Here is a 57,159-nt window from a genome sequence, read left to right on the forward strand (position 1 = left end):
GCCACGGCCTGCCGCAGCCCGTTCCACGCGTCCGTTCCGGCCGCCGCGACCACCGCCCCGCCACCGGCCGACGCCAACGCCAACAGCTCTTCGCTGAGCATCCCGACCTCCCCACGCCGTGGACCTGCCACACGACAGCAATGCCGAACAACCAACGACAGCCGCCCCGTCAGGCAGAGGGCACGGCGTCACCGAGCCACCTACCCACGGCGGCTGCCGCTTGCACACCCTCGCGTGCCGCCGTCGCCGCGCCCTCCCCGGGGTGCAGCACGCCTCCGGCGGCGAACACGCCGGGCCGCGAGGTGCGCATTACGCCGGTGTCGCGGATCAGCGTGCCGGGCCGGACCAGTTCGGTCTCGGGCACGAAGTCGCCGGTGGATACGACCGTGTCGGCCGCCAGCACGGTCGTACGGCCGTCGCGGTGGGGGCGAGGGGGGCTCGAGGCCGGGGCAGGTCTGTGACAATGGCGAGGACGTCGGTTTCGGCGGCCCGTACGGTGCGTACAGGTGCACGGCCTGCTGGAGCTCGCCCGTGGTGCAGACGCCGGACGACCGGGTGCCGGGGACCGATCGTGCGGTGCGGGGACGTTCGCCGGCGCCCGTGACCCGAACGATCGCGCACGCGGTGATCGTCTCCGGGCCGTCCCGGCTCACGGTGGTCAGGGCCAACGGGCCGGCCCAGTCGAGGGCGGTCACCCCGGTGCGTACGACCGCTCCGGCGCCCACGGCGGTCTCGGTGAGCAGGCGGGCGTACGCGGGCCGGTCAGCGGATGGAGCCAGGTGCCGAAGCGGCCGTGGGCACAGTGCCGTGGCGCTCCCCCTGCCTGCTGCTCACGATCCCGCGGCGCGCAGGCCGGCGTAGACGGCGGTGAACCCGGTGCCGAAGACACCGCGTTCGGGTCAGACGACGAGGGCATTGGTGCCGGACGTCCTCTGGTCGATGGCGAGCGCCGGACCTGTCATCGAACCTCTCCCCGTCGACGCCCTCGGCGATCACCCGCGCCGGCCTGCCGCCGGCGCACGCGGGCGTCGAGCGGCGCTCTGCGTACGCGCGTCGTGAGCGTCACATGCCCCTCGCTCCACCGGCTGTTCCGGAAAATGCCCGAAACCTGCCCAAGACGCCGGCCGGCCAAGGATCCTGGCACGAACACGTGTACCCGATACGGCAGGATGAGGCCTCGCGCCGGTCTCGGGGGACGGGGTGGCCGGCGCGACGGCACATCGTGGAATTCGAGCAGGTGACAACGTGACGAGACTTCACATCCGGCCGTCGGCGGAGGAATTCGCCGCAGCTCTTCTCCCCGGAGGTGACCGGTGAAGCGGGCGCTCACTGTGGACGACCTGGTCATCGCCGGGATCGCGCTGGCGGCGGGGCTGCTGGCGGCCTTCTTGCTGCGGATGCTGCTGCGCTGGCTGGGCAAGCACGCCGACCGCACCCGCTGGAGCGGCGACGACCTCATCGTGGACGTGCTGCGGACCGTGGTGCCGTGGGCGGCCTTCCTCGGCGGCGCGGCCTCCGCGGGCGCGGCCCTGCCGCTGACGAGGACCGTCCAGCACAACGTCAACCAGATCCTGACCGTGCTGCTCATCTTCGTGGTCACGCTGGCGGCGGCCCGCGGAGTCGCCGCACTGATGCGGACGGTCACCCAGTCCCGCCCCGGCGTCGCCGGCTCCGCCACGATCTTCGTCAACATCACCCGGATCCTGATCCTGGCCATCGGTTTCCTGGTGGTCCTGCAGACGCTGGGCATCTCCATAGCGCCGCTGCTCACCGCCCTGGGTGTCGGCGGTCTCGCGGTCGCGCTCGCGCTGCAGGACACGCTCGCCAACCTCTTCGCGGGCATCCACATCCTCGCCTCCAAGACCGTCCAGCCCGGTGACTACATCCGGCTGGCCAGCGGCGAGGAGGGCTACGTCGAGGACATCAACTGGCGTCAGACGACCGTGCGCGCGCTCTCCAACAACCTGATCGTCATCCCCAACGGCGAGCTCGCGAAGACGAACATGACCAACTTCATGCGTCCCGAGCAGGAGCTGACGATCCTGGTCCAGGTCGGCGTCGCCTACGACAGCGACCTGGACCACGTGGAGCGGGTGACGAACGAGGTCATCGGTGAGGTGATGACCGAGGTCGAGGGCGCCCTCCCGGAGCACGAGCCGATCATCCGCTTCCACACCTTCGGCGACTCCCGGATCGGCTTCACCGTCATCCTGGGCGTCGGCGAGTTCAGCGACCAGTACCGGATCAAGCACGAGTTCATCAAGCGCCTGCACAAGCGCTACCGCCAGGAGGGCATCCGCATCCCGGCGCCCACGCGGACGGTCGCGATCCAGCAGGGCGGCACGGTGGCGATTCCCCAGCAGCGCATCCCCGAGGAGGCGGACGAAGTGACCTCCGTCCGCCTCGACTGACGTACCCGCACGTCCCTACAGGGTGGCCGAGTGCTCGTGGTGGTCGGCGCTCCTGCGGCGGCGGGGCGCGGCCGACGGGTTCACCGGGGTGACCGTCCAGTCCGGATGGCCGGGCATCCTCGGCGTCTTGGTGCCGTACAGCCAGTCCCGAAGGAATCCGGACAGATCCTGCCCGGTGACCTCCGAGGCGACGGCTATGTAGTCCTCCGTCGACGCCGAGGAGTTGCGGTACCGGTCGAGGAAGGCACGCTCAAGGGCGGTGAAGGCCTGCTCGCCGACGAGGTTGCGCAGGGCATACAGGACCAGCACTCCGCCCAGGTAGCGCTGGCTCTCGAACAGGTTCACCGCGTTCGGCGCCGCAACCGGCCCCCAGTCGCGGCGCCACTGGTCGCCCTGCGCGTAAGTGTTCTTCATCCGCGCTTCCAGGGTGGTCAAGCCCAACGAGTCGGCCCAGCCGCGCTCGTAGCGGTAGAGCAGCCCGTAGAAGTCGGCGTGCCCCTCGTTCAGCCACAGGTCGGACCAGGTGGCGGGGCTGACGCTGTTGCCGAAGTAGGAGTGGACCAGCTCGTGCATCATGTGCGAGCCGATCTTCTTCTCCTCCTGGAGCAGGAAGTTCGGCTTGTAGAGAGTGAGGGTCTGGGTCTCCAGACCGGTGAAGTCGAAGGCCTTCGGGTCGTCGGAGTTGCAGGGCAGCAGTCCGTACGTCTCGAACGGGTACGCCCCGAGCCGCGCCTCCAGCCATTCCACCAGCCCCGGGGTCAACCGGAGCGCCGGTTCGAGCGCCTCGGCCCGGGCGGTGGGAACGACGTCCCGCAGCGGGAGACCGTGCGGGCCCTGCCGGTCCTTGACGACGTAGTCACCGACCGTGATCTGCACCAGCTCCGTGGCCATGGGCTCGCGCGAGCGGTACGTGTACGCCGTGCGGTCGCCGTCCAGGCTCTCGGTGCCGGTGAGCAGGCCGTTGGCGACGCCGCGCAGGCCGCTCGGGACGGTGAGGCGGAAGGAGAAGTCGGCCTTGTCGGAGGGGTGGTCGTTGCACGGGAAGACGGTGTGGGCCAAGTTCGGCTGGCAGCAGGCTGCGAACCCGTCCAGCGTGTCGACCCAGCCGGTGTGCGGCTGCGGGATACGGCGCGGGTCCGCCGAGTACTCGACGCACACGGTCACCGAGGACTTGTTCGGCAGCGTGCGGGCGGGCGTGACGCGCAGCTTCTCGTCCACCTGCTCGAACGTCGCCGTGCGGCCGCCGACGCGGACGGAGCGGATGTCGAGGCCGAGGGAGTCGAGGGAGAAGCGGCTCAGGGCCTGGGTGGTGCGTATCTTCAGGGTCGCGGTGGCGTCGACCAGACGGGTCGTGGCGTCGTAGGAGAAGTCGAGGTGGTAGGCGGCGACGCGGTAGCCGTCGTTGCCGAGGGCCGGGTAGACCGGGTCGCCGACGGTCTCGGGGCCCGGGGTGCCGGAGGTCTTGGCGGCCGACGTCCCCGTCGGTGTCGGCGCGGCGTGGGCGGAGGGGGCGGCGGTCAGGGCCGCGGCGGTGCCGATCAGAGCGGCCGCGGGGGCCGTCACTCGGGTGCGATATCTCATGGTCCGCTTTCGCTGGGGCGGGCCGGGTGGTCAGGACCGGCCGCCGAATAGGTGATCTCCCTACATGACTGTTCGATCGGGCGATCAGGTTGCACGGAGGGGCTACCTCCGTTTGCGCGGATCCGAGATCTCGGCGGACATCCCGCGCCGGTGGGCGGACCCCTGTCGAGTACGGGTCGCTCACGAGATATCTTGATGTCGAGCAATGTTGCAGACGTGGAGCGGAGCACCCGGTGACTGACTCGACCATCATCTATACGCACACTGACGAGGCCCCGGCCCTGGCGACGTATTCCTTCCTGCCGGTGGTCCAGGCGTACGCCTCGCAGGCGGGGGTCGCCGTGGAGACGCGGGACATCTCGCTGGCCGGCCGCATCATCGCGGTGTTCCCGGAGTACCTGACCGAGGACCAGCGCATCCCGGACGCCCTGCACGAGCTGGGCGAGCTGGCCAAGACGCCCGCGGCCAACATCATCAAGCTGCCGAACATCTCGGCGTCGATCCCGCAGCTCAAGGCCGCGATCGCCGAGCTGCAGGCACAGGGCTACGCGCTGCCGAACTACCCGGACGACCCGAAGACCGACGAGGAGCGGGAGATCCAGGCCCGCTACGACAAGGTCAAGGGCTCCGCCGTGAACCCGGTCCTGCGTGAGGGCAACTCCGACCGCCGCGCCCCCGCCTCGGTCAAGAACTACGCCAAGACCCACCCGCACCGCATGGGCGCCTGGTCCGCCGAGTCCAAGACGAACGTGACGACCATGGGCCAGAACGACTTCCGCTCCACCGAGAAGTCCGCCGTGATCTCCGAGGCCGGCTCGCTGAAGATCGAGCTGGTCGCCGAGGACGGCTCCACGACCGTCCTGCGCGAGTCCGTCCCCGTCCTCGAGGGCGAGGTCGTCGACGCCTCCGTGATGCGCGTCGCGGCGCTCAACGACTTCCTCAAGGCGCAGGTCGCCCGCGCCAAGGAGGAGGGCGTCCTGTTCTCCGTGCACCTGAAGGCCACGATGATGAAGGTCTCCGACCCGATCGTCTTCGGCCACGTGGTGCGTGCCTTCTTCCCGAAGACGTTCGCCAAGTACGGCGAGGTCCTCGCCGGCGCCGGCCTGTCCCCGAACGACGGTCTGGGTGGCATCCTCAAGGGCCTGGACGCGCTGCCGAACGGCGCCGAGATCAAGGCGTCCTTCGACGCGGAGCTCGCCGAGGGCCCCGCCCTGGCGATGGTCGACTCCGACAAGGGCATCACCAACCTGCACGTGCCGTCCGACGTGATCGTCGACGCCTCGATGCCGGCCATGATCCGCACCTCCGGCCACATGTGGGGCCCCGACGGCCAGGAGGCCGACACCCTCGCGGTGCTGCCGGACTCCTCGTACGCCGGTGTCTACCAGGCCGTGATCGAGGACTGCCGGGCCAACGGCGCCTACGACCCGTCGACGATGGGCTCGGTCCCGAACGTCGGCCTCATGGCGCAGAAGGCCGAGGAGTACGGCTCCCACGACAAGACCTTCGAGATCGCCAAGGCCGGCACGGTCCGCCTGGTCGACCAGGCCGGCAACGTCGTGATCGAGCAGCCGGTCTCCGAGGGCGACATCTTCCGCGCCTGCCAGACCAAGGACGCGCCGATCCGCGACTGGGTCAAGCTGGCCGTCACCCGCGCCCGCGCCACCGGCGACCCGGCGGTGTTCTGGCTGGACGAGACCCGCGCCCACGACGCGCAGCTGATCGCCAAGGTCAACGAGTACCTGCGGGAGCACGACACCGAGGGCCTGGACATCCGGATCCTCGCCCCGGTCGAGGCCACCAAGCTGTCGGTGGAGCGCATTCGCCGCGGCGAGAACACGATCTCGGTGACCGGCAACGTGCTGCGCGACTACCTCACCGACCTCTTCCCCATCCTGGAGCTGGGCACCAGCGCCAAGATGCTGTCGGTCGTCCCGCTGATGGCGGGCGGCGGCCTGTTCGAGACGGGCGCCGGCGGCTCCGCGCCGAAGCACGTCCAGCAGCTGGTCAAGGAGAACTACCTGCGCTGGGACTCCCTCGGTGAGTTCTTCGCGCTGGTGCCGTCCCTGGAGCAGTACGCGACCGCCACGGGCAACACCCGGGCGAAGGTCCTCGCGGACACGCTGGACCGCGCCACGGCGACCTTCCTCAACGAGGACAAGTCCCCGACCCGTCGCGTCGGCGGCATCGACAACCGCGGCAGCCACTTCTACCTGTCCCTGTACTGGGCGCAGGAGCTGGCCCAGCAGACCGACGACGCGGACCTGGCCAAGGCCTTCGCCCCGCTCGCCGAGACGCTCGCCGCCAATGAGCAGAAGATCGTCGACGAGCTGAACGCCGTCCAGGGCAAGCCGGCCGACATCGGCGGCTACTACCAGCCCGACCCGGCCAAGGCCGCCGCGGTCATGCGGCCGTCGGCCACCTGGAACGAGGCGCTCGCGTCCCTGAGCTGACGCACCCCGCTCCCGGGCTGCGCCCCGGCCGACACCGCGTCGGCCGGGGCGCAGCCGTGTGTGCCCGCTCAGCCGGGCAGCACGAGCTCCACATCCAGCCAGCGGGCCAGATCCTCGATCTCCCCGCGGATCTCCGCGTTCATGGTCTTCGTGAACGGCACATCCTCGTGGACGGCGTTCACCCGCAGCACCCCCGCCTCGCGGTCGGCGGTGGCGTCGAGCTTGCCCACCAGCCGGTCGCCGTGCAGGATCGGCAGGGCGAAGTATCCCCAGCGGTGCTTGGCGGCCGGCTTGTACATCTCCAACTGGTAGTCGAAGCCGAAGAGTTCGCCGGCCCGCTTCCGGTCGTGGATCAACCGGTCGAAGGGCGACAGCAGAGCGGCCCGCCCCGCGAACGGCTGCCCCACCTGGGCCGGATCGACCCGCCACTGACCCCGCACCCCCTCGACGACGGCCGGTTCACCGGCCTTGCCCACGTCCGCCGGCTCGACCTGGCACTCCGGGCCCCGCGCGCGGGCGATGCCCAACGCCCGCAGCCGTCGCTCGTCCCGGATGCGCAGTGCCTCCTCGACGGGGACCGCGGGGGCGTCGGGGTAGACGCGCTCGGCCAGGTCCCACAACCGGTCCCCGCCGCGGCGCCCCGCCACGGCGACCTCTCCGCGCTGCACCATGAGTTCCAGGAGCTTGGTGACATTGCGGTTGTTGCTCCAGCCGCTCGACTTCCACGGCAGTTCACAGGAGTCGGGCACTTCACGGGAAGGCAACGGTCCCGCGGCGCCGAGCCGGTCGAGGATGTCCCGGCGGCAGGCGTCGTTGGCACCCACCCACGTGCGGTGATACTCCCGCCACGAGGACGGCGTCCCCCGCTCCGGCCACTCGCCCATCTCGGCACGGTACAGCGCGAGATCCTCGGCGGGCCGGACCATCGCCCGGAGTTCCAGCAGCGCCCGGTCGGCCAGGGCGGTGGTCAGGTCGGCCGGTGCGTACCCGGAAGACCCGAGCCGGCTCCAGGCAACAAGGTCGGCGTTGGGGGCGATGGCGGCGGTCGGGTCGATCTGCAGCAACGTCAAGTGGCGTACGGCATCCAGCAGTCCGGTCGGCCGCGAGGCGCCCAGCAGTTGGGCGCGCACGGCGATACGGCGGGCGTCGGTACGGGACAGCTCGTGGACGGTCACCTGTGTCACCAGTCCCTCGTGGCGATCAGTTCCTCCACATCCGCGTCCGCGAAGCCGTGGGCGTTGGCCACGAACCAGAAGTCCTCGGCTACCGCCTCGATGCGCTCGCACAGCCGCAGCAGTATCGCCTTGCCCCGGTCCACGACAGGGTCGGGGTAATAACCGTCCTCGTAAAGCGCCTTGAAGAACGCGTGTGCGGTCACCTGCCGGTTGCCGATGTTCATGCTGTGATGGTGCACCACGCCACTGACAACGCCCCTGGAGCAGCCCTCATGACCCCTGTCGTGCCGTCGTTCGAGTTGCTCCCCGGGGCCGCGGAATCGCCGGTGATCCTGCATGTGCCGCACTCGGCGCGGGAGATACCGCCCGATGTGCGCGCGGGGATCGTGCTGGACGACTCCGCGCTGGAGCGGGAGCTGGACCACATCGTCGACGCGCACACCGCGGAGCTCGCCGAAGAGGCGGCCGGGGCGTCGAAGCTCGCCCCCTGGCGGTTCGTGAACCGGCTCTCCCGGCTGGTCGTCGATCCGGAGCGGTTCCCGGACGAGCGGGAGGAGATGCTCGCCGTCGGGATGGGCGCCGTGTACACGCGGACCACGCACAAGGAACCGCTGCGTCCCGCGGACACCGACCCCGAGCCGCTCGTCGAGCGGTACTTCCGGCCGTACGCACGGGCCATGACGGACGCCGTGACCGAGCGGCTCGCCGTCGCGGGGCGGGTCGTGATCGTCGATGTCCACTCCTATCCGACCGCACCGCTCCCCTACGAACTGCACGGCGAAGGCCCGCGGCCACCGGTCTGTCTGGGCACCGACTCCTTCCACACGCCGCCGGAGTTGGTCACCGCGGCACGGGAGGCGTTCGCCGGGTGCGGGGAGACGGCGCTGGACAGTCCGTTCAGCGGGACGTACATCCCGCTGGAGTTCTACGGCACCGAGCCCCGCGTCGCCGCCCTGATGATCGAGATCCGCAGGGACACGTACATGGCGGAGCCGGGCGGCCCGGCCGGTCCCGGACTCACCCGGCTCGCGCAGGCGCTGGCGGCGCTGGTGGACGCCGCCTCACGCTGACCCGACGGGTCAGGCCCGCAGCCACTCCGTGACCACGACCTCGCCGCCGGTCCGCAGCCGCAGGGCGAAGGGCCCGCTGGGCGGTGCGTCACTGGTGAAGCGCCCCATGTCGTCGGCCACGACGGGGGTGGCCGTCTGCGGGCCCCCGAGCACCTCGATCCGGGCCTGCTGCGGGGGCAGCACCTGCCCCATCAGCCCCTGTGCGGTCACCTCCACGTCGACGGTCACCTCACCGGCGCGGAAGGTCAGCATCCGCGGTACGTCCGTCGCTCCCCTGACCGGAATGGCGTCCACGACCGAGTCGAACGTCAACTCCGCGATACGGGCGTCGAGGTCGTGCAGCGCGAACGCCTCCACGGCGATCTGCCGCAGCTGGGCCGGCACGGGGTCCAGGATGGCGGCGGCCTGGCGGAGTTCCTCCTCCAGCAGCCCGATGTCGAACCCGTCGTCACCGAGGTGACCGTCGTCGCCGAGGGACTGCTCGCCCGTCACTTCGTCGTGCATGTCGTCGTTCACAGCGCTCCCCGTGCGTCGAGTCGGGCCCGAAGGCGGCGCAGACAGCGCTGACGCAGCGGTCCGATGCTGCCCACGGCGATGCCCAGTGCGGTGGACACCTCCTGGTAGCTGGGCGGCGGCGAGGCCATCAGGACACGCAGCAACTGGCGGCAGCGATCGCCGAGTTCCTCGAACTCCTGCCACATCCAGCGGATGCGCTCGGACTCGATGGCCGCCTCCTCCGAGTCCAGCAGCGACTGTTCGGGCGTGCGGTCCTCGCTGACCCGGTCCAGCAGCTGCGGATCGCTCGTCACGGTCAGCCGCCTTAAGCTCTTGAGCACCTTCAGACACTCGTGCCGTGCGGTGCTCGCGAGCCAGGACCCGGTCTTCTCGGGTTCACGGATGCGGCCGAGGTGCTGGGCGAAGCGGAACCAGACGGTCTGGTACACCTCGTGTGCGTCGGCGTCGTTGAGCCGGTGCGCGCGCACGACGGACCACACCAGGGGGCTCAGCCCCTCCACGAGCGCCTTCCAGGCCGCCGCGTCGCCGTCGACGGCGGACTGGACCAGCGCGCCGACATCTGCTCGGTCCACAGCCCCACCCCTCGTGTACGGCAAGTCATCGTACGCCGCGGAGGGGACGGTTCCGACCCTCATGACCGAGGAGCCGGCTGCATGACGGCGACGGGGCGCCAGGTCGGCGGGCGAAGTGCCGGCACGTGCGCCCCGCGCACCTCCGCGAACCCGGAGTTCGCCGCGAGCATCTTGTACCGGGCGACCCGCGGGTCGGACTCCTGCTGCGCGGACATGTGCGCGGCGATCATCCCGGCGACGAGGGGCGTGGCGAACGAGGTGCCGCTCCAGTGCGCGAACCCTTCGAACATCACCTGGTCGGGCTTGGTGCCGCTGCTGCCGCCGTCCTCGCTCAACACGCCGGTGTGGCGCGGGGACTGGCAGGTGCAGGAGTAGCCGAAGCCGTACCGGCAGGCGTCGTAGGTGGAGTGCTGGTAGATGTACGGCACGGGCGCGTCGAAGCCGGTGAGGACGCTGGTGAGCCGCTCGCCGGGCGCGTACGCCTTCACCCAGGCGCCGTGGTTGCTGAAGCAGGCGCCGAACTCGCCGTCGCCGCGCAGCGCTCCGACCGACAGCACGGCGTCCTGGTAGTCGGGCAGGTCGGCGTAGGCCGCCGGCCAGAAGGGCGTGGCGCTGCCGTTGTTGCCGGCCGCCGCGACGAGCAGGGTGCGCTGGTCGCGCAGCTCCCGCATGAAGGCCTCGATGCCGAGCAGGCCGTCGGTGCGGCCGTTGGAGGTGCCGGCGGAGAGGCTGAGGATGTCGGGCCAGCCGCCCGCGTCGACGGCCTCGAAGAGCTTCTCGCCGAACTCGGACTCCAGGATGGCGCCCGCGTCGTTCAGGGAGTTGCGGACCGTGACGTTCGTGTTGGGCGCGACGGCGGCGACGAGCCCGGCGATGAACGTGCCGTGGCCGACGTACTGCTGGAGGACGCCCTGGTCGTCGCACTCCTTGAGCTGCGGGTCGCCGTCGGTGTGGGCGAGCAGCGGGGAGGACCGGAAGTCGTGCATGAGGCCGGTGTCGACGACGAGGACGCCGACGGCGCTGTCCGCGTCGTAAGCGCCCTCGGCCGCCGCGGGGTTGAGCCCGTCGGCCTGCGGGACGGGTACGGGCTCGTCGCCGGGGCAGGAGTTGACCGCGATCGACACGAGGTGGTTGCGGCTGACCAGCCGGCGGCCGGCGCGGCCCTCGGTCTCCCGCAGGGCGCGCAGGGCGTGCGCGACGGGGCGGTCACCGCCGCGGTCGCCCTCGCCGGGGTCGCCGACCTGAATGCGGGTGATGCCCGAGCGGTTGGTCTGCGGGCTCGCGCGGCGCACGTGGTCCTGCACCAGGTCGGGGTCCGCGGTGAAGTGTGCCCGCACCGTGTCCTCGACGAGGGCGGCGTCCTCGCCGTCGCGGACCAGCACATAGCCCTTCTCGTAGATGAACTCGGCGGAGTCGTCCGGTCCCATCGCGAGCGGTACGTCGGGCATGGAGCGCTGGATCTGCTCGAACTGCTCGTGGAATCGCTGTGGTGCCATGGCGTGTCCTCCCCCTGAGGCGACTATCGTCAGTCAGAGCCGTGCGGTGGCTGATTGATACAGCACCAAACCCGTGTGGCACGGTTCCCCGGCAACTACCATCCGTGGAGTGACAGCGGGAAGCGACTCGGTTCTCGAACTGCTGCCGATGGTGTTCGCCGCCCCGAACGACGCGCTGGCGAGGGCGGAAGGGGTGCTCGACGCCGATCCGTCGCCCTTGCACGCCTCCGTCGCCCACCAGGTGATCGGCATCTGGCAGCGGGACTGGGGCGACATGCGCATCGCCCTCCATCACCTGCGGCGTGCCCGGGATCTCGCGGCACGCGCGGAGTCGGCCGACCGGGAGGCGGACGCCCTGGCGGCGCTCGGGGTCGCGTTGGTGCACGCGGGGCGCACTCAGCAGGGGTTGGCCGCGCTGGAGCGCGGGATCGTGCGCGGCAGCGGACACACCCGCGCCCGGGTGCTGTTCCGCCGGGCCTACGCCCGCTGGGTCCTGGGCCATCACCGGGAGGCGCTGGAGGACGTCCGCAAGGCCATACCCGTGCTGCGGCAGGTGGACGACGTCATCTGGACGGCGCGGGCGCTGACCCTGCGGGCCACCGTGCATCTGGCGCTCGGCGCCGTGGAGCGGGCCGACGCCGACTTCACGGCGGCCGAGGCGCTGTGGGACACCACGGGCCAGGAGCACGACAAGGCCGACGCGGTGGAGAGCCGGGGCCTCGCGGCGTTCCGGTCGGGCGACATACCGGCGGCGCTGCGGCTGCTCGACGAGGCAGAGGAGCGGTACGCCAAGCTCGGCACGCCGACCTTCATGCTCAACATCCGCCGCTGCGAGGTGCTGATGGCCGCCGGGCTTGCGCCCGAGGCGCTGGCCGAGGCCGACGCGGCGATCGCCGTGCTCGACGGCATCGGCGGGCAGTCCACGCGCAAGGCGGAGCTGCTGCTGTCCGCCGCGACGGCCGCCCGGCTGGCGGGCGAGGCGCACACCGCGATCGCACGCGCCGACATGGCGGTACGGCTGTTCGCCGGGCAGCGGCGCAGCTGGTGGGAGACGCATGCCCGGCTGGTGCTGATCGAGGCACGGGTCGCCGCCGGGCGCAGTTCGGGGCGGCTGGTCGCCGACGCGGCCGCGGTCGCGGAACGGCTGGCTTTCTTCGGCGCGCCGGCCGCGCCGGAGGCCTCGCTGCTCGCGGGCCGGATCGCGCTCGGTCTGGGCTGGCGGACCGACGCCGAGCGGCATCTGGCGGTCGCCGCACGCAGCCGGCGCAGCGGGCCGCCGCTGGCGCGGATGACGGGATGGGCGGCGCAGGCGCTGCGGGCCCGGGCCGCCGGGTCGGGGCGTGGTGTCCTGGAGGCCTGCCGGCGCGGCCTGGACGTGCTCGACGACCACCGGATGACGCTGGGCGCCTCGGAGCTGAGGGCCCGGGCCACCGCGCAGGGCGCGGAACTCGCGGCGCTGGCCCAGCAGGCCAGCCTCGACTCCGGCAGCCCCCGGCGGCTGCTGGTGTGGAGCGAGCGCTGGCGGGCCACCGCGCTGTCGACGCCGCCGACCCGGCCGCCGGCCGACCCGGAGCTGCAGAGCGACCTGACCGCGTTCCGGGAGATCGCGGCCCGCGCGGAGGCCGCCCGGATGGAGGCGCGGCCCGTTCCGGCGCTGGAACGCGAACAGCGGCGCCTGGAGCGGGAGATCCGTTCCCGGACGCTGCACCTGCGCGGCGAGACGCCCGGCGACGGCTACCGGTTCGATGCGGGCCGCCTTCTGGAACGGCTCGGCGACGACGTGCGATTGGCCGAACTCGCCGTGCTGGACGGGCGGGTTCAGGTGCTGCTGTGCGGGCAGGGACGGGTGCGCCGTTTCGAGGCGGGGCTGCTGGCGGAGGCGGAGACCGAGGCCGAGCACGTCCAGGCCGGGCTGCGGCGGCTGGCGCATCCGGGCGCGGAAGGGCGGTTGCCGGTGGTGGAGGCCGCGGGGCGGCGCCTGGAGGAGCTGCTGCTCGGTCCGGCCGCGGCGCATCTGGGCGACGGCCCCGTGGTGGTCGTACCGCCGGCCCGGCTGCACCGGGTGCCGTGGGCGCTGCTGCCGTCGCTGCGGGAGCGGGTGCTCAGCGTGTCGCCGTCGGCGAGCGGCTGGCTGCGCGCCCGGGAGACCGAGCCGCCGCCGGGCGGGCGGCAGGTACTGGTGCGGGGGCCGGGGTTGGCGACAGGCGGCGCGGAGGTGCCCCATCTGGCCTGCCGGTACGGCGGTGCGGTCGTCCTGGAGCACGCCGACGCGCGTGCGCCGCGCGTTCTGGAGGAGCTCGACGGCGCCGCCCTGGCCCATATCGCGGCCCACGGCACGTTCCGCACGGACAGCCCCCTGTTCTCGTCACTGCGGATGGCCGACGGGCCGCTGATCGTCCACGACTTCGAGCGCCTGGACCGCAGCCCCTACCGGATCATCCTCTCCTGCTGCGACACCGCCCGCTTCGCCTCCGTCGGCGCCGACGAACTGCTCGGCCTGGTCACCGCCCTGCTGCCGCTGGGCACGGCGGGGGTGGTGGCGTGCACGGCGCCCGTCAACGACGCCGCGGTGGTGCCGCTGATGCTGGCGCTGCACAAGGGGCTGAGCGAGGGGCTTTCCCTGGCCCAGGCGCTGCGCGACGCGCGGGCGGCCCTGCCGGGCGACGCGCTGCATCAGGCGACGGGGTGGGCGTTCTCGGCGTTCGGGGCGGCGTAACGCTGCGCTGAGCCTTGGCCGTTTCCTTCCTGGCCGCAAACCACGGCGGCCACGGCCGAGAGGACGTACGACCAACGCCCGCAGTACCGGCGGAGATGCCCGTGCGGCACCACCTCCGCAGATCGACGCTCGCGCCGTAGGGACTGCGGTGTGCTGCTGGGTGCCGGTTGTGTGTGGTTGGTCGCGCAGTTCCCCGCGCCCCTTCACGTCTGCTGCCGCTTACGCCGACTGCGCGTCCGGCAGTTCCACCAGCCACGGCAGGGCGCCGCGGTCGCCGGCGCCGAGGCGGGCGTAGGCGCTGTACAGGTGGTTGCCGACCGTGCGGACGGAGAGGGTGAGCTTCTCGGCGATCTGCCGGTTGCTCAGTCCCGCGGCCGCCAGCGTCACGATCTGCCGCTGCCGGGCGGTCAGTTCGCCCAGGACGAGACCGGACAGCGCCGGGGTGCGGGCGCCCTGGCAGCGGCGGGCCAGGGCGACGGCACGCGTGCGTGCGGTGCGGGCGGCCCGCGGGTCGCGGTGGGCGCGTACGGCCTGGGCGTGCGCCTCGGCGGCGAAGAGCAGGAAGCCGCGCTCCTGAAGCTGTTCGGCCACCCGGTCCAGCGCGGGACCGTCGCCCTGGGCGAGCGCGGCGGCGTGCGCGGCGAAGACGCCGGTCAGGCGGCCCGCGGCCAGCTCGGGAGTGCCGCGGCGGACGGCGTCATACGGGTCGTACGGGTCGTACGGATCGCCGGTGAGCGCCTCGGCAGCCCGGTCGGTGGTGTCGCGGGCCGTTGCCGGCCGGGTGGCCGCCCCACCCCCGTCGGGGCGGCCACCCAGGACCTTGTGCGCAGCCGTCGTATCGCCCGACTGCGCTGCGGCGAGGACGAGTTCGGCGCGGCAGGCCGGGTCGTGGGCGTCGTCGCGCAGCCCTTCCCGTGCCCATGCCGCCGCCTCGCGCAGCTCACCGCGCAGCCGCGCGAACCGTGCGCGTACGGCCGCGTAACCGGCCGGTACCGGCGCGCCCCGAGCGACCAGCCACTCCCCCACGGGCGTCGGCGTGGCGCGTACGTCCGCACGCTCGATACGGCGGGTCAGGTCGGCGCGCTCGGCGTCGAGGGCGGGGCCGGGCTCGGGGAGGGACAGCCGCCTCGCCCGCAGCCTGCCGGCCGCGGCCCGCAGCACCGGGCCGTGCAGGGGGTGGGCGAGGCGGACGGCGCCCCGGTCGTCGACACGGACCAGGGCGTCGGCCTCCAGTTGTTCGAGGGCGCGCAGATCGAGTCGGTCCCGGTCCGGATCCAGCGGCAGCGGCTCGGCGAAGGCGAGGCGGTCGAGGGTCTCGCGCTCTTCGGGGCCGGTGCGGTCGAGGACGTGCGCGGTCCGCTCCCGCACGGTCGGGGTGACCGGCACGGGGCCGTGCCACGCCCACTCGTCCGAGTCCGGGACACGGGTGAGCAGTCCCCGCTCACGCACCGCGTCCACCAAGTCGCGCAGCAGCCGCAGGTCGCCCCGGCACAGGCGGTGCAGCCGGTTCACGGTGAGCGGTTCGAGGGCCTCGCCTGCGGCCGCGCCCGCCAGGAGCCGGCCGGTCTCCTCGCGGGGCAGCGGCTCCAAGGTGAGGCGGGGCAGGAGTTCGCCGGTCCACAGGCGGGAGATCGCGCCCGGGAGAGGGGCGGCGTCGGTGGTGACGACCAGGAGACGGGTGCGTCCGTGCACGGCCAGTTGGTGGACCAGGGCGGCGGAGGCGTCGTCGAGCAGGTGCGCGTCGTCCACCAGCAGCAGCCGTACGCCGGACAGATGCCGGAGCGCGTCGTGCAGGGAGGCCGTCTCGGGGACGTGGTGTGCGAACGCGGCGAAGCGGATCCCGCGGGTCTCGGGGGTGCCGGCCACCCTGGCGCAGTCGGTGCCGCGGACGGCCTCGGTGACGAGCCGGGTCTTGCCGCAGCCTGCCGGACCGCTGATCACGATGCCGTGGCGGCCGGCGGTCAGGGCGCCGCGGACCAGGTCGAGTTCGTTCTCCCGGCCGGTGAACGGCCAGGGCAGTTCCAGTGTCCTCGCGTCGCGTTCGAAGCTCATCACGGCAATAAGAGCGCGGTGACTCACCCTTGATACACGGGTACTTGAGTAGCCCCCGACTCAGGCGCCCGCGCCGGGCCGACGGCACCCTGTTCGCATGACCGCACGCTACTGCTCCCTCGCGCAGGCGTCGGCCCCCGTTTTCGCTCCGGGGCTGACCGCCGAGCGGCTCGGTGCGCTCATCAGCGGTCACCGGATGTGGGTCAACGGCACCGTGCTGCACTACTACTTCTTCGACCGGGACACCGACGGTTCCACGATCCCGGACCCGGAGACCGGGCAGGCCCGGCAGGTGTCGTGGGTCGGCGGCAAGGAACAGCGGGACGTCGTGCGCGAGTGCTTCCAGGAGTGGCGCGGCCTCGGCATCGGGCTGTCGTTCGTGGAGGTGGGCGACCGGTCGGAGGCCGAGCTGCGCATCGGGTTCCAGCGCGGCGACGGCTCCTGGTCGACCGTCGGCAAGGACGCGCTCCAGGTCGGCCTGAACGACCGGACCATGAACTTCGGCTGGGATCTGACCGTGCCCGGGGAGCGCGGAACGGCCCTGCACGAGATCGGGCACGCGCTCGGCATGCTGCACGAGCACCAGAGCCCGTTCGCCGGCATCCACTGGGACGACGAGGCCGTGTACGCCGATCTGGCGGGCCCGCCGAACTTCTGGAGCCGGGACAAGACGTTCTTCAACATCCTGCGCAAGCTCGGTCCGGACGAGGTCAACGGCTCGGTCTGGGACCCGCACTCGATCATGGAGTATCCGTTCGCGGCCGGGCTGATCCTGGAGCCGGAGCAGTTCCGGGCGGGCCTGAACCCGCCGGGCATCCTGTCCAGGGCCGACAAGGAGTTCGTCCGCCGCTGGTACCCGCCGGCCGAGACGCCGGGGCCGCGGGAGCTGGTGCCGTTCCGTTCGGTGCCGCTGCGGCTCGGGCCGGCCGAGCAGGCCGACTTCGTCGTCGAGCCGCCCGAGACCCGCGAGTACACGGTGGGCACGTTCGGGGACGGCGACGCGGTCGTCGTGGTCTTCGAGGAGCGGGACGGCGAGCCCCGCTACCTCACCGCCCAGGACGACGGCGGTACCCCGCACAACGCCACCGTCAAGGCCCGCCTCGTCAAGGGCCGCCGCTATGTCATCCGCGTGCGTCTGTACTCCAGCTGGGGGTCCGGGGAGACAGCCGTCATGTGCTGGTGACGGCACGCCTCCGCTGACACACGCGGACACGACAAGTCCACAGTCCGGCGCCGGGGGAAGCGGCCGGAGACGCCACCTTCGGGGGAGGGTGACGTCTCCGGCCGCGCCGCCGTCTCGGCGCTCACCGTGACATGGTCAGTCGAGGACCGCGGTCGCCTCGATCTCGACCAGGTGCTCGGGGACGTCCAGCGCCGCGACGCCGATCAGCGTGGCCGGCGGCACCGGAGCGACCCCCAGCTTCGCGGACGCCCGGGAGACCCCCTCCAGGAGCGCGGGCATCTTGTCGGGATTCCAGTCGACGACGTAGAAGGTCAGTTTCGCCACGTCGTCGAAGGAACCGCCGGCCTCGGCCAGCGCGGTGGCGACGTTGAGGTAGCCCTGCTCGACCTGCGCGGCCAGGTCGCCCTCGCCGACCGTGACCCCTTCCGCGTCCCAGGAGACCTGGCCGGCGACGAAGACCAGCTTCGAACCGGAGGCGATCGCCACCTGCCGGTAGACATCGATCTTGGGCAGTCCCTCGGGGTTCTTCAGGGTGATGGTCATGCTGTCCGTCTCCTTGGTCTCTTGTGGTTACTCAGGAACCGTAGGAGAGTGTGGATTGACGTGGAAGAACGCACTTTTCAGTGACTGGGGAACCTGATGGTGACCAAACAGCTCAGCGGCTCGGCCGAGGATCCCGATCTGCGGCGCGCCGACTCCCTGGCGCGGGAGATCTTCTCCGACGTCGCCAACAAGTGGGCCCTGTTGATCATCGACGCCCTGGGCGAGGGCACCCTGCGCTTCAGCGAGCTGCGCGGCCGGGTCGAGGGCATCAGCCACAAGATGCTCACCCAGAACCTGCGCATGCTGGAGCGCAACGGCCTGGCCGAGCGGACCGTCCACCCCACCGTCCCGCCGCGCGTCGAGTACACCCTCACCGAAGCGGGTCGGGGACTGCGGGCGACGGTCGACGGGATGTGCGAGTGGACCTACCGCTACTTCGGCCACATCGAGTCGGCCCGGCGCCGCTTCGAAGCCTGACGGCCGGAGAGCCGGCGGATCTCGCCGGGGTGCCGGCCCGAGGTGGTCGCGCAGGGTCGTGCCCTCGTAGTCCGTGCGGAAGACGCCCTGCTCCTGGAGCAGCGGGGCCACCTTGTCGGCGAAGTCGTCCAGGCCGCCAGGGGTGATGTGCGGGTCTGCGGCTGCGCAAGATGAGCCGTCGGCCGCATCAGCTCGACGGGGCCGAGTGACCCGTCCCGCGGATCTCGTCCGGGTGTGCCAGACCGAGGTGGTCGCGCAGGGTCGTGCCCTCGTACTCCGTGCGGAAGACGCCCTGCTCCTGGAGGAGCGGGACCACCTTGTCGGCGAAGTCGTCGAGGCCGCCGGGAGTGATGTGCGGGACGAGGATGAAGCCGTCACTGGCGTCGGTCTGGACGAACTCGTTGATGGTCCGGGTGATGGTGGCCGGGGAGCCGACGAAGTTCTGCCGGTTGCCGGTGTGGATGACCAGGTCGCGGATGGACCAGTTGTTGGCCGCGGCGAGTTCGCGCCACTCGCGGGCGGTGGCCAGTGGGTCGCGGTACATGCGGACCTGTGCCCGGCCCTGGGAGATGTGGTCGTCGCCGACGTCCGGGTCGATGTCGGGGAGCGGCCCTTCCGGGTCGTAGGCCGACAGGTCCCGGTTCCAGACGAACTCCAGGTGCTTCAGGGCGGTGGCTCCGCTGACCTGTTGGCGCCGCACCTCGCGGGCCAGTTCCTCGGCCTCGGTGTCGGTGTCGGCGAGGGCGAAGGTCGCGGCGGGCAGGATGAGCAGCTGGTCGGGGCGGCGGCCGTACTTGGCCAGGCGGGACTTGACGTCGGTGTAGAAGGCCCGGCCCGCCTCGAGCGTGCCGTGCCGGCTGAAGATGGCGTCCGCCTCCGCGGCGGCGAACTCGCGGCCCTCCTCGGAGTCACCGGCCTGGAAGACGACGGGTCGGCCCTGCGGGGAGCGCGGGACGTTGAACTGTCCGTGGATGTCGAAGTGCTGTCCGGTGTGGACGAAGGCGCCGGCCTTGGCGTCCCGCAGGAAGGTGCCGGTCTCCTGGTCGGCGAGGATCTCGTCGCCGTGCCAGGAGTCGAAGAGTTCGTTCGCCGTGGCCAGGAACTCCTTGGCGCGCGAGTAGCGTTCGTCCTGGGGCAGGAAGCCGCCGCGGCGGAAGTTCTCGCCGGTGAAGGCGTCCCAGGAGGTGACGACGTTCCAGGCGGAGCGGCCGCCGGAGAGATGGTCGAGGCTCGCGAACTGGCGGGCGACCTCGTAGGGCTCGTTGAAGGTGGAGTTGATGGTGCCGGTCAGCCCCAGGTGCTCGGTGACGGCGGCGAGCGCCGCGAGGACGGTGAAGGTGTCGGGGCGGCCGACGACGTCCAGGTCGTAGATCTTCCCGCCCTGTTCGCGGAGCCTGAGCCCCTCGGCGAGGAACAGGAAGTCGAACTTGGCGCGTTCGGCGGTCCGCGCGAAATGCGCGAAGGAGCTGAACTCGATGTGGCTGCCGGCCCGTGGGTCGCTCCACACGGTGGTGTTGTTGACGCCGGGGAAGTGGGCGGCCAGGTGGATCTGCTTCAGCGGCTTGGTCATGGCTGCGGGGTTCCTTCCGGCTCAGACAGTGGCCGCGGCTGAGGCCGCGTAGCGGTTGGCGGGGCGGGCCAGGCCCAGCAGGCCGCGCAGGGTGTCGGCCTCGTAGGCGCGCCGGAAGGCGCCCCGGCGCTGCAGTTCGGGGACCAGCCCCCGGGTGATCGCCGGGAGGTCGTGGCCGGCGACGGCGGGCCGCAGCCGGAAGCCGGTCAGGCCGGCGGAGCGGAACTCCTGCAGCAGGTCGGCGAGTTGGGAGGGCGTACCGGTGAAGACCAGGGCGTCGCTCGTGTACGGCTCACCCGCGAGCGCGTCGAGACGTTCCCGGCGTGCCCTCGCGGTGGCGGGATCGTCGTCGAGGAGGACGACCAGGTCGCCGAAGACGTGCAGGGGCTCGGCCGCCCGTCCGGCGGCGCTCTGCTCGGCGCGGATCCGGGCGACAACGGCGCGGGCCTCGTCGGCGTCGTGCGGGGTGACGTAGCCGATGTCGGCGGCGCGGGCCACGAGCCGGTACGGGACGGTGTCGTGGGCGAGGGCGCTGACGATCGGCTGGCCCTGGGGTGGGCGGGGTGTGATGGAGGGGCCCTTGACGCTGAAGTGCCTGCCCTCGAAGTCGATGTAGTGCAGCTTGTCCCGGTCGATGAAGCGGCCGGTGGCGGCGTCCCGGATCTCGGCGTCGTCCTCCCAGCTGTCCCAGAGGCGGCGCACGACCTCCACATGGTCGGCGGCCTCGTCGAAGAGGTCGGTCACCACCTCCCGGGCGGCCGGGCTGTCGTAGGCCTCGATGCGCGCGATGGTGCGGCGGCCGAAGTGCGCGGTCTCGTTCGGGCGGGCGGTGATCTGGATGCGCAGGCCCGCGCGGCCGGTGCTGACGTAGTCGAGGGTGGCGATCGCCTTGGAGATGTGGAACGGCTCCGTGTGGGTGGCGACCACCGTCGGCACCAGGCCGATGTGCCGGGTCAGCGGTGCCACGCGGGAGGCGATGAGGACGGCGTCGAGGCGGCCGCGGACCTGGTCGGTGCGCTCGTCCGGGTCCAGGAAGTGGGAGGACTGCGGGCCGAGGCCGTCCTCGATGGTCACGAAGTCGAGCAGGCCGCGCTCGGCCTCCGTGACCAGGTCGGCCCAGTAGGCGGCGGTGAACAGGTCCCGGGGCCGGGCCACCGGCTCGCGCCAGGCGGCGGGATGCCAGCCGGTGCCGTCCAGGGCGACGGCGAGGTGCAGGGACGGGGAGGGAGTTGAGGACACGAGGGGGTGCCTTCCTTCAAGCCCGCGAGGGGAGGGGGCGGCCGGTCCCCGGGGTCGGGGACCGGCGCGCCTGACGACTGTTCAGGAGTTGTCGAGCGGCAGGCCGGGCGGGTCGACCTCCGACTTGGCCACGGCCTCGCCCGAGAGGTTCCAGGCCGCGAGCCACTTCGCGTACTGGCCGTTGTCGATCAGGTGGTTGACAGCGGCGGCGAGAGCCTCGGCGAGGCCGCTGTCCTTCTTGGCGGTCGCGGCGATCAGGCCCTGGAGGGTCGCTCCGGCGCCGGAGAAGCGGCCCGCGATCCTCGTCGGGTCGGGCGTGCTCGCGGTCTGGGTGACGTGGTAGGAGAGGTTGGGGCTGGGGCCGAAGTAGGCGTCGATCTTGCCGCTGTTGAGAGCCAGGTAAGTGCTGTTGCCGTCCTGGAAGTACTTGACGGTGAGCTTCTCGCCCTCGCTCCGGAGCTTCTTCTGCCACTCCAGCAGGATCCGCTCCTGGTTGGTGCCCGCGCCGACCGAGACGGTCTTGCCGGCGAGGGCCTTGTAGTCGCCGTCGAAGGCGAACTTCGAGGACTTGAGCGTCTCGAAGGCGAGGTCGTCCTTGCGGTAGGAGGCGAACTCGTACTTGCGCTTGCGCTCCTCGGTGTCGGTGATGTTCGAGAAGCCGACGTTCACCTTGCCGCTGTCGATGCCGACGAAGAGGTTCTCCCAGGTGAACCGCTTGACCTCGGGCTCCAGGCCGAAGACGGCCGCGATCAGCCGGGCCAGGTCCACCTCCGAGCCGGTGAGCGTCTTCTGGTCGCTGCCCGTGAACCCGAGGGGCGGCGCCCCGGAGGGGAGCGTGCCGGAGCCGATCACCAGCTTGCCGCTCTTCTTGAGGGAGTCGGGCAGTTGATCGCTGATGGACTTCACCTCGGAGACCTTCAGGGTGGTCTCCTTGGCGGCGCCGTTGGACAGCCGGCCGACGGTGACCGTTCCGGCGGTGTCGGTGTTCGTGGCCGCGTCGCTGTCCCCACCGCAGGCGGCGAGCCCGGTGGCGAAGGTCGCGACGGCGGTCGCCGCGGTGATGCCGCGTATCAGGCTGCGTCGGGAGAGGTGCGGAGGCATGGCTGCTGTCCTTGTCGTTCAGAAAATGTGGGGCATCGGAAAGGGGAGTTTCAGAGGACCTTGCTGAGGAAGTCCCTGGTCCGTTCGTGCCGGGGCCTGTCGAGGACTTCGGAGGGCGGGCCCTGCTCGACGATCCGGCCGCCGTCGATGAAGACGACCCGGTCGGCGACCTCGCGGGCGAAGCCGATCTCGTGGGTGACGATGACGAGGGTGGTGCCGCTGGTCGCCAGGTCCTTGATGACGGAGAGGACTTCACCCACGAGCTCGGGGTCGAGGGCGGAGGTGGGTTCGTCGAAGAGGATGACGCCGGGTCGCAGGGCGAGGGCACGGGCGATGGCGACGCGCTGCTGCTGGCCGCCCGACAACTGCCGTGGGTAGGCGCCCGCCTTGTCGGCCAGGCCGACGCGGCCGAGGAGGCCGCGGGCGAGTTCCAGGGCCTCGGGCTTGCCGAGCTTGCCGGTCGCCACCGGGGCGGCGGCCACGTTGTCCAGGACCGTCAGGTGCGGGAAGAGGTTGAAGTTCTGGAAGACGAAGCCGATCCGGCTGCGCTGCGCCAGGATGGCTCGCTCGCTCAGTTGCTTGAGCCGGGCGCCCTGCCGGCGGACGCCGATCAGCTCGCCGTTCAGGCTGACATGGCCGATCTCGGGCTTCTCCAGGTGGTTGATGACCCTGAGCAGGGTGGACTTGCCGGAGCCGGACGGGCCGAGGATCACGGTGACCTCGCCGGGCCGCACGGTCAGGTCGACCCCGTTGAGGACCCGGTGGGCGCCGTACCACTTGTGCACGTCGTGCACCTCGACGGTGGCGGCGGCGTTCTGGAGTTTTTCGGCGGTCATACGGCGGCCTCCCTGCGGATGCGGGCCCTGAAGTCGGTGAGAGAGGTCCGCAGTCTCTGCAGCGGGGTCGGCGGCAGGGTGCGCGTGGCGCCGCGGGCGTAGTACCGCTCGACGTAGAACTGGACGACGGACACGACGCTGGTCAGGATCAGGTACCAGACGGTGACGACGAGCAGCAGCGGCACGATGTCGCCGGGGTAGGTGGAGCCCATGGACTGGGCGGTGCCGAACAGGTCGAGCAGGGAGACGTAGAAGACCAGGGAGGTGCTCTTGATCAGGCCGATGAGCTGGTTGACGTAGTTCGGGGTGATGGAGCGCAGGGCCTGCGGGAAGACGATCTTCCTGAACTGGTAGCCCTTCGGCAGTCCGAGCGCGGAGGCCGCCTCGTGATGGCCCTGGTCGACGGAGAGGATGCCGCCGCGGACGACCTCGGCGGCGTAGGCGGCCTCGTGGAGGCTGAGGCCGATGACCGCGATGACCATGTCGGTGGCGAGCTCGGACTCGTCGAAGGTGAAGAAGGCCGGGCCGAAGGGGACACCGAGGCTCAGCGTCTTGTACAGGGCGCTGAGGTTGTACAGGAACAGCAGGACCACGATGAGCGGTACGGAGCGCAGCGCCCAGACGTAGGTCCAGCCGGCGGCGCGCAGCACCGGGCTCCGCGAGAGCCGGGCCAGCGCCAGCAGGATGCCGCCGAGGAGGCCCAGCACCGCGCTGTAGGCGGTGACTTCGAGGGTGATGAGGAGCCCGTCGAGGATCGTGGGCCGCAGGAACCAGTAGCCGAAGCGGTCCCACTGGTAGAAGGGGTTGGTCACCAGGCCGTGGACGAACTGGGCGGCCAGGACCACGACGACCGCGGTGGCGATCCATCGGCCGGGCCGCCGCAGCGGCAGAACTCGCTGGGCGGCGAGTTGCTTCGGTGGGGTGTCGGTGGGCGGCGGTGCCCCGGCGAGGGACACGGCTGCGCCTGAGGGTTCACTCATGGAGGGCTCCGGCGGGAGTCGGACACCCCGGAACCACGGCGGACGTGCGGCTGCGCAGGCCTTTCTACGGCGCTGCGCGGCACGCGGGAACGCACGGGTACCGGGGAGGGGCGGCGGGCAACGGCACACCGCTCGTGCGGTGTTCGTCAGGAACGCCGGGGCTGGGAAGAGGCGTCAGCCCCGGTCGCGGGCACGGCCCGGTGCGGTACACAGTGCGCTGTTCACGCGGAGCAGATCGACTGCCCGGTTGGCGACCAGGAGGTTCGCGTACGACGGTACGCAGCCCGGGGACCGGCGTGCGGCCGGCCTGGTGGCTGCGTACATGTCGACACCCTCACTGCTACGGCCTTCAAGGCCACGCGCTGATTGAGCCGTCAGTTAAGGCAGTTGACCGCGGGAATGTGAACGCCGGTCCGCTGGATGGAACGGTCCCAGGTCAGTCGACCTGCGGTCGCGTCCCGTCTCCGCCCGCCGCGTGGGCGGCCCAGTCCAGGATCTGGACGGCGGATCCGGCGGCCTCCAGCCCCCGGCAACGGGCGTGGTGGCGGCGGGCGATGGCGTCCAGGTCGAGGTGCGCCCCGAAGGCCGGATGCGCGGCGAGCCGGCGGGCGTAGGCCCACAGGGCGGGGTGGGCGGCGATGTGCTGCACCGCGGCGGCGTCCAGGTGGTGCCGGTGCACGGTGTCGAGTTGGACCAGCGTGACCCACAACTCGACGTCCGCGGCGGTGATCCGGTCGCGGATCATGTACGCGCGCCCGTCCAGCCACCGGTCCAGCGCACCCAGCGACCGCAGCAGCGTCTCGAGCGCCGCGTGCCGTTCCGCCCGCTCGATACCGTCGGCCCCCGCGCTCTGCGCGGCCTCCTCGATGTCCTGGGCGCACATCCGCTCGACGGCCTCGATCTCCGACTCCGCGCCGCACGGGTACAGCGCCGGCCGGCCGTCGCCGAAGCGCCGGGCGAGGTCACGGACGATGTCGGGTGCGTGGGTGCTCACGATGCGCCCGGACCAGTCGTCGCTGAGGACCGGCGCGAGGGCCGGTCCGGCGTAGTGGTGGGCGCTGGCGTCGTACAGCGGACGCAGGACGGCGTGTCCGCCGTCGGGGCAGTCGGGGACGGCGGGCAGAAGGGTCGCCGGACAGACGTCGTCGAGGTCCAGCAGGCTGTGGGCGACGGCGATGCGCAGGCCGTCCGGGCAGGCGGTGGACAGGTGGAGACGGTAGCGGCGCGGCACGGCGTAGTGGCCGCTGCGTGCGTCCCGGCCGATCCGGCCCCGGAAGGCCGGAGCGGTCTGCGCGGACGAGTGGGCGGCCAGCGGTGTGACGGACATGACTCTCCCCTGGGCAGGCGTGTGGACGTACGCGTGGCGGAAGCGGACGCGGGCTCGGACAGGCCCTGGGGGTCAGATGGCGCTGCAGACGCGGAGCAGATCGATGTGACGGCGGGACGTGAGAAGGGGCGAACGGCTCACTCGGCCGGTGACCGACTCTGGGTGCCCCATGCTTCCCTACCAGTTCACTAGGAAATCTGATGGGAGTGTCGACCCGTCCGCGCCCCACGTCAAGAGGGCGTCCGGGAAGCGAACGGCAAACGGCTCTCCGTATGCGCGACCTGAACATCGGCGTCATCACGGGCATCCACGAGTTCGACGGCGGGCAGTACGAGATCGACCTGACCTACTCCGACGCGCTGGACGCGGCCGACCGCTCCTTCCGTTTCAAGGCCGCGGTGAAGGAGCCGGCCTGCAAGGAAGGCCATCTCGCCACCTTCATGGCCAGGCCGTTCGGCGACGCGGGCGGCTCGGGCTCCCCTCTGCACCTGCCCTGTGCCGACGCAGACGACCGCAACGCCTTCGACGACCCCGCCGGCGTGCACGGCCTCTCCGCGACCACCCGGCACGCCGGCGCCAACGCCTGTCTCCTCGTGGCCGGCACGATCGCCGCCGCACTGCTCGGCATCCGGGCCGGCGAGGAGCCGCCCGCCCCGCTGGACCGGAAATCCGGCTGCCTTGAGGGGGCGGAGGGCAGTACGGTCCCGGAGTGATCGACGACGACGGTTACTTCGGAGAGAGCATCGCGGCCGGCTACGACGAGTCGACGGCGGACATGTTCCGCCCCGACGTGGTGGACCCGGCGGTGGGCGTCCTGGCCGGACTCGCCGGCGACGGCCCGGCACTCGAACTCGGCATCGGCACCGGCCGCATCGCGCTGCCGCTGGCCGCCCGCGGGGTTGCGGTGCACGGCATCGACATGTCCCGCGCCATGGTGGACCGGCTGCGCGCCAAGCCCGGTGGCGATGCCATCGGCGTGACGATCGGGGACTTCGCGACGGCACGCGTGGGGAAGAGCTTCTCCGTCGCGTACCTGGTGTTCAACACGATCATGAATCTGACGACGCAGGACGCCCAGGTGGACTGCTTCCGCAATGTCGCCGCACACCTGGCACCGGGAGGCCGCTTCGTCGTCGAGGTCATGGTGCCCGAGTTGCGGAAGCTGCCCGCCGGGCAGACCGCCGTACCGTTCCACATCAGTGAGTCACGCTGGGCGTTCGACACCTACGACGTGGCCACCCAGGCGATGAGCTCGAACTACGTCACCGTCACCGACGGCCGCGCCGAGCACTGGTCCATCCCGTTCCGGTACGTCTGGCCGGCCGAGCTGGACCTGATGGCCCGGCTGGCCGGACTGCGGCTGCGCGACCGGTGGCAGGACTGGACGGGCGAGCCGTTCACCGGCGAGAGCGGCAAGCACGTGTCGGTGTGGGAGAAGCCGGCCGGCTGACCCCGGTTCAGGGTGTCGGTGCCGCCGTCAGGGATTCGTCCACGCCTCGGGGTCGTCCGCCAGGCTCAGCACGTCGTCGGGAAGCTTGGCCGCGGCGACGTGGGCCAGGGTGACCTCACCGAGGATCTTGCGGACGTTGGCGCGTACGGCGATCCACAGCGGCAGCAGGGACTCGGCGGGGCCGACGTAGGAGAGGTCGGGCGGGCGGACGCCGCGGACCGAGACGAGAGGGCCGTCCGCCACGCGGATCACGTCCGCGATGGGGATCGAGTCGGCCGGGCGGGCGAGCCGGTAGCCGCCCTTGCCGCCCCGCTGGCTGACGACGAGGCCACCTCGGCGCAGGTCGCCCAGGATGCCCTCCAGGAACTTGTGCGGGATGCCCTGCGCCTCGGCGATCGCCTCGGCCTTGAGCGACGTGTCGTCCCCTGCCGCGGCCAGCTCCAACGCCGCCCGCACCGCATAGTCCGCTCTCGCCGAGATCCGCATGCCGAGATTATCCATCACTGCCGGGTGCCGGCCCGCCCGCACCCCTCCGGTCAGGCGGGAAGGCTGAACGGAGGATGGGCGCCGTTGAGGAAGTAGTCCCCGACCTCGCGCAGCCGGTGGGCGACCGGCTCGCGCAGGGTGTGGGTGCGGGTGTCGCGCCAGAAGCGGTCCAGGCCGTGTCGCGCGAAGGCGGCGGGGACACCGACGGCGTCCAGGGCGCCGGTGGTGATCTCCTGCGCGGCGCGGGAGGCGGCCGCCTCTGCGGCGCTCGCGAGGACGGCGATCTCCGCGCACTCCTCGTCGTCGAGGCCCTCGCCCCGGGCGAGACCGCGCATCAGGGCCTCAACCGCCTGGTCGGCGAGGGCGGAGGCGGCACGGGCGGCGACGGCGAGTTCGCCGTACGCGGTGAGCACGTACGGGTCCTGCGGCGGGCTGCCCGGCCACGGCTGGGGGGAGAACGGCTGCCAGGCGGACTGCGCCGCCCTGCCGTGCTCGCGGACCTCACCGAGCAGGCCCTCGGCGACGCCGAGACAGAACTGGGCGGAGACCAGGCGGGCGGTCGGCGCGGCGAGGCCGGCGAAGGGCGACAGGACGCCCTCGTCCGCGCAGAGGGAGCCGAGTACGTCCTCGGCCGCGACCGGCACGGAGTCGAACCCCACGCCGCCACCTGCCGCCAGCCGTTGCCCGAACGTTTCCCCACCGCTGCCGCTCACGAGCCCGGGGTGGGCGGTGTCGACGAGGACGGCGAGGGGCTCGCCGGTGCCGGGCACGGCGGCACGCACCACCAACCGGTCGGCGATCCCGACTCCCGAGCCGTACCGCTGGTGGCCGTCCAGCAGATAGCCGTCGCCCGTCGGGGTCAGCATGAGCGGCGGTTCCTGCGAGGCGATGCCGCCGCCCCAGTACCACTGCCCCGAAGCGAACGCCCGCTCGATGCGGGCGGCCCGGTCGGGGGCGGCGAAGAACCGGGGGCAGGAGGACAGGAAGTAGTGGCTGCCCAGCAGGTGTCCGACGGGCCCGTCGGCCGCGGCGAGAGTCCGTACGACCGCGTAGGCGGTGGGCCAGTCCGCGCCCCCTCCGCCGTGTTCGGCCGGAACGAGCAGCGTCAGGAGCCCCGACTCGCGCAGCCGCGCGACCTCGTCGAGCGGGGGTTTGCCGGCCTGCTCGCGCTCGACCGCGTCCGTGGCGAGGTCGTCGGCCAGTTCCCGGGCGATGTGCGGCCAGTCGTCCCGCCCGGCTCCCTGTGCGGTCGGCGCGTCCGAGGACGTCACTCCTGCTCCCCGCTCGGGGTCGCCGAAGGGGGCGGGCGGGGCCGGAGGGGCGATCGTCATGGCGTCATCCTCACTCGCTCCACGGACGAGGGTCAACACTTCCCTAGTAATTCGATAGGAATTCTAGGGAATATGTGAGCGGGTGGCCGATTACCGCCCCCGGGTGACGAGTTCACGAGGGTGACGCGGACGGGACGTCACCCTCGGCTTCCGGCCTCCACGAAGGGGATCCGGCCCGCGGACGGTGCGACCGCGGCACTGCGGAACGGGTGGTTCCACAGCCCGCGCGCCTCCAGCCGCGGCAGAACGCCCTCACCGAACCAGTACGCCTCCTCCAGGTGCGGATAGCCGGAGAGCACGAACTCGTCGATGCCCAGCCGGTGGTACTCGGCGATCCGCTCGGCGACCTCGTCGTGACTGCCGACCAGCGCCGTGCCCGCCCCGCCCCGCACCAGCCCGATGCCCGCCCACAGGTTCGGGTGGATCTCCAGGTCGTCGGCGCGGCCGCCGTGCAGCGCGAGCATGCGCTGCTGGCCCTCCGACTCGCTGCGGGCCAGGCCGGCCTGTACGGCCCGTACCGTCTCCGCGTCGAAGCCGTCCAGCAGGCGCCGGGCCTCGGCCCACGCCTGTTCGGCGGTGTCCCGCGTGATGACGTGCAGGCGGATCCCGAAGCGGACGCTGCGGCCCTCCTTCTCGGCCAGCGCCCGGATCCGGGCGACCTTCTCGGCGACGGCTGACGGCGGCTCGCCCCAGGTGAGATAGACGTCGACGTGCCGGGCGGCGACCTCTCCGGCGATGGGCGAGGAGCCGCCGAAGTACACCTCGGGGACCGGGTCGGGCACCCTCGCCAGCTTCGCGTCCTCGACCTGGAGGTGCTCGCCGACCAGGTCCACGGTCCGGCCCTCCCACAACCCCCGTACGATCTGGAGGAATTCACCGGTACGGCGGTAACGGTCGTCCTTGTCGAGGAAGTCGCCGTAGGCGCGCTGCTCGTGGCTCTCCCCGCCCGTGACGACGTTGAGCAGCAGCCGTCCGCCGGTCTGCCGCTGGAAGGTGGACGCCATCTGGGCGGCGAGCGTCGGCGAGACGAAGCCCGGGCGGAAGGCGACCAGGAACTTCAGCCGCTCGGTGTTCTGGCTGACCATCGCCGTGGTGAGCCACGCGTCCTCGCACCAGGCACCGGTGGGCGTGAGCGCGCCGACGAAGCCCAGATCCTCGGCGGCGCGGGCGATCTGACTGAGGTAGGCGACCGTCGGCGGCCGGTCACGGCCGGACGCCGTGGCGGGGGAACCGTGGCCACCGCCGACGACGTGACGGCTGTCGCCGTTGGTGGGCAGGAACCAGTGGAAGGTGAGGGGCATGGGAGGGGCTCCGATCGGGGTCTTCCGGTGGCGGTCGGGCGCGGTCGCGGCGCTCAGCCGGTGGCCGCCAGCAGGGCAGGGCGGCCGCCGAGCGCCAGCGAGAACTGGTCGGTGACCTGGGCCAGTGCCCCGGCGGCGCCGGGCGCGACGGCCAGGGTGCCGTCGTCGCCCACGGTGATCTCCTTGTCGAGGGTGAACCAGCCCGGCGTGATGTGGGCGGGGCCCATGGAGTTCAGTACGGGACGCAGGGCGTAGTCGATGGCCAGGACGTGTGCGGTGGTGCCCCCGGTGGCCAGCGGCAGAACGGTCTTGCCCGCGAGGGCGTACTGCGGGAGCAGGTCGAGCAGCGACTTCAGCAGCCCGGAGTATGCGGCCTTGTAGACGGGAGTGCCGATCACGACTCCGTCGGCGCGCTCGAACAGGGCGGTGGCCTCGATGATCGCCGGGTGCCGGAAGTCGGCTCCCAGCAACGCCTCGGCGGGCAGGGTACGGACGTCCAGCGGGGTCACCTCGTGCCCCTGCGTGGTGAGCCGCGCGTCCAGATGGCGCAGCAGCCGTGCGGTACGGGACGTGGCGGAAGGGCTGCCGGAGACGGACAGGATGGTGGCCATGCGGGGACCTTTCAGGAGGGTCGGTCAGAGGACCTTGGAGAGGAAGGCGCGGGTTCGCTCCTGCCGCGGGTTGTCCAGGACGGCCGCGGGCGGCCCCTGCTCCACGACGACGCCGCCGTCTCGTCGAAGAGCAGCACCTTCGGTTGGGCAGGCGTCGGCCCTCTCCGCGAGGCCGACCCGGTCCAGGAGGCGGCGGGCCGTCTCCTCCGCCTCAACTCGTGCAGCCTTCCGCCCGAGCGGCGGTAACCGATGAGCTCACCGTCGATGCCGACCCAGCCGCGGTCGACCTTCTCCAGGTGGTTGACGGTCCGCAGCAGCGTGGACTTCCCGCCGCCGCGGACGTCGGCCATGGCGTCACTCATGCTCGTGCTCGGGCGGGTTGATCCGGGACGTCTCGATCGCGGAGGCGGAGGTGCCCCACTTCTTCAGGATCCGGGCGTAGGTGCCGTCCTTGATGAGCTCGTTGACGGCGGCCTGGAAGGCCTTGGTGAGCGGGGAGCCCTTCTTGAAGGCGAAGCCGACGTCGAGGCGGTGGAACTCGCCGAGGAACGTGGTCTGCGACGCGGGCTGGGCCGCCTGGTAGCGCAGGCCGTTGATCGTCGACATGATCACGTCGATACGGCCCTGCTGGAGCGCGGTGAGCGTCGCCGCGTTCTCGGAGTAGACCTTGACGTCGTACGGCTTCTTGCCCGCCTCGGCGCACACGCCCTTCTGGGCGGTGAGGGTCGCCTCGAAGGTGGTGCCGGCGCCGGTGCCGATGGTGAGCCCGCACAGCCGGGTGAGGTCGGTGATCTTCGACTTGAGCGCGGTGTTGCCCTTCTTCACCGCGAAACCCTGGCCGTCGTTGATGTAGGTGACGAAGTCGACGGTCCTGAGCCGCTCGGTGGTGACACCGAAGTTGCCGGTGCCGACGTCGTACTTGCCGCTGCCGAGGGCGGGCAGGATCGTCTCGAAGGAGGCGTCCTGTCGCTCCAGCCCGACGCCGAGCACCTTGGCCACCGCGTCGGCGAGGTCGATGTCCTGCCCCGCGGGTGCCTTGTCGGTGCCGTTGGGGTAGTACGCCCCGGGCGGGAACCCGATCGAGCTGCCGACCCGCAGCGTGCCCGCCTTGCGTACGTCGGCGGGCAGCAGGGCGGCTGCGGAGTCCACCTTGCGTACGGCGGCCACCGGGTCGTCGGTCGGCGCGGGGGATGCCGGGGCGCCCGCCGGCGCGGTGCCGGAGGTGTCGCCGCCGCACGCCGTGAGCGCGAGCAGGGGCAGCGACATGAGGACGGCGGCGATGCGCAGGCGTGGTCTGATGCCGGGGACGTTCACAGCTCGGCGGCCTCTCCCGTGGGTGCTTGGGCGGTCAGGTGCTTCTCGAAGGGCAGCGGGCCGATGGTTTCCGGGTCGGCCGCCGTGTCGAACAGCGGCGTGTAGCCGGTGGCCAGGTACAGGCCGCGGGCCTCGGGCTGGCGTGGGCCGGTGGTGAGGTGGACGCGCCGGTAGCCGCGTGTTCCGGCCTCGCGCTCCAGCTCCGCGAGGACGCGCCGCGCGAGGCCGCGCCGGCGGTGGGCGGAGTGCGTCCAGATCCTCCCCCAGACTTCGTCCGGGGGGACCCCCATCAGCTCGGCGGTGGTCGCGTCGTACCGGCGGAAGGCGCCGCCGGCCACGGGCTCACCGCGTTCCAGCAGCAGGAGGAGCAGGCCGCCGTGCGGTTCGGTGAACTCCTCGTCGGGGTAGCGGGAGAGCTCGGCGTGCGCGTCCTTGCCGTACCGCGTCGAGTACTCGTGGCCCAGTTCGCTCAGCAGGGGTCTCACCCGCGGATCGGACACGGGTACCTGAATCACCGTCAGTTCGGGGGCGGAGGTCATCCGTTCACCGCCGCCAGGGTCTGCGTGCCGCGGGCCGCGCGTGCGGCGTCACGCTTGGCGACCTCCTCACGGACGACGGGGATCACGTACCGGCCGAAGTCGATGGCGTCGTCGAGCAGGTCGTAGCCGCGTGCGGAGAGGATGTCGACGCCGAGGTCGTAGTAGTCGAGCAGCGCCTCGGCGACCGTCTCCGGGGTGCCGACCAGGGCGTTGGAGTTGCCCGCGCCACCGGTCGCGGCGGCGGTCGGGGTCCACAGGGCGCGGTCGTAGCGCTCTCCCGCCTCGGCGATGGCGAGCAGCCGCTGCGAGCCGACGTTTTGAGGTGTTGCAGCCTGCGGCTGGGCGTGCCCGTTGTGGCGCCTGGTGATCGCCTCGCCGCGCTCCTTGCGGGTCTTGATCGCGCCGACCGTGCGGTGGGCCTTCTCCCAGGCCAGTTCCTCGGTCGGGGCGATGATCGGGCGGAAGGCGACCTGGAGGCGGGGTACGTCGGTGCGGCCCGCGGCCCTGGCGGCGGCCTTGACGTTCTCGATCTGTTCCGCCGTCTTCGCGAGGGGCTCGCCCCACAGGCAGTAGATGTCGGCCTCGGCGCCTCCGGCGGCGTACGCGGCGGGGGACGAACCGCCGAACGAAACGCCCGGGTGCGGCTGTTGGACGGGGAAGACATCGCTGACGAAGTCGTGGAACCGGTAGTGCTCGCCCTCGTGGTCGAAGGGCTCGTGGGTGGTCCAGATCTTCTTGACGATCCGGATGTACTCGCGGGTGCGGGCGTAGCGCTCGTCCTTGGTGAGGGTGTCGCCCTCGCGGCCCTGTTCGTGGTCGTTGCCGCCGGTGATGAAGTGCACGGTCAGCCGGCCGTCGCTGATCCGGTCGAGGGTGGCGAAGGTCTTGGCGGCGAAGGTGGGGTAGGACACGTTGGGCCGGTGGGCGAGGAGGATCTGGAGGCGCTCCAGCCTGCTCGCGATGTACGCGGCGGCCGGTGCGGGGTCCGGCGCCCCGGAGCCGTAGGCGAACAGCACCCGGTCCCAGCCGTGGTCCTCGTGCGCCCGGGCGAGCCGGAGCGTGTACTCCTTGTCGAACGCGGCGCCGGAGCGCGGCGTGGTTTCGGAACCGTCGTCGGTGGCGGCGATGCCGAGGAACTCCACGGGCATGGGCCTGGCCTTTCAGCAGATCACGGCGGCAGGCGGGCATGGCTGAAGGGCCTGGCGCCGAAGCATGGGTGATGGCTCGTCAGAAGGACGAGTGAGGACGAGCGTGACGACGCCGGGCGTCGGAGCAGGCGGTGCAGCGGCAGCGCGCGTGAAGGGGGAGCTCGGCCCGCGACGGGGTCACCGAGGGAGGGAAGGGCCGGTCAGACGGCCCGCTGCCGAGTCAGGCGCAACACGCGGCCGACCACACCCGACCGAAGTCGATGTGATCGCGCGAGACCAAGCGCTGCTGGGCATTCATGCGACTAATTGAGCAGTACATCGTCCTTCCCGTCAAGCAGCGCCCGGATGCCGGACCGCCTGGACGGGCGCCTGCCGACGCGCTGTTGACACATCGATGCCGTGGGCACATACGATCGACGTCGGATCGGCTCCGCCCTGCGCGGCAGCCTCCCCGGCCGTGTTGAGGGACGCGGCGAGCGTGACGACACCTGGTTCACCCACGCCTGCGATTCCCTCCCCCGGAGAGCCTCCCCATGGTCACGCCGTCCAATGTCACGTCCACCCCTGCCACGAAGACTCCGGAGCCGCCCGACGCCACCGGCGCGGACCTGCCACGGATCGTGCCGCGCCGGCACCCGGGCCGGTGGCTGACCGCCGCCGTCGCGCTGCTGCTCTTCGCGATGGTGGTCAACTCCGTCGTCCGCAACGACGCCTTCCAATGGAGCGTGGTGGGCCGGTACTTCACCACCACCGCCGTGCTCGACGGGCTGCTGCTCTCCCTGTGGCTGACGGCCGTGGTGATGGTGCTGGGCTTCCTGCTGGGCACGGTGCTCGCTGTGATGCGGCTCTCCGCCAACCCGGTGCTGCGCACGCTGAGCTGGGGCTATGTGTGGGTCTTCCGGTCCACGCCGCTGCTGGTGCAGCTGCTGTTCTGGTTCAACATCGGCGCCCTGTATCCCACACTGGGCCTCGGCATCCCGTTCGGCCCGCAGTTCATCACCGTCAAGACGGTCAATCTGCTCGGCCCCACCCTCACCGCCGTCATCGGTCTGACCCTGCACGAGACCGCCTACGCCGCCGAGGTGGTGCGCGGCGGCATCCTCTCCGTGGACCCCGGGCAGACCGAGGCCGCCCAGGCGCTGGGGCTGAGCAGACTCCGCACGCTGCGCCGGATCGTCGTCCCCCAGGCGATGCGCTCCATCGTGCCGACCGCCGGGAACATGCTGATCGGCACGCTGAAGGGCACCAGCATCGTCAGCGTGCTGGCCGTGCACGACCTGCTGTACTCGGTGCAGCTGATCTACAACCAGACCTACCAGGTCATCCCGCTGCTGATGGTCGCCACCCTGTGGTACATCGCGGTCACGACGGTGCTCAGCGCGGGTCAGTTCTACGTCGAGCGGTACTACGCGCGCGGCAACTCCCGCGTTCTGCCGCCCACTCCGCTGCAACGGCTGCGCGGCCGCCTGACCGCCGTACGCCACCCGGCTGAGCGCGGCGACGGCCGCCGACGCCCGCCCGGTGATCGGCGGTGACCGGTGAGCACCGCCTCCTCCCCGGCCGTCCTGGTCGTCGTCGGCGCGGGACCGCGGGCCACGGGCCTGCTGGAGCGCATCGCCGCCAACGCGTCCGAACTGTGGGACGGTTCACGGCCGTTGCGCATCCATGTGGTCGATCCGCATCCGCCCGGTCCGGGTCGCGTCTGGCGGCACGAGCAGTCCGCGCTGCTGCGGATGAACTCCATGGCCGAGGACGTCACCATGTTCACCGACGAGTCGTCCACCATCGACGGCCCGGTCCGCCCCGGCCCCTCACTGGCCGAGTGGGCGGCCCAGTTCTCCGGCCGGGGCCCGCGCCACGCTCCCTACGCCGAGCCCGCCGACCCCGAGGTGCTCGCCGAACTGCGCTCGCTCGACGGGGCCGACTTCCCGACCCGCCGCGCCCAGAGCGCCTATCTGGACTGGGTGTTCCGCAAGGCGCTGGCCGAGCTGCCGCCCTCGGTCACCGTCGAGTGGCAGCGCACCACCGCGACCGCCGTCACCGGGCCCGCGGACGGCCCCCAGCGGGTGCATCTGGCCGACCGCGCCACGCCGCTCACCGCCGACCTGGTGGTCCTCGCCCAGGGCCACCTCGGTTCCCTCCCCGGCGCCGAGCACCGGGACCACGCCGACTTCGCGCGCCGTCACGGCCGCTTCCATCTGCCGCCGGAGTTCTCCGCCGACGCCGACCTGTCCGCGCTGCGCCCCGGCGAGCACGTCCTCCTGCGCGGCTTCGGGCTGGCCTTCGTCGACCTGGTGGCCCTGCTCACCGAGGGCCGGGGCGGCGCCTTCCGCACGGAGGCCGACGGCACCCTCACCTACCTGCCGTCCGGCCGCGAGCCCGTCCTCCACGTCGGATCGCGGCGGGGAGTGCCGTACCACTCCAAGACCCGCTACCGCCTCCAGGGCCCCAGGCCCCCGCTGCCGCGCCACTTCGGGCCCGAGGCGGTCGACGCGCTGCTCGCCGAGGGCCGCCCGCTGGACCTGCGGCGCGATGGGTGGCCGCTGATGGCCAAGGAGATCGGCTTCGGCCACTACCACGAGCTCTTCCACGCCCACCCCGAGCGCACCGCGCTCCCCTGGCCCGAGTTCCTCGCCGCCTACGACCGCCTGGACTGGTACGGCGACGAGATGACCGCCCTCGTCGCCGCCGCCGTGCCCGACCCGGCGGACCGGCTGGACTTCGAGGCGCTGGACCACCCCTTGGACGGCCTCGCGTTCCCGACGCCGGAGGCGTTCCAGCTCCATCTGCGCGACCACATCGCCCAGGACGTGGCCCGCCGCGAGGACGCGGAGTTCAGCGCCGACCTCGGGGCGTTCCTGGCGCTGCTCTCCGTCTACGGCCATCTGCCGCGCCTGGTCGCCGGGGGACGGCTGACCGCACGGTCCGTCGCCGAGCAGCTCGACGGCTGGTGGCACGGCTTCTTCAGCTTCCTGGCCTCCGGGCCGCCCGGCTTCCGCCTGCGCCAGCTCCTCGCGCTCTCCCGGTCCGGGGTCGTCCGGTTCGTGGGCGCCGGCATGCGCGTCGGCACCGACGGGACGACCGGTACCTTCACCGCGGACAGTGTCACCGTCCCCGGTCACACCGTCCACGCCACGGCACTGATCGAGGCGTATCTTCCCCGCCCTTCCCTCGCCCGCACCGAGGACCCGCTCCTGCGCGACCTGCACGGAGCCGGCGCCCTCACCGAGGAGATCCTCGCCGACCCCACCCACACCCACCGCTCCGGCCTGCTCGCCGTCTCCCCCGCGGACGGCCACGTCGTCGACCCGTCCCTCGGCGGGCCGCACCCCCGCCGCATCGCCCTCGGCGCCCCCACCAACAGCCGGGCCGTGGCCGCCTTCGCCCGCCCGCGCACCGACGCCCCCGCGTTCCGCCAGAACGACGCGGTGGCCCGGGCGCTGCTGCATACCCTGACCTCGGACATCTCAAGGGAAGAGATGTCGACGTCCAATATATGAACAACCCCTTGGGGTGGACGCGAGCTTCTGCCACGATCCCCATCAACCAGGTAGGAAAACTAGGGATCTGTGGGGTGGGGTCGTCATGCGCATGCACAGCCGCGCGCACCTTCTGCTGCCCCTCCTCACGTCGCGTCGCCACATCGACTTCGGCCGTACGTCCAGCGCCATCTGTCGGCTCCGCTGAGACTCCCCGCGCACTCCGCACCTCTGGCCGTACGCCTGACGTGCCGTAACTCCCTGAACACCCTTCCCCTGAGAGGACACCTCTGTGTCTGCCGCAAGACCGCTCACCACCCTGCGCACCTTCGCCGTCATCGCGGCGCTCCCCCTGCTGCTGACCGCCTGCGGCTACGGCGCCGAGTCCACCGACGACGGCAAGCAGACGGAGGTCGCGGCGGGCGCCAAGAAGCTCTCCGCCGACGAGGTGAAGATCGGCTACTTCCCCAACCTCACGCACGCCACCGCTCTGGTGGGCATCCAGGAGGGCCTGTTCCAGAAGGAGCTCGGCGGCACCGAGATCAAGCCGTCGACCTTCAACGCCGGCCCCTCGGAGATCGAGGCTCTGAACTCGGGCTCCATCGACATCGGCTGGATCGGCCCCTCCCCCGCCATCAACGGCTACACCAAGGCGGCCGGGAAGAACCTGCGCATCATCTCCGGCTCGGCCTCGGGCGGCGTGAAGCTCGTCGTGAACCCGGAGAAGATCAAGTCCCTGAAGGACGTCAAGGGCAAGAAGATCGCCACGCCGCAGCTCGGCAACACCCAGGACGTCGCGCTGCTCAACTGGATCTCCGAGCAGGGCTGGAAGGTCGACGCGGAGAGCGGCAAGGGCGATGTCTCCGTGGTCCGCACCGACAACAAGATCACCCCGGACGCCTACAAGTCCGGCTCGATCGACGGCGCCTGGGTGCCGGAGCCGACCGCGTCCAAGCTGGTCGCCGAGGGCGGCAAGGTACTCCTCGACGAGAGCGACCTGTGGCCGGACAAGAAGTTCGTGATCACGAACGTCATCGTGTCGCAGAGCTTCCTGAAGGACCACCCGGACGTCGTCGAGGCCGTGCTGCGGGCCTCGGTGAAGACCAACAAGTGGATCAACGCCAACCCCGACAAGGCCAAGGCCGCGGCCAACGAGGCGCTGAAGGAACTGTCGGGCAAGGCCCTGCCCGCCGAGGTCATCGACCCGGCCTGGAAGTCGGTCACCTTCCTGAACGACCCGCTGGCAGCCACCCTCGACACCGAGGCGAAGCACGCGGTCAAGGCAGGTCTGCTGGAGAACCCCGACCTGAAGGGCATCTACGACCTCGCCCCGCTGAACAAGGTCCTCAAGGCCGAGGGCGAGGACGAGGTCGACGACGCCGGTCTCGGCGCCGAGTAACGAGCACCGCACCCGACGAGTCCCCAGGAGATGACGACCATGGCCACGACGACGGCCACGACCGCCAAGGTCGCGGAGGACGCCCCGGCGGTGCCGTACGCCGCCCGGATCGAGCACGTCTCGAAGTCCTTCCCGGCAGCGGGCACGCCCGGCGGGCAGCAGCTCGTGCTGGACGACATCACGCTCGATGTCGCACCCGGCGAGTTCGTCACCCTCCTGGGGGCCTCCGGCTGCGGCAAGTCCACGCTGCTCAACCTGGTCGCGGGCCTCGACCGGCCGTCCGCCGGCTCCATCGGCACGGACGGCCGGCCCGCCCTGATGTTCCAGGAGCACGCGCTGTTCCCGTGGCTGACCGCGGGCAAGAACGTCGAACTCGCCCTGAAACTCAGGGGAGTTCCCAAGTCCGAGCGCCGCCGGGAAGCGCAGCGGCTGCTGGACCTCGTCCGGCTGCAGGGCGCGTACGGCAAGCGGGTGCACGAGCTGTCGGGCGGTATGCGCCAGCGCGTCGCCCTCGCCCGGGCGCTGGCCCAGGACAGCCGGCTGCTGCTGATGGACGAGCCGTTCGCCGCGCTGGACGCGATCACCCGGGACGTGCTGCACGACGAGCTGACCCGGATCTGGCAGGAGACGGGCGTGTCGGTGCTGTTCGTGACGCACAACGTGCGGGAGGCGGTAAAGCTGGCGCAGCGCGTGGTGCTGCTGTCCTCGCGCCCGGGCCGCATCGCCCGCCAGTGGACGATCGGCATTCCGCAGCCGCGCCGCATCGAGGACACCGCGGTCGCCGAACTGTCCGTCGAGATCACCGAAGAACTGCGTGGGGAGATCCGCCGCCATGGCCAGCACTGACAAGGACGCCGACGTGAAGGTCGACGTCAGGAAGGACAGCGCCGAGGATCTGGCGGGGCTGGAGGCCGGGCTCGACGCGCTGGACTCGGTGCAGGTCGGCCGTACGCCGCTGCGCGAGACCCTGGTCCGCAAGGTGCTGCCGCCCGTCACCGCCGTAGTACTGGTGCTGGTGGTCTGGCAGCTGCTGGTGTGGGCCGAGGTCGCGCCCGCGTACAAGCTGGCCTCGCCGGCCGACGTGTGGGGCGAGGTGCGCGAGGCCTGGCTGCAGGGCACGCTCCTCGACTACATCTGGACCTCCGTCTCGCGCGGTCTGCTCGGCTTCCTGATGGCGCTCGCCATCGGTACGCCGCTCGGCCTTCTGGTGGCCCGGGTGGGGTTCGTCCGGGCGGCCATCGGACCGATCCTGTCCGGTCTGCAGTCGCTGCCGTCGGTGGCCTGGGTGCCGCCCGCCGTGATCTGGCTGGGTCTGAACGACTCGATGATGTACGCCGTGATCCTGCTCGGCGCGGTTCCGTCCATCGCCAACGGCCTGGTGGCGGGCATCGACCAGATCCCGCCGCTGTTCCTGCGCGCCGGGCGCACCCTGGGCGCGACCGGGCTGCGTGAGGCCTGGCACATCGTGATGCCGGGGGCGCTCCCCGGCTACCTGGCGGGCCTGAAGCAGGGCTGGGCCTTCTCCTGGCGCTCGCTGATGGCCGCGGAGATCATCGCCTCCTCGCCCGATCTCGGCGTCGGACTGGGCCAGTTGCTGGAGAACGGGCGCAACAACAGCAGCATGCCGCAGGTGTTCCTGGCCATCTTCCTGATCCTGCTCGTCGGCATCGCCATCGACCTGCTGATCTTCAGCCCGGTGGAGCGGCGGGTGCTGCGGGGGCGGGGGCTGCTGGTCTCCCGCTGAACGAACGGACATGTGAGCGGGCCGCAGGCTGCCTCAGGGTTGCCCGCCCCGCTGCAGGGGGATCTTCTCGCCCGCCTCGATCGCCACGGGCAGCCGGTTCCCGGCCGGCGGCAGCGGGCAGGTCGCCAGGTCCGTGTAGGCGCAGGGCAGGTTCCCGGCACGGTTGAAGTCGAGGGTCACCCGACCCTCGGCGTCCGGGGCGGCGATCTGCAGGGAACGGTTCGCCGCGTACGTCGTCACGCCGGACGTCTCGTCGGTGAACAGCACCATCAGACTGCCGGAGGTGCTGCCGTTGAACGCGGTGAGCCGGTGCACCGCACCGCCCAGCTCGAACTCGACCTGCCCCGGGGAGTCGTAGACGTGCTCCAGCCCCTCCACCGCGGCCCCGACCGTCACCGCCCGTGGCTCCTCGAACGGCAGGAAACGGCCCGGGCGCACCCAGCGTGTGTCCGGGGCGTAGGCGGGGGTGCGGGTGAAGGACGTCCGCAGCTCGTTGTCCGGGTGGCGGGGCCGCAGGATGTCGTGGCCGCCGCGCTTGGCTATCTCGATCACGGCGTCACCGGCGGTGACGTAGCGGCTGTCCCGCTCGGCGATGATCCCGAAGCCGTGCCGGCCGCGCACCACCGTGCCGTCGAGGGTCAGTTCCTCGCCGTCGGCCAGTTCGACCACCACGCCTTCGGCGCCGGTCGACCACGCCCCGGGCGCGTCCTCGAAGCGGGCGGGCTCCGCGCTCAGCCAGTGCAGACCTGTGATCGCGAGGAATCCGTGCGGGCCGGCGAGGACCTCCTCCTTCTGCCGGTGCCACTGCTCCCACGCCTCGACGAAGCCCTGCCGTTCGACGTCCTGGACGGTCATCTGTACTCCCTGTCACGGGGCTTGGGGGCCTGCCCCTGCTCTCTTCGACAACACCGACAGCCTCGGTGTTCATCCCGGTCCCCCCGGTCCCGGAGCCGCATCGATGCGCTTGACACCCACACGGGCGCACGACGTACGTTGACTTCCTCAAGATCCGGACGGTGGAGGCCCTCGATGCAGGTACCTGGTGCGGCGCCGCGCCGTGCGTGCACGGGTACGCGGCTGATCACCCGGCGGCACGTCGACTACTGCCGCACCGCGTCCGCGGTCTGTCCTTCCGTGCACGTCTGATCCCGGCCGGTCCGCGCGGCCGGCTGTCTCGTCGTGTTCCTTCCGAAGGAACACCCTTGTCCGGCCCCACCGGGCCACGACCCGCCGCGGGCCCGAGTTCGCCCGCTGCCGTCACCTGAACCGTGCGGCGCCACCAGCACGCGCCGCCGCACCGAGAGCCGCTGACCCGGCTCTCTCCTCGCACACATGTCACTCACAAGGGACACCATCCATGTCTCAGCTCACCTCTCTTCCGGTGATCGACCTGTCCGCCCTCGACCGCGACGCGCTCCACAGAGCCGCCCGCGACGTCGGCTTCTTCCAGCTGGTCGGCCATGGCATCACCCCTGCCGAGCAGGCCCGCCTCCTCGCCACCGCACGCGCGTTCTTCGCCCTCCCCGAGCCCGACCGGCACCTGATCGACAACCTCAACTCGCCCCACTTCCGCGGCTACACGCGCATCGGTACCGAGCACACCCAGGGCCGCCGTGACTGGCGGGACCAGCTCGACATCAGCAACGAGCTCCCGCCGCACGTGCCCGCGACCGGCGAGCCCGCCTACTGGTGGCTGGAGGGACCGAACCAGTGGCCGCCGGCGCTCCCCGCGCTCCGCGAGGTGACGCTGGACTGGATGGCCCGGCTCAGCTCGGTCGCGCACCGCCTGCTGCACGAGCTGCTCGACGCGATCGGCGGTCCGGAGGACTTCTACGACGACGCCTTCTCCGGCAACCCGCGCAACCACCTGAAGCTGATCCGCTACCCGGGACGCGCCCCGCAGGGCGACGACCAGGGCGTGGGCGTGCACAAGGACTACGGCTTCCTGACCCTGCTCCTGACGGACGAGGTGCCCGGCCTCCAGGTGGAGTCGGCGGGCGGCTTCATCGACGTGCCCCATCTGCCGGGCGCGTTCGTGGTGAACCTGGGCGAGCTGCTGGAGGTGGCCACGAACGGCTACCTCAAGGCCACGAACCACCGCGTGGTCTCCCCGCCGGGAGCCCGCGAGCGCTATTCGGCGCCGTTCTTCTACAACCCGCGCTTGGACGCCCACATCTCCCCGCTCCCCTTCCCCGGCGCGTCCGCCGCCGCGGGCGTCACCGACGACCCGGTCAACCCGCTGTACGCGGAGTTCGGCTGGAACGAACTCAAGGGCTGGGTCCGTGCCCACCCCGAGGTGGTGAAGAAGCACCACCCCGAGCTGGCGATCGGCTGACCGGACACGCGTGCTCCGGAATGTCAGCGGGCGGCGAGGAGCTGTCCCGCGTTCTGCAGGACGTACCGGGCCACGTGCTTGCCGAGCGAGATGCCCGCCTCGTCGGCCGACCGGGTGTGGATGCCGGAGAAGACCCGGGCGTCGACGTTCTCGTCCGAGAGCTGCTTCCAGGTGGTGTAGGTCCGGGTCACGCCGGGCGCGGTGGGGCTGGTCAGGTCGAAGGGAGCGGTGCGCGGCCCGGCCAGCGCGGACAGGACGGTCTCCGCCGCACCCGAGTAGGTGTTGTGTCCGCTCGGGTAGTCCGGATGCGCCGGGGTGGTGTGCAGCGGCGTCCAGTCCGGGACGGGGTCGATGCCGCCGGTGCGGATCGCGGTCACGGGCCGCCACCGCTCGTGGGCGTACTTGCTGTCGGAGGTCGCGATCTGCGTGTCCACCAGCGCCAGGTGGAAGAGCGCGACCAGCCGGGTCTGTCCGGCGATGCCCTGGTCCGTACGGGACAGCGCCACGCGCAACGGCTCGGTGTAGAGGGTGAGGGAGGAGCCGAGCCAGAAGGTGGCCGTCTCGGTCTGCCGGGCGCTGCGCGCCGTGCTGTCGACGGCTCCGTACGCCCGTACCTCCGCGAGGTCGGCGGCGTAGCGCCGGGAGTCCAGGGCGGGCGGCGGGCCCAGCCGGAACTGGCTCGGCGTCTTCAGCAGGAACGGCCTGGCGAGCCGGTTGCCGTACTGGGCCGCCGGGGCGTAGGCGGGTGGCGTCGGCTGCCACACGCCGGGGGCCGCGGGCTTCGCGGTGTACGGCGCGTTGACCGAGGCGGGGTCCAGGCCGTCGCCCTGCCTCGACTTGAGGACCAGGTCGGCCTGCCGCTCCCCCGCCGCGACGCCGCGGTCCTCGGCCGGGCCGTCGGGGATCGCGTCGAGAGTGCTCCTGAACGTCGCGTCGAGCTGTTCCGCGCGGCTCGGGGCCAGCGTCACCAACGCCCGGTGCACGGCGCCGGCGAGGGCCGCCTCCTGGTACGGGCCGCGCTCGACGCCCGCAGGCACGGTCCGGGCGGCCCGGGCCGCGGCGAGCCAACTGATCGCCCAGGTACGGCTGTTGGTGATCTGGGTGGACGCCCCCGCCGTCGCGACGGTGTCGGCCGTGGCGTCGTACCAGGCGAGGGCCGTGGAGGCGCGGTCGGCCGCGGCAGCCTGCGGAACCGCGACGGACGCGGCCAGCAGGGCCGCCGCGCCCAGGACGACGAGAGCGGGACGGGTTCTGGAAGAACGCACAGTTCTCCTACGGTTTCGGTGAGGTGGCTGACGCGGCGGCCGCGTACTCGGGTGCGCGGGGCGCTACGGTCCGCGTCGCCGGCGTGGCCGGCGTGGTCCGGGCGTGATCTTCCGTGGCTCCTGGCCTTCGGCGGTGAACCGTTCGGGTCAGCTACACACCGCGGTGGCGACACGCATCGAAGCGAGGGCCCGCCGTATGCGAAGGGGTTCGAAGATCCGCATGGAGCCGAACCTAACGACAGGTCAAAAGGCGGTCAACACCGACGGGTTCGCCCGAACGATCCTGCAATGACACCTTCGCGGGCATGCCATGTGCCCGTTACACATCACGAACGCATCGTCGGCTGGATCCACCCCAGGGACCGCTCGACGGCCCGCTTCCAGCTGGCGTACTCCCACTCCCGTCGTTCCGGGTCCATGTCCGGCAGCCACTGCGCGGCCATGTGCCAGTTGCGGCGCAGGACCTTCAGGTCCGGCCAGTAGCCGGCCGCGAGCCCGGCGGCGTAGGCCGCGCCGAGCGACACCGTCTCGTGGACGAGAGGCCGTACCACGGGCACGTCGAGCACGTCGGCCAGGATCTGCATGAGGAGGTGGTCGGACGTCATGCCCCCGTCCACCTTGAGCTGCTTCAGGGCGAGCGCGGAGTCGGCGTTCATGGCGTCGACGACCTCCCTGGTCTGCCAGCCGGTGGCCTCCAGGACGGCGCGGGCCAGGTGGCCCTTGGTGATGTACGACGTCAGGCCGACGATGACGCCGCGCGCGTCGCTGCGCCAGTGCGGTGCGAACAGTCCGGAGAACGCGGGGACGATGTAGCAGCCGCCGTTGTCCTCGACGGTGCGCGCCAGCGTCTCGATCTCGGGGGCGCTGTGGATCAGGCCCAGCCGGTCGCGGAACCACTGCACCAGTGAGCCGGTGACGGCGATCGGACCTTCCAGCGCGTACACGGTGGGCTGGTCCCCGATCTTGTACGCGACCGTGGTGAGGAGCCCGTGCTGGGACCGTACGAGGTCGGTGCCGGTGTTCATGACCAGGAAGCTGCCGGTGCCGTAGGTGCACTTCGCCTCGCCCGGTGAGAAGCAGGTCTGCCCGAACAGGGCCGCCTGCTGATCGCCGAGGGCCGCCGTGATGCGCACGCCGGGGAGCACCGCGCGGGCCTCGCCGTAGCTCTCGGCGGAGGAGCGGATCTCCGGCAGCATCGCGGGCGGCACCCCGAAGAAGTCCATGAGCTCCTCGTCCCAGGTCAGCGTGCGGATGTCCATCAGCATGGTGCGGCTGGCGTTGGTGGCGTCGGTGATGTGCAGACCGCCGTCCGGGCCGCCGGTGAGGTTCCAGATCAGCCAGCTCTCCATCGTGCCGAAGAGCACCTCGCCGTTCCGGGCGCGCCGCTCCAGCCCGTCGACGTTGTCGAACAGCCAGCGCAGACGGGGCGCCGAGAAGTAGGTCGAGGGAGGGAGGCAGCAGTGCTCGAGGAAGAACTCGTCTCCCGGTTCCCTCCTCAGTTCCTCGACGAGGGGTGCGGTGCGGGTGTCCTGCCAGACGATCGCACGGCCGAGGGGGACGCCCGTCCGCGGATCCCAGAGCACCGACGTCTCGCGCTGGTTGGCGATCCCGATGGCGGAGATCTGCCCGGCGTCGATACCCGCGTTGGAGAGCGCCTCGGGGACGACCCGCTGGAGATTGCGCCAGATCTCCACGGCGTCGTGCTCGACCCAGCCGGGCCGGGGGAAGTACTGCTGGTGCTCCCGCTGGGCGACCGCCGCCAGCCGTCCGCCGTGGTCGAACAGGATGCATCGGGTGGACGTGGTGCCCTGATCGATGGACATCACATACCGGTCAACCATGATCGACCCTGCCTTCCCATGTGTCGCGGAGGTGCCGGTGGCTACCAGCGGGCCGCGCCCAGGTCTCTGGAGATCGCGCGTGCCGCCTCCCGTAGCACGGTGATCAGGGCCGGCTGAGGCCGGCCTTTGGTGTCGCAGATCCGCTCGACGGCGCCGGACACACCGATCGCGCCCACCACGAGACCGCCCTGTCCCCGGATCGGCGCGGCGATGCCGGCCTCGCCCATGCTCATCTCCTGCACCTCGGCGCCCCAGCCCAGCTCCCGGATCTCGCCGAGCGCCCGGTTGAGCTCCTCCGGGTGGACCAGGGTGTGCCGGGTGTACGCCTCCGGCGGGTCCTCCAGGAGGGTGTCGACGGGCGTGGCCCCGAAGGCCAGCAGGACCTTGCCGAGCGAGGAGGCGTGCAGCGGCAGCAGTGCGCCGACGTCCAGGGTCTGGAGGGTGTCGTCCGGCCGGAAGACGTGGTGGATGACGAGCACTCTGCCCTCCAGGGGGGTGCCCAGGCGGACGGCCTCCCCGCTGCGGGCGGCCAGGGCGTCGGCCCAGTTGATCGAGCGCGACCGCAGTTCGTTGACGTCGAGATAACTGGTGCCGAGGTGCAGCAGGGCCGCTCCGAGCTGGTATTTCCCGGTCGCCGGGTCCTGCTCGACGAAGTCCACGTGTTGCAGCGTGCGCAGGATTCCGTGGGCGGTGCCCTTGGCGAGCCCCAGCGACGACGCCACCTCTCCCAGCCCCAGCCGACGGGAACCACTGGCGAGCAGGCGCAGGATCGCCGCCGCCCGCTCTATGGACTGGACTGGGCCGGCCATGAAGCGATGGTAGTCCGGCTTTTCCCGACATGGGACTGTCGTTCGGTAATGCCGACCCAAGTTCGTTGACCGCTCACTTTTCGGTCTTTAGCGTTCCTTCAGCCGGTCTGCGACGTGCAGGGTTCCGCAGGCTTCCCCGAGGAGGAGGACACATGACAACAGCGCAGCTCGACGCCGCGCCTCGCGGGGAAGTCGAACACGTCTTTGCGCTGCCGCACACGCCGGGGGCCGTCCCGGGCCTGCGCCGACGCATCCGTACGGTCCTCGCCGACTGGCACCTGGCCACGGACATCGCCGAAGACGTCCTGCTGGTCGCCTCGGAGCTGCTCACCAACGCGATCGTGCACGCCCTGCCCCCGGCGACTCTGACCCTCTCGCGGAGCCGCGCGGAGACCTGCAGGACCGTACGCGTCGAAGTGACCGACAGGGGGCCTGCGACCCCGACGGGGCTGCCGGCGTCCGCCCCCGACCCGGACGAGCACGGGCGGGGCCTCGGCATCGTCACGACGCTGGCGTCCCGGTGCGGCATTCATGTCCACTCCGGGGGGACCAGCCGGTGGGCGGAGATGCGGTTCGGTCGGGGCTGACGTCGATCAGGTTCGCCGTACGGCGTGTGTCACGAGCGGAGGCCCTGCTTTGTCTGTTCTGGTACAGGCACCAGGAACATCGCGAGAGGAGCGCCCCATGAAGGTCGTAGTGATCGGTGGAACCGGGCTCATCGGCTCGAAGGTGGTCGCCGGGCTCGGCGAGCACGGGCACGAGGCGGTCGCGGCCGCACCCGACACCGGCGTCAACACGCTGACCGGCGAGGGGCTGGCCGAGGTCCTGAAGGATGCGTCGGTGGTGGTCGACGTGTCCAACTCCCCCTCGTTCGAGGACGAGGCCGTGATGGAGTTCTTCCGCACCTCCACCACCAACCTCCTGAAGGCGGAGGCCGAGGCGGGTGTGACGCACCATGTGGCGCTGTCCGTGGTCGGCACCGAGCGTCTCCAGGCGAGCGGGTACTTCCGCGCCAAGCAGGTCCAGGAGGATCTGATCAAGGGGGCCGGCATCCCCTGCTCCATCGTCCACGCCACGCAGTTCTTCGAGTTCGTGAAGGGGATCGCCGACTCAGCCACCGAGGGCGGCACCGTGCGCCTGGCCCCCGCGAAGATCCAGCCCATCGCCTCGGACGACGTGGCCGCGGCCGTCGGACGCACCGCGGTCGATGCCCGGGTGGGCGGGGTGGTGGAGGTCGCGGGCCCCGAGGCGTTCCGGCTCGACGATCTGATCCGTGAGGCGCTCGCCGCCGAGAACGACCCCCGCACGGTGATCACCGACCCGGAAGCCCTGTACTGGGGCGCCGCACTGCAGGAGACCACGCTCCTGCCGGGCCCGGACGCACAGCTGGCCGGGAAGAGGTTCGCCGACTGGCTCGCGCAGCGGAAGTTAGCGCTTCGTCCGGCGTCGAGTCGACGGGACCGGGGCGATGCCGCAACGTGAAAAAAGGGTCCTCACAGGTTTTCGCCCGTGAGGACCCTTCGCACCGTCGGGACGACAGGATTTGAACCTGCGACCCCTTGACTCCCAGGAGTGCGGGGTGTGCGCCATCGCGCACACCGTGTGGTCCCCAACTGGTCCCCACCGACCTGGTCTGCTCTGCCATCAGGTGCCTGGTAAAGCGAGGCGGCATCGACCAACATTCGAGGTAACGCCACTGATTGCGGCCCCCCATGGATACCATCCAGCCGCCAGATTTGAACGGCTCATCCGAGATGCGCCGGACCCCACAACGCTTCATCGCAGAACAGGAACGGAACCTCTGTGAGCATCGCTCGCTCCGGTGGGCGGGTGCAGCCTGCCCGTCCAGGCGACCCCAAACGGGTCGGCCCTTACCGGATCATCGGCCGCCTGGGCTCAGGCGGCATGGGCACCGTTCACGCCGGCCTCGACCCAGCCGGGCTGCGGGTCGCGGTCAAGATCATCCATGCCGAGCACGCAGAGGACCCCGAGTTCCGGGCCCGCTTTCGCCGTGAGGTACAGCTCTCCGCCCGTGTCCAAGGGCCGTGCCTCATACCCCTCCTCGCGGCTGACCCCGACGCCGAGTCTCCATGGCTGGCCACCGCCTACGCCCCCGGCCTCACCCTCAACCAGCACCTCGCCGCCCACGGCCCGCTCACCGGGGGCACCCTGTACGCCTTCGCCACCGGCACCGCCCAGGCCCTCACGGCCATCCATGCAGCTGGCGTCGTCCACCGTGACGTGAAACCGCAGAACGTCATCCTCACCCCAGCCGGCCCCCGCCTCCTGGACTTCGGCATCGCCCACGCCGCCGACGGCACCTCCGTGACCCGTACCGGCGTAACGACCGGCACACCCGGCTGGATCAGCCCCGAGCACTACCGCACCGGCACAGCCGGACCCGAAGGCGACCTGTTCGCCTGGGGCTCCCTCGTCGCCTACGCCGCCACCGGCCGCCCTCCCTTCGGCACAGCAGCCGCCGACGTCGTCGCGTACCGCGTCCTGTCCGCCGACCCCGACCTCGACGGCCTTCCCGAACCGCTTCGCGGCATCGCGGCGAAGGCCCTCGCCAAGGAGCCGGACAGCCGCCCGACCGCGAGCGCGATCGCCGAGCGATGCGCCGGCCTCCTCACCGCCGAAGACACACAGATCACCCCGTCCGAGATGGAACCAACCCTGGTCGGTGATCACGTCGAGGCCGAGTGGAACGTACCGACCGCGGACGACCCGACCTGGCATTCGCCCACCCACTCGGGCATGCGCGCCGTGGGCATCGTCCTGGCCTCAGGTGCCGTCATCGGCGCGTTGGTGGGCGGAGCATTCGCGCTCCAGCCCGACGACACACCAGCGTCGTCCCGCTCCGACCGTCCGCATGCGGGCGCCACCGTCGCCACGCCAACTGCCGTTTCGGCATCGGCCGGTGCCCGTACAGAGACCCAGGCCCCGGCGTCCCTGGACGGCAACGAGGCGACGATCGCCACTTGGCGCGCAGCCCGTCGCGCCAAGGGCGAGGCGGAGTTCGAAACCGAGGCTGCACTTGGCCACGACATCAGCCTGGGAGTCGGCGAGGACCACGACTACGACGGACAGTACGAGGTGAGCTTCGCCCAGCCGCGCAAGGAGATCTACATCGCCATCAGCGGACCCACTGTCGCACCGTACATCGTCCAGGCAGTGGCCAAGGATGCCTGCCTCACCCTTCGTATGATGGCGGACATCTACACGGGCCTTCCGTACGACGAGTACGCACTGGTCGACAACACGACCCCTACGGCACCGGCCATCGTGTGGGAAGACAACTTCCACACCAACACCGACTGCACCACCCAGGCCAACGAACGCAACACCGCCGGCCAGGGACAGGCCCCGGACTGGCAGCCCACCGAAACCGGCCTCGAAGCGGCACAGATCCCCAGCACCAACAAGGGCGAGATCCGCGTGGCCACCGAAGCAGTCCACCAACTCTTCACCGAGTGGAACGGCAACTCTCGCCTGTTCGACGACCCCCGCTACATCAGCAACGAGAACACCAGCATCGGCTTCGCGCCAGACGAAGGCGTGATGTACGTATGGACGACAAAGCCCGAATGGAGCCAAGGAACGAGGGACGAGTGGGGGAACACCGCCGCTGACGTAGCCTGCCGGGCAGTCCTCACCGAATCCCGCGCCCGCAAGGAGTGGGCCTACGCCCAGTACGCGATCGCCGTCCTCGACGGCGACGGCGGCACCCAGTTCCTCCGCTGGGGCTCCGCCGGGAGCTGCGCGACCTGACTCTGATGGCGCTCCGGGGTCTGGGGATGCCCCCTGTGTTCCCGTGGCGGACGAGGTCTTGTGGGCCATGGGCTACGCGCTGGCGCTTCTGCCGTTCCAGCATGGGCTCGTACGGGAGCCGAGGTGTTCGCCGAGCAGGTGCACACGACGGTAGTGGCGCACCGTGCCAACCTGTATGGCCTCCCGCTTCCGGGCCGTCCCCGACACCGACGAGGGAGCACGAGTCGCCCTTCGGGCCCCTGGGCGACTGCCCACCAGGGGTGTGACCGCAGACCGCGGGCACCTGCTGTGCCACCGGAATACGCGGCCACTGCCCGCAGCCGAAGCGCCTCCCGCGCCGACAGCGACAACTGCCCTGCATCCCCCACCAGTTCAGTCACCCAGGGATCATCGATCCAGAACACCTACCGTCTCGGATCAATAACCATGCCTACGCGTAGTAGCGGTCGGTTGTATGGCCCTTCCGTCAGCCTGCGGGTCGCCGGTTCGACACGATGGTTCGGCAGTGGCGGCGAGCAGGGCGGTGTCGTCGTCGACCCGGTCGGGGGCGTTCAGCAGCTCCAGGGCCCGTTCAATGATCTGCTGGGGGTCGGTGCGGACGGCGGCGGGGAGCGCGCCGCAGGTCTGGCGCAGGGCCGCCAGGCAGTCTTCCAGGGACAGCGCCCGGTTTTCCACCAGGCCGTCGGTGTATAGCAGCAGGCTGGTGCCGGGCGGGAACGCCACCTCGCGGTCGACTGGGGTGCTGCCCAGTCCCAGCGGCAGCGCCGGGGGCAGCTCCAGGTAGGCGGTGTCGGCGGCTACCAGCAAGGGCGGCAGGTGCCCGCTGGCGGCGTAGCGCAGGCGGTGGCGGTGTGGGTTGTAGACCGTGTACAGGCAGGTGGCGAAGCGTTCGGTGGCAAGCGACTGCAGGTAGGCGTCCAGCCTGGCCAGCACCTGGGCCGGGCCGGCGCCCTCCATTGCGAGGCTGTGCAGGGCGGAGCGGAGTTGGCCCATCACGGTGGCGGCTTCCACGTCGTGGCCCATGACGTCGCCGATGGCCAGCCCCACGGCACCGTCGGGCAGTGCGAGCACGTCGTACCAGTCGCCGCCGACCTCGGCGCCGCGGTTGCTGGCCCGGTAGTGGGTGGCCAGGCGCACCCCGGGCAACTGGGGCAGGCGGTGGGGCAGCAGGGCGCGCTGCAGGGTCAGGGCGAGGCGGCGCTCGTTGTGGTACCGGGTGGCGTTGTCATAGGCCAGGGCCAGGCGGTGGGTGAGGTTCTCCAGATACTTGTGTTCGACCGCGGAGTAGTCGGTGTGCCGGACCAGTACGAGGGCCCCGAGTGTCTGGTCGTGGGCGTGCAGCGGCAGGGCCAGCACGGCGGCGGGCGCCGGGTGCGGGCCGGCTGGGGCTGGGGCAGTGCCGTTGATCGCGTGGGTGGCGGCGGTGGCCAGAGCCTCGCGGGCAAGAAGAGGGGTGCCTGCGATGTATGCCGGGGGCGACTGCGCCGGGGCGGGTGCCGCGGCGGTGAGGTGGATGCTGATCTGGTCGGCGAAGTCGGGCAGCAGGATCTGTCCGGCAGTCTGCAGTATCTGGTCCGGGTCGAGGGTGGCGGACAGCCGCAGGCCCGCGTCGGCCAGGGTGGCCAGCACGGCCAGCTGGTTGCGGGTCTCGGTCAGGACCTGTTCACGCAACTGGGACAGTTCCAACCCGGTGCGGACGCGCGCCAGCAGCTGGCGCGCGGAGAAGGGTTTGGCCAGGTAGTCGTCGGCGCCGGCCTGCCGGCCCTGCACGGATTCCTCCTCGCCGGCGCGGGCGGTGAGCAAGACGATGGGCAAACGGGCGGTGCGCGGGTCGGCGCGCAGCGCCCGGACCAGCTCGAAGCCGTCCATGCGGGGCATCATCACGTCGCTGAGCACCAGCTCCACCGGCTGCGCCAGGGCCAGGTCCAAGGCGGCCCGGCCGTCGGCGGCGAGCAGCACGTCGTAGTCGGGCTGCAGGAGCTGGGTGAGGTAGGCGCGCATGTCGGCGTTGTCGTCGACGACCAGCAGGCGGGCCGGGTGGGGGCGGTCGGTTTCGTGCGGGCGGGAGCCGTGGGGGGCATCGTGGGTCGCGGGGGCGGCGTGCGGGGTGCGGGCCGCGGGGGTGGCCGCGGCGGGGACGGGGTCGGCCACCAGCCAGCCCAGCGCCTCGTCCGCATAGGCCGCGGCGCGGCCGGGCCGGCCGCTTCCGCCTTCTCTGGGGGATCCGGCGCCGGCCGCGGGCGGGGCCGGGCAGGGCTGGTGGGCGGCGGCGAAGGGGAGGTCCACGGTGACGGTGGTGCCCTGGCCGAGCCGGCTGTCCACGCCGACGGTGCCGCCGTGCGCTTCCACCAGGTCCTTCACCAGCACCAGGCCGAGGCCGCTGCCCTCGTGGGAGCGGGAGCGGGCGCCACGGACCCGGTGGAAGCGCTCGAACAGGCGCGGCAGCTCGTCCGCGGGAATGCCGGTGCCGGTGTCGGTCACGGTCAGCCGGGCCCGGTCGCCGGCCGCTGCCACCTGCACCCGGGCGCCGCCGGTGAAGGTGAACTTCAGGGCGTTACTGAGCAGGTTGAGGATGATCTTCTCCCACAGCTCCCGGTCCAGGGACACCGGCTTGGGCAGCGGCGGGCAGTACACCTCCAGCGTCAGCCCGGCCGCCTCGAAGGCGGAGCGGAACACCCCGGCCAGCTCGGCCGTGGCACCGGCGAGGTCGACCGGCTCGAAGGCGGGGCGCATCTGCCCGGCCTCGGCCCTGGCGACGTCCAGGAGGGTGTTGACCTGCTTCAGCAGGCGCAGGGCGCCGCGCTCGGCCAGCTCCAGTTGCTCGCGTCGCTCGGGCCGGTCCTCGTCGGCCAGGGCCTGCTGGAGCGGGCCCAGGAGCAGGGTGAGCGGGGTGCGCAACTCGTGGCTGACGTTGGCGAAGAAGGTGGTCTTGGCCCGGTCCAGCTCGGCCAGCGCCTCCGCCCGCCGCCGCTGCTCGTCGTGGGCGAGCGCGGCCGTCAGCGCCCCGGCCACGGCGGCGGCGAGCACATCCAAAAAGTCCCGGTATGCCCCGGCCGATGGGAAGCAGGGGTTGACGCCCACCACCAGAACGCCTCCCACCTGTCCCGCACAGTCCAGCGGCAGAGCGAGCGCCTGCTCGACCGGGAGCCGGGAGGCCGCGGCGTGGAGCCCGGCGGTGTTGTCGGCGGTGAGCGCGGCAGCCGGCAGCGCGGCAGGGGCACCGTCGGCGACGACCTGCGCCAGCCGGGTCGCGGTCTCCGACCCATCGGCCGCACTCAGCGAGGCGGTCTCGGGCGCCGGCCGGAGGCCGACGGAGGCCGCCGGCCGCAGCGTCCCCGGCTCGGAGGCCAGGTACAGGCCCAGAAACGGGATCTCCTCGGGATAGGAGCCCAGCACCTCCGCGACGACGCGGGCGACCTCGCCCGGGGTGGGCAGCCCGGCGGTGCGGGCGCCGGTCTCGCTCAGCAGGCGCAGCCGGCGCTCGCCAAGCACCCGGCCGGTGGTCTCGGTGAGGATCTGCAGCACGCCGCCGGCAGTGCCGTCGTCCAGCAGCACGGGCTGGAAGGAGGAGTCGAAGTAGCACTGCTCCAAAAAGCCGTGGCGCTCCATGATGAGCGGCTCATCCGGGATCAGCAGGGGCTTGCGGGTGTCGGTCACATAGTGGAAATGGGAACTCACGGGGGCCCAGACCTCGGGGAACACCTCCTTGTAGGGTTTGCCGAGCGCCCAGGGGTGTTTGGCGCCGGGAATGGGTGCGGCGCCCAGGTTGTACAGCGTGACGAATTCGGCGCCCCAGTACAGAGCCATCCCGTGCTCAGAGGTGAGCATGAGACGAAGGGTGTCCACCAGGGGCCCCGGCCAGGACTCGGGGGGCCCGAGCGGCGTCGCCGCCCAGTCGATCCCGGCCAGGAGCTCGCCGAACGCGCCGGCCTCGGCGAACATCCGGGCCGCCGCGGTGCGCGGGTCATCGGGCCGGGTCATCGAGAATCGTCCTCCTGGCGCCTATCTCTTCCGCGCGCCCTCCGCTGCCGACGGCACTTGCTGCGGACCTTGCGGGCAGATCGGACGCCGGATCCGACGGTTCCGGCTACGCTTCTGCCAGAATTACGAGGTCAAAATGCCTGAAATCGTGATTTTCTCCGCAGTGTACGCCTGCAGTCGTACGCCGACGGCGGCGATCGTCGGCTCGCAGTCCCTGTGGGCGCCGACACCGCCGACGGTCGCAGGAACCAATGCGTACGACGTCGCGGATCCTGCACGCCTCCAGGATCCGCGACGTCGTTGGCAGTGACGGCGGTTCGCTGGTGTCCTGCGCCCGAGATCCGTCGGCAGAAGCGGGGGATGGAGTCGAGGATCTCTTCGGCGGTCTTGGTCCAGATGAACTGCTTGAGGTGTTCGTTCCAGTCTTTGACCCAGGCTGGGATGTCGGCTTCCAGGCCGACGCGTGCCGAATGCGATGGCTCTGGGAGTGCCGGAGGTGAGGAATTCGCCGAGGGGAGGCCGCTGGCGCAGGCGATCACCGCGCCAGGGCAGAGGCGACGGCACACACGGAGCGCGCGGCGTCAAGCGGCTCCTGCAAGCCGGCCACCATGCAGGCGAAGCCGGTGCCCCGCCAACCGGCACACCGCGTCATCCCGGAGGAATGCGAAACTCGAATTCGGGACGGTCCCACGGCACGGCGGGCGGGTTCGCGAACGCGGTCCCGGTCCGCACCGCGCCGACGCGGTGGTAGAAGTCCTCGGCGAGAACATGCGACACGACCTTGAGACGGTCGATCCCGGCGGCACGGGCCTCGGACTGCATGTGCGAGACGAGCAGCCGTCCAAGACCCCGTCCTTGCACGTCGTCGGCGACGAACAGCAGGTCGAGCTCCGGTGGAGCGAGGACGAGGGAGTAGAACCCGAGGACCCGGCCTCCGTGTTCGTCAGCGCCGACAGCCACAAAGGTGCGGTGGGCCTCGATGTAATCAGCACCGACCCGGTAGCCCGCGACCGCCGCTGCGTACTTACCCTCGTAGGCACCTGAGCCACGCACGAGCCGCGTGAGCCGCTTGGCATCCCCCGCGACGGCCCTCCGTATCGTGATCGGCTGACGGATCGGGGAGGTGCGTGAACTCATCGGGAGAGTATTTCGCACCGGGGAGTGTCTTCGCGCGGCGGGTCGGCTGCTCGGGCAGGCGCTCCTGCACCGCTCCCGGGAACCGCTCGCCCAGGCACCGATCGGCCACGTCACTGCCGCCGAATCGGCCGCCCGTCGGCAGCAGCACTCGGGGACACCGCCATCTGTCTGCCCGACGAAGGAAGCTGCCTCGGGGCCCGCTCAGCCCACTTGCTCCTGAGCGCCGACGGCACCCGCGTCTCGACTACTTCGAGTGGACCAGTGCCGAGGCCTACCGGGAGACAGCGAACGCCGGAAAGCACGACGGGGCGCACGAGATCGTCTCCAGCACCGGGTGAACGGTTCGGCCAGGGAAGGTGGCACGGCTTTCACCACTCCCCGTTCCGGCCGCCGGCGTGCTCCGATCGTGCCGAGGCACCCACTGCGGGCGCCCGGCTCCGTCGGGAAAGGAGATCACACAGGCAATGGATCACCCTGTCCCGCTCTCCGGTACCGTCAGGGTATGAGTCATCCGCACCCCGAGCTGAAAGCCGCGCCGCCCCTTCCCGAAGGAGGGCTGCGGGTCATCGCGCTGGGCGGCCTGGGTGAGATCGGCCGCAACATGACCGTCTTCGGGCACGCGGGCAAGCTGCTCATCGTCGACTGCGGCGTGCTGTTCCCCGAGGAGACCCAGCCCGGCGTGGACGTGATCCTGCCGGACTTCACCTCGATCCGGGACCGGCTGGACGACATCGTGGCCGTGGTCCTCACCCACGGCCACGAGGACCACATCGGCGGCGTGCCGTACCTGCTACGCGAGCGGTCCGACATTCCCGTCGTCGGCTCCAAGCTGACGCTGGCGTTCCTGGAGGCCAAGCTCAAGGAACACGGAATCCGGCCGCGCACGGTACGGGTGCGGGAGGGCGACCGGCGTGGCTTCGGGCCCTTCGACTGCGAGTTCGTGGCGGTCAACCACTCCATCCCCGACAGCCTCGCGGTCGCGATCCGCACCCGGGCCGGGATGGTGCTGCACACCGGCGACTTCAAGATGGACCAGTTCCCTCTCGACGACCGCATCACCGATCTGCGCGCCTTCGCCCGCCTCGGCGAGGAGGGCGTGGATCTGTTCCTCACCGACTCCACCAACGCCGAAGTACCCGGCTTCACCACGTCCGAGCGTGAGCTGAACCCGGCGATCGAGCAGGTGATGCGCACCGCGCCACGCCGGGTCATCGTCTCCAGCTTCGCCAGCCATGTGCACCGCATCCAGCAGGTCCTGGACGCCGCCCACCAGCACGGCCGCAAGGTCGCCTTCGTCGGCCGGTCGATGGTCCGCAACATGGGCATCGCCCGTGACCTGGGCTATCTCAAGGTCCCCTCCGGTCTGGTCGTGAGCACCAAGGAGCTGGAGAAGCTCCCGGACCACAAGATCACTCTGGTGTGCACCGGCTCCCAGGGCGAACCGATGGCCGCGCTGTCACGGATGGCCAACCGCGACCACCAGATCCGCATCGGCAAGGGCGACACCGTCCTGCTCGCCAGCTCCCTCATCCCTGGCAACGAGAACGCCATCTACCGGGTGATCAACGGACTCACCCGGTGGGGCGCCCACGTGGTCCACAAGGGCAACGCCAAGGTGCACGTGTCCGGGCACGCCAGCGCCGGCGAACTCGTCTACTGCTACAACATCGTCAAACCCCGCAATGTCATGCCCGTCCACGGCGAATGGCGCCACCTGCGGGCCAACGCCGACCTCGCCATCCGTACCGGTGTCGACCCCGACCGGGTCGTCATCGCCGAGGACGGCGTCGTCGTCGACCTAGTCGACGGGCGCGCCTCCATCACCGGCAAAGTCCCCGCCGGCAACGTCTACGTGGACGGCATGGAAGTCGGCGGCGCCACCGAAGCGTCCCTCAAGGACCGCCTCACCCTCGCCGCCGA

47 protein-coding genes and 2 pseudogenes (2 of these 49 running past the window's edge) are annotated in these 57,159 nt (G+C 71.4%); 18 read left to right on the forward strand and 31 right to left on the reverse strand.

Annotated elements, in window-relative coordinates; translation table 11 throughout:
• Together ACIBU0_RS03145 and ACIBU0_RS03150 are read right to left on the reverse strand one after the other, a co-directional pair.
• On the reverse strand, positions 1-101 hold the beginning of the coding sequence (locus tag ACIBU0_RS03145) for a hypothetical protein (RefSeq protein WP_398810786.1). Its footprint begins 370 nt before the window's first position; only the first 101 of its 471 coding nucleotides appear in the window; the start codon lies at positions 99-101; its stop codon lies beyond the left edge, outside the window.
• Positions 102-169: 68 nt separating this feature from the next.
• Positions 170-403 (reverse strand): hypothetical protein, encoded by a 234-nt coding sequence (locus ACIBU0_RS03150; protein ID WP_398810788.1) that lies wholly within the window; start codon positions 401-403, stop codon positions 170-172.
• Between the two features lie 910 nt (positions 404-1,313).
• On the opposite strand from ACIBU0_RS03150, the gene ACIBU0_RS03155 reads away from it, so the two are divergent.
• Entirely contained in the window at positions 1,314-2,411 is a 1,098-nt protein-coding gene (locus ACIBU0_RS03155; protein WP_398810791.1) for a mechanosensitive ion channel family protein, read from the forward strand.
• Between the two features lie 15 nt (positions 2,412-2,426).
• Here ACIBU0_RS03155 and ACIBU0_RS03160 read toward each other — a convergent pair whose 3' ends face one another.
• Entirely contained in the window at positions 2,427-3,992 is a 1,566-nt protein-coding gene (locus ACIBU0_RS03160) for a M1 family metallopeptidase (RefSeq protein WP_398810794.1), read from the reverse strand.
• Positions 3,993-4,225: 233 nt separating this feature from the next.
• Between ACIBU0_RS03160 and ACIBU0_RS03165 the strand changes: the two genes are divergently transcribed.
• Positions 4,226-6,445: an NADP-dependent isocitrate dehydrogenase gene (locus ACIBU0_RS03165; RefSeq protein WP_398810797.1), complete on the forward strand. Its 2,220-nt coding sequence runs from the start codon at positions 4,226-4,228 to the stop codon at positions 6,443-6,445.
• A 68-nt stretch (positions 6,446-6,513) separates the two neighbouring features.
• Here ACIBU0_RS03165 and ACIBU0_RS03170 read toward each other — a convergent pair whose 3' ends face one another.
• Together ACIBU0_RS03170 and ACIBU0_RS03175 are read right to left on the reverse strand one after the other, a co-directional pair.
• Positions 6,514-7,629, reverse strand: a complete 1,116-nt coding sequence (locus ACIBU0_RS03170; RefSeq protein ID WP_398810799.1) for a DNA glycosylase AlkZ-like family protein — start codon at positions 7,627-7,629, stop codon at positions 6,514-6,516.
• Positions 7,626-7,844 (reverse strand): DUF5713 family protein, encoded by a 219-nt coding sequence (locus tag ACIBU0_RS03175; protein WP_398810802.1) that lies wholly within the window; start codon positions 7,842-7,844, stop codon positions 7,626-7,628. Before ACIBU0_RS03175 ends, ACIBU0_RS03170 begins: the two co-directional genes overlap by 4 nt.
• A 48-nt stretch (positions 7,845-7,892) precedes the next feature.
• On the opposite strand from ACIBU0_RS03175, the gene ACIBU0_RS03180 reads away from it, so the two are divergent.
• A complete protein-coding gene (locus ACIBU0_RS03180) occupies positions 7,893-8,690 on the forward strand; it encodes an N-formylglutamate amidohydrolase (protein ID WP_398810805.1) in 798 nt (265 codons plus the stop codon).
• Between the two features lie 9 nt (positions 8,691-8,699).
• Here ACIBU0_RS03180 and ACIBU0_RS03185 read toward each other — a convergent pair whose 3' ends face one another.
• Genes ACIBU0_RS03185 through ACIBU0_RS03195 form a run of 3 tightly spaced genes read right to left on the reverse strand, consistent with a single transcriptional unit; the run spans position 8,700 to position 11,274 of the window.
• Positions 8,700-9,206 (reverse strand): hypothetical protein, encoded by a 507-nt coding sequence (locus tag ACIBU0_RS03185; protein ID WP_398810808.1) that lies wholly within the window; start codon positions 9,204-9,206, stop codon positions 8,700-8,702.
• Positions 9,203-9,778: an RNA polymerase sigma factor gene (locus ACIBU0_RS03190; RefSeq protein ID WP_398810811.1), complete on the reverse strand. Its 576-nt coding sequence runs from the start codon at positions 9,776-9,778 to the stop codon at positions 9,203-9,205. The genes ACIBU0_RS03185 and ACIBU0_RS03190 overlap by 4 nt, the downstream gene beginning before the upstream one ends.
• A 59-nt stretch (positions 9,779-9,837) precedes the next feature.
• Positions 9,838-11,274, reverse strand: a complete 1,437-nt coding sequence (locus ACIBU0_RS03195) for a S8/S53 family peptidase (RefSeq protein ID WP_398810813.1) — start codon at positions 11,272-11,274, stop codon at positions 9,838-9,840.
• Positions 11,275-11,422: 148 nt separating this feature from the next.
• Between ACIBU0_RS03195 and ACIBU0_RS03200 the strand changes: the two genes are divergently transcribed.
• Positions 11,423-13,990, forward strand: coding sequence for a CHAT domain-containing protein (locus ACIBU0_RS03200; protein ID WP_398811761.1), 2,568 nt, complete (start codon positions 11,423-11,425; stop codon positions 13,988-13,990).
• A gap of 219 nt (positions 13,991-14,209) precedes the next feature.
• On the opposite strand, the gene ACIBU0_RS03205 is transcribed toward ACIBU0_RS03200, so the two are convergent.
• Positions 14,210-16,042 (reverse strand): LuxR C-terminal-related transcriptional regulator, encoded by a 1,833-nt coding sequence (locus ACIBU0_RS03205; protein ID WP_398810816.1) that lies wholly within the window; start codon positions 16,040-16,042, stop codon positions 14,210-14,212.
• Between the two features lie 97 nt (positions 16,043-16,139).
• On the opposite strand from ACIBU0_RS03205, the gene ACIBU0_RS03210 reads away from it, so the two are divergent.
• The gene (locus ACIBU0_RS03210; protein WP_398810819.1) at positions 16,140-17,225 is read left to right on the forward strand and encodes a M12 family metallopeptidase; all 1,086 of its coding nucleotides are present in this window, start codon (positions 16,140-16,142) and stop codon (positions 17,223-17,225) included.
• Between the two features lie 135 nt (positions 17,226-17,360).
• Here ACIBU0_RS03210 and ACIBU0_RS03215 read toward each other — a convergent pair whose 3' ends face one another.
• Positions 17,361-17,768 (reverse strand): RidA family protein, encoded by a 408-nt coding sequence (locus tag ACIBU0_RS03215; protein WP_398810821.1) that lies wholly within the window; start codon positions 17,766-17,768, stop codon positions 17,361-17,363.
• Positions 17,769-17,864: 96 nt separating this feature from the next.
• Here ACIBU0_RS03215 and ACIBU0_RS03220 point away from each other — a divergent pair, with 96 nt between their 5' ends.
• Positions 17,865-18,245, forward strand: a complete 381-nt coding sequence (locus ACIBU0_RS03220; protein ID WP_398810824.1) for a winged helix-turn-helix transcriptional regulator — start codon at positions 17,865-17,867, stop codon at positions 18,243-18,245.
• 187 nt (positions 18,246-18,432) lie between these two features.
• On the opposite strand, the gene ACIBU0_RS03225 is transcribed toward ACIBU0_RS03220, so the two are convergent.
• From ACIBU0_RS03225 to ACIBU0_RS03255, 7 genes are all read right to left on the reverse strand, one after another.
• Complete coding sequence (locus ACIBU0_RS03225; protein ID WP_398810827.1) at positions 18,433-19,815, reverse strand: NtaA/DmoA family FMN-dependent monooxygenase; 1,383 nt, start codon at positions 19,813-19,815, stop codon at positions 18,433-18,435.
• Between the two features lie 21 nt (positions 19,816-19,836).
• Positions 19,837-21,054, reverse strand: a complete 1,218-nt coding sequence (locus tag ACIBU0_RS03230; RefSeq protein ID WP_398810829.1) for an LLM class flavin-dependent oxidoreductase — start codon at positions 21,052-21,054, stop codon at positions 19,837-19,839.
• Positions 21,055-21,135: 81 nt separating this feature from the next.
• Positions 21,136-22,155 (reverse strand): transporter substrate-binding domain-containing protein, encoded by a 1,020-nt coding sequence (locus tag ACIBU0_RS03235; RefSeq protein ID WP_398810832.1) that lies wholly within the window; start codon positions 22,153-22,155, stop codon positions 21,136-21,138.
• 50 nt (positions 22,156-22,205) lie between these two features.
• Positions 22,206-22,991, reverse strand: a complete 786-nt coding sequence (locus ACIBU0_RS03240) for an amino acid ABC transporter ATP-binding protein (protein ID WP_398810835.1) — start codon at positions 22,989-22,991, stop codon at positions 22,206-22,208.
• Positions 22,988-23,971 carry an amino acid ABC transporter permease gene (locus ACIBU0_RS03245; protein WP_398810837.1) on the reverse strand — a complete coding sequence of 328 codons (984 nt, stop codon included), beginning with the start codon at positions 23,969-23,971 and terminating at the stop codon, positions 22,988-22,990. The genes ACIBU0_RS03240 and ACIBU0_RS03245 overlap by 4 nt, the downstream gene beginning before the upstream one ends.
• A 436-nt stretch (positions 23,972-24,407) precedes the next feature.
• The gene (locus ACIBU0_RS03250) at positions 24,408-25,298 is read right to left on the reverse strand and encodes a glutathione S-transferase C-terminal domain-containing protein (protein ID WP_398810840.1); all 891 of its coding nucleotides are present in this window, start codon (positions 25,296-25,298) and stop codon (positions 24,408-24,410) included.
• A 72-nt stretch (positions 25,299-25,370) separates the two neighbouring features.
• Positions 25,371-25,469, reverse strand: coding sequence for a putative leader peptide (locus tag ACIBU0_RS03255; protein WP_398810843.1), 99 nt, complete (start codon positions 25,467-25,469; stop codon positions 25,371-25,373).
• 86 nt (positions 25,470-25,555) lie between these two features.
• Between ACIBU0_RS03255 and ACIBU0_RS03260 the strand changes: the two are divergent.
• Positions 25,556-25,960: pseudogene (locus ACIBU0_RS03260) on the forward strand (hypothetical protein); the annotation flags it as partial.
• 47 nt (positions 25,961-26,007) lie between these two features.
• Positions 26,008-26,748, forward strand: a complete 741-nt coding sequence (locus ACIBU0_RS03265) for a class I SAM-dependent DNA methyltransferase (protein ID WP_398810846.1) — start codon at positions 26,008-26,010, stop codon at positions 26,746-26,748.
• A gap of 27 nt (positions 26,749-26,775) precedes the next feature.
• Here ACIBU0_RS03265 and ACIBU0_RS03270 read toward each other — a convergent pair whose 3' ends face one another.
• The 8 genes and pseudogenes from ACIBU0_RS03270 to ACIBU0_RS03305 form a co-directional block, all read right to left on the reverse strand.
• Positions 26,776-27,234, reverse strand: coding sequence for an Rrf2 family transcriptional regulator (locus ACIBU0_RS03270; protein WP_093910565.1), 459 nt, complete (start codon positions 27,232-27,234; stop codon positions 26,776-26,778).
• A gap of 50 nt (positions 27,235-27,284) precedes the next feature.
• Positions 27,285-28,565 carry an acyl-CoA dehydrogenase family protein gene (locus ACIBU0_RS03275; protein ID WP_398810849.1) on the reverse strand — a complete coding sequence of 427 codons (1,281 nt, stop codon included), beginning with the start codon at positions 28,563-28,565 and terminating at the stop codon, positions 27,285-27,287.
• A 137-nt stretch (positions 28,566-28,702) separates the two neighbouring features.
• The gene (locus ACIBU0_RS03280; protein ID WP_398810852.1) at positions 28,703-29,866 is read right to left on the reverse strand and encodes an LLM class flavin-dependent oxidoreductase; all 1,164 of its coding nucleotides are present in this window, start codon (positions 29,864-29,866) and stop codon (positions 28,703-28,705) included.
• A 53-nt stretch (positions 29,867-29,919) separates the two neighbouring features.
• Positions 29,920-30,477, reverse strand: a complete 558-nt coding sequence (gene ssuE / locus ACIBU0_RS03285) for an NADPH-dependent FMN reductase (RefSeq protein WP_398810855.1) — start codon at positions 30,475-30,477, stop codon at positions 29,920-29,922.
• Positions 30,478-30,501: 24 nt separating this feature from the next.
• A pseudogene (locus tag ACIBU0_RS03290) lies at positions 30,502-30,812 on the reverse strand (hypothetical protein); the annotation flags it as partial.
• 19 nt (positions 30,813-30,831) lie between these two features.
• Positions 30,832-31,791: an ABC transporter substrate-binding protein gene (locus tag ACIBU0_RS03295; protein ID WP_398810857.1), complete on the reverse strand. Its 960-nt coding sequence runs from the start codon at positions 31,789-31,791 to the stop codon at positions 30,832-30,834.
• Complete coding sequence (locus tag ACIBU0_RS03300; RefSeq protein WP_398810860.1) at positions 31,788-32,330, reverse strand: GNAT family N-acetyltransferase; 543 nt, start codon at positions 32,328-32,330, stop codon at positions 31,788-31,790. The genes ACIBU0_RS03295 and ACIBU0_RS03300 overlap by 4 nt, the downstream gene beginning before the upstream one ends.
• Entirely contained in the window at positions 32,327-33,478 is a 1,152-nt protein-coding gene (locus ACIBU0_RS03305) for an LLM class flavin-dependent oxidoreductase (protein WP_398810863.1), read from the reverse strand. Before ACIBU0_RS03305 ends, ACIBU0_RS03300 begins: the two co-directional genes overlap by 4 nt.
• Positions 33,479-34,011: 533 nt before the next feature.
• On the opposite strand from ACIBU0_RS03305, the gene ACIBU0_RS03310 reads away from it, so the two are divergent.
• The 5 genes from ACIBU0_RS03310 to ACIBU0_RS03330 all read left to right on the forward strand — a co-directional run bounded on the left by ACIBU0_RS03310 (position 34,012) and on the right by ACIBU0_RS03330 (position 40,100).
• Positions 34,012-35,013: an amino acid ABC transporter permease gene (locus ACIBU0_RS03310; protein ID WP_398810866.1), complete on the forward strand. Its 1,002-nt coding sequence runs from the start codon at positions 34,012-34,014 to the stop codon at positions 35,011-35,013.
• Positions 35,014-35,016: 3 nt separating this feature from the next.
• Entirely contained in the window at positions 35,017-36,978 is a 1,962-nt protein-coding gene (locus tag ACIBU0_RS03315) for an FAD/NAD(P)-binding protein (RefSeq protein WP_398810869.1), read from the forward strand.
• A gap of 271 nt (positions 36,979-37,249) precedes the next feature.
• Positions 37,250-38,356 (forward strand): ABC transporter substrate-binding protein, encoded by a 1,107-nt coding sequence (locus ACIBU0_RS03320; protein ID WP_398810872.1) that lies wholly within the window; start codon positions 37,250-37,252, stop codon positions 38,354-38,356.
• Between the two features lie 30 nt (positions 38,357-38,386).
• Entirely contained in the window at positions 38,387-39,202 is an 816-nt protein-coding gene (locus tag ACIBU0_RS03325) for an ABC transporter ATP-binding protein (RefSeq protein ID WP_398810875.1), read from the forward strand.
• The gene (locus ACIBU0_RS03330) at positions 39,189-40,100 is read left to right on the forward strand and encodes an ABC transporter permease (protein ID WP_398810878.1); all 912 of its coding nucleotides are present in this window, start codon (positions 39,189-39,191) and stop codon (positions 40,098-40,100) included. Before ACIBU0_RS03325 ends, ACIBU0_RS03330 begins: the two co-directional genes overlap by 14 nt.
• 33 nt (positions 40,101-40,133) lie before the next feature.
• Here ACIBU0_RS03330 and ACIBU0_RS03335 read toward each other — a convergent pair whose 3' ends face one another.
• Entirely contained in the window at positions 40,134-40,955 is an 822-nt protein-coding gene (locus tag ACIBU0_RS03335) for a DUF1684 domain-containing protein (protein WP_398810881.1), read from the reverse strand.
• 502 nt (positions 40,956-41,457) lie between these two features.
• Between ACIBU0_RS03335 and ACIBU0_RS03340 the strand changes: the two genes are divergently transcribed.
• Entirely contained in the window at positions 41,458-42,435 is a 978-nt protein-coding gene (locus ACIBU0_RS03340) for an isopenicillin N synthase family dioxygenase (RefSeq protein WP_398810884.1), read from the forward strand.
• 23 nt (positions 42,436-42,458) lie between these two features.
• On the opposite strand, the gene ACIBU0_RS03345 is transcribed toward ACIBU0_RS03340, so the two are convergent.
• The 3 genes from ACIBU0_RS03345 to ACIBU0_RS03355 all read right to left on the reverse strand — a co-directional run bounded on the left by ACIBU0_RS03345 (position 42,459) and on the right by ACIBU0_RS03355 (position 46,350).
• Positions 42,459-43,700 (reverse strand): vanadium-dependent haloperoxidase, encoded by a 1,242-nt coding sequence (locus ACIBU0_RS03345; RefSeq protein WP_398810887.1) that lies wholly within the window; start codon positions 43,698-43,700, stop codon positions 42,459-42,461.
• Positions 43,701-44,026: 326 nt separating this feature from the next.
• Positions 44,027-45,541, reverse strand: coding sequence for a glycerol kinase GlpK (glpK, locus tag ACIBU0_RS03350; RefSeq protein ID WP_398810889.1), 1,515 nt, complete (start codon positions 45,539-45,541; stop codon positions 44,027-44,029).
• Between the two features lie 41 nt (positions 45,542-45,582).
• Positions 45,583-46,350, reverse strand: a complete 768-nt coding sequence (locus ACIBU0_RS03355; protein WP_398810892.1) for an IclR family transcriptional regulator — start codon at positions 46,348-46,350, stop codon at positions 45,583-45,585.
• 152 nt (positions 46,351-46,502) lie between these two features.
• On the opposite strand from ACIBU0_RS03355, the gene ACIBU0_RS03360 reads away from it, so the two are divergent.
• The 3 genes from ACIBU0_RS03360 to ACIBU0_RS03370 all read left to right on the forward strand — a co-directional run bounded on the left by ACIBU0_RS03360 (position 46,503) and on the right by ACIBU0_RS03370 (position 50,121).
• On the forward strand, positions 46,503-46,937 hold the full coding sequence (locus ACIBU0_RS03360) for an ATP-binding protein (protein WP_398810895.1): 435 nt from the start codon (positions 46,503-46,505) through the stop codon (positions 46,935-46,937).
• Between the two features lie 97 nt (positions 46,938-47,034).
• The gene (locus ACIBU0_RS03365) at positions 47,035-47,832 is read left to right on the forward strand and encodes an SDR family oxidoreductase (protein ID WP_398810898.1); all 798 of its coding nucleotides are present in this window, start codon (positions 47,035-47,037) and stop codon (positions 47,830-47,832) included.
• 348 nt (positions 47,833-48,180) lie between these two features.
• Positions 48,181-50,121, forward strand: a complete 1,941-nt coding sequence (locus ACIBU0_RS03370; protein ID WP_398811764.1) for a serine/threonine-protein kinase — start codon at positions 48,181-48,183, stop codon at positions 50,119-50,121.
• A 417-nt stretch (positions 50,122-50,538) separates the two neighbouring features.
• On the opposite strand, the gene ACIBU0_RS03375 is transcribed toward ACIBU0_RS03370, so the two are convergent.
• Positions 50,539-54,102 carry a SpoIIE family protein phosphatase gene (locus ACIBU0_RS03375; protein WP_398810901.1) on the reverse strand — a complete coding sequence of 1,188 codons (3,564 nt, stop codon included), beginning with the start codon at positions 54,100-54,102 and terminating at the stop codon, positions 50,539-50,541.
• Between the two features lie 648 nt (positions 54,103-54,750).
• On the reverse strand, positions 54,751-55,239 hold the full coding sequence (locus tag ACIBU0_RS03380) for a GNAT family N-acetyltransferase (RefSeq protein WP_398810904.1): 489 nt from the start codon (positions 55,237-55,239) through the stop codon (positions 54,751-54,753).
• Between the two features lie 502 nt (positions 55,240-55,741).
• Here ACIBU0_RS03380 and ACIBU0_RS03385 point away from each other — a divergent pair.
• Positions 55,742-57,159, forward strand: the 5' portion of a protein-coding gene (locus tag ACIBU0_RS03385) for a ribonuclease J (protein WP_398810906.1). It continues 268 nt past the right edge of the window; only the first 1,418 of its 1,686 coding nucleotides appear in the window; it begins with the start codon at positions 55,742-55,744; the stop codon falls past the right edge of the window.

It is taken from the genome of Streptomyces sp. NPDC049627, from assembly GCF_044465645.1.
Classification (GTDB): Bacteria; Actinomycetota; Actinomycetes; order Streptomycetales; family Streptomycetaceae; genus Streptomyces.

Bases quoted from the DNA above. Each gene is read 5' to 3' on its own strand.
- ACIBU0_RS03270 (WP_093910565.1), bottom strand. From the start codon at position 27,234: ATGCGGATCTCGGCGAGAGCGGACTATGCGGTGCGGGCGGCGTTGGAG.
- ACIBU0_RS03305 (WP_398810863.1), bottom strand. From the start codon at position 33,478: ATGCCCGTGGAGTTCCTCGGCATCGCCGCCACCGACGACGGTTCCGAA.
- ACIBU0_RS03275 (WP_398810849.1), bottom strand. From the start codon at position 28,565: ATGACGATCGCCCCTCCGGCCCCGCCCGCCCCCTTCGGCGACCCCGAG.
- ACIBU0_RS03250 (WP_398810840.1), bottom strand. From the start codon at position 25,298: ATGTCCGTCACACCGCTGGCCGCCCACTCGTCCGCGCAGACCGCTCCG.
- ACIBU0_RS03280 (WP_398810852.1), bottom strand. From the start codon at position 29,866: ATGCCCCTCACCTTCCACTGGTTCCTGCCCACCAACGGCGACAGCCGT.
- ACIBU0_RS03235 (WP_398810832.1), bottom strand. From the start codon at position 22,155: ATGCCTCCGCACCTCTCCCGACGCAGCCTGATACGCGGCATCACCGCG.
- ACIBU0_RS03300 (WP_398810860.1), bottom strand. From the start codon at position 32,330: ATGACCTCCGCCCCCGAACTGACGGTGATTCAGGTACCCGTGTCCGAT.
- glpK (WP_398810889.1), bottom strand. From the start codon at position 45,541: ATGGTTGACCGGTATGTGATGTCCATCGATCAGGGCACCACGTCCACC.
- ACIBU0_RS03205 (WP_398810816.1), bottom strand. From the start codon at position 16,042: ATGAGCTTCGAACGCGACGCGAGGACACTGGAACTGCCCTGGCCGTTC.
- ACIBU0_RS03220 (WP_398810824.1), top strand. From the start codon at position 17,865: ATGGTGACCAAACAGCTCAGCGGCTCGGCCGAGGATCCCGATCTGCGG.
- ACIBU0_RS03355 (WP_398810892.1), bottom strand. From the start codon at position 46,350: ATGGCCGGCCCAGTCCAGTCCATAGAGCGGGCGGCGGCGATCCTGCGC.
- ACIBU0_RS03210 (WP_398810819.1), top strand. From the start codon at position 16,140: ATGACCGCACGCTACTGCTCCCTCGCGCAGGCGTCGGCCCCCGTTTTC.
- ACIBU0_RS03330 (WP_398810878.1), top strand. From the start codon at position 39,189: ATGGCCAGCACTGACAAGGACGCCGACGTGAAGGTCGACGTCAGGAAG.
- ACIBU0_RS03200 (WP_398811761.1), top strand. From the start codon at position 11,423: ATGGTGTTCGCCGCCCCGAACGACGCGCTGGCGAGGGCGGAAGGGGTG.
- ACIBU0_RS03225 (WP_398810827.1), bottom strand. From the start codon at position 19,815: ATGACCAAGCCGCTGAAGCAGATCCACCTGGCCGCCCACTTCCCCGGC.
- ACIBU0_RS03215 (WP_398810821.1), bottom strand. From the start codon at position 17,768: ATGACCATCACCCTGAAGAACCCCGAGGGACTGCCCAAGATCGATGTC.
- ACIBU0_RS03310 (WP_398810866.1), top strand. From the start codon at position 34,012: ATGGTCACGCCGTCCAATGTCACGTCCACCCCTGCCACGAAGACTCCG.
- ACIBU0_RS03365 (WP_398810898.1), top strand. From the start codon at position 47,035: ATGAAGGTCGTAGTGATCGGTGGAACCGGGCTCATCGGCTCGAAGGTG.
- ACIBU0_RS03180 (WP_398810805.1), top strand. From the start codon at position 7,893: ATGACCCCTGTCGTGCCGTCGTTCGAGTTGCTCCCCGGGGCCGCGGAA.
- ACIBU0_RS03380 (WP_398810904.1), bottom strand. From the start codon at position 55,239: ATGAGTTCACGCACCTCCCCGATCCGTCAGCCGATCACGATACGGAGG.
- ACIBU0_RS03160 (WP_398810794.1), bottom strand. From the start codon at position 3,992: ATGAGATATCGCACCCGAGTGACGGCCCCCGCGGCCGCTCTGATCGGC.
- ACIBU0_RS03340 (WP_398810884.1), top strand. From the start codon at position 41,458: ATGTCTCAGCTCACCTCTCTTCCGGTGATCGACCTGTCCGCCCTCGAC.
- ACIBU0_RS03335 (WP_398810881.1), bottom strand. From the start codon at position 40,955: ATGACCGTCCAGGACGTCGAACGGCAGGGCTTCGTCGAGGCGTGGGAG.
- ACIBU0_RS03375 (WP_398810901.1), bottom strand. From the start codon at position 54,102: ATGACCCGGCCCGATGACCCGCGCACCGCGGCGGCCCGGATGTTCGCC.
- ACIBU0_RS03325 (WP_398810875.1), top strand. From the start codon at position 38,387: ATGACGACCATGGCCACGACGACGGCCACGACCGCCAAGGTCGCGGAG.
- ACIBU0_RS03245 (WP_398810837.1), bottom strand. From the start codon at position 23,971: ATGAGTGAACCCTCAGGCGCAGCCGTGTCCCTCGCCGGGGCACCGCCG.
- ACIBU0_RS03255 (WP_398810843.1), bottom strand. From the start codon at position 25,469: ATGGGGCACCCAGAGTCGGTCACCGGCCGAGTGAGCCGTTCGCCCCTT.
- ACIBU0_RS03240 (WP_398810835.1), bottom strand. From the start codon at position 22,991: ATGACCGCCGAAAAACTCCAGAACGCCGCCGCCACCGTCGAGGTGCAC.
- ACIBU0_RS03360 (WP_398810895.1), top strand. From the start codon at position 46,503: ATGACAACAGCGCAGCTCGACGCCGCGCCTCGCGGGGAAGTCGAACAC.
- ACIBU0_RS03195 (WP_398810813.1), bottom strand. From the start codon at position 11,274: ATGGCACCACAGCGATTCCACGAGCAGTTCGAGCAGATCCAGCGCTCC.
- ssuE (WP_398810855.1), bottom strand. From the start codon at position 30,477: ATGGCCACCATCCTGTCCGTCTCCGGCAGCCCTTCCGCCACGTCCCGT.
- ACIBU0_RS03175 (WP_398810802.1), bottom strand. From the start codon at position 7,844: ATGAACATCGGCAACCGGCAGGTGACCGCACACGCGTTCTTCAAGGCG.